Here is a 54616-nt window from a genome sequence, read left to right on the forward strand (position 1 = left end):
ATGGCTAAGGAAAAGTTTGAACGTAACAAACCGCACGTCAACATCGGCACGATTGGCCACGTTGACCATGGCAAGACGACGCTGACGGCGGCCATCACGAAGTACTTCGGTGACTTCCGTGCGTATGACCAGATCGACGGCGCGCCGGAAGAGAAGGCCCGCGGCATCACGATCTCGACCGCTCACGTGGAATACGAGACCGAGAACCGTCACTACGCACACGTCGACTGCCCCGGCCACGCCGACTACGTGAAGAACATGATCACCGGTGCCGCCCAGATGGACGGCGCGATCCTGGTCGTGAACGCCGCTGACGGCCCGATGCCGCAGACGCGCGAGCACATCCTGCTGGCCCGTCAGGTCGGCGTTCCGGCGCTGGTCGTGTTCCTGAACAAGGTCGACCAGGTGGACGACGAGGAACTGCTCGAGCTGGTCGAGATGGAAGTTCGCGAACTGCTGAGCTCGTACGAGTTCCCGGGCGACGACATTCCGATCATCGCGGGTTCGGCTCTGGCCGCCATGAACGGCGACAACCCGGAGATCGGTGAAGAGAAGATCAAGGAACTTCTCGCCGCCGTCGATGAGTACATCCCGACCCCCGAGCGTGCTGTGGACCAGCCGTTCCTGATGCCGATCGAAGACGTGTTCTCGATCTCGGGCCGCGGTACCGTTGTGACCGGCCGTGTCGAGCGTGGCGTGGTGAACGTGGGCGACGAACTGGAAATCGTCGGCATCAAGGACACCAAGAAGACGACCTGCACCGGCGTGGAAATGTTCCGCAAGCTGCTGGATCGCGGTGAAGCCGGCGACAACATCGGCGCGCTGCTGCGCGGTATCGACCGTGAAGGCGTCGAGCGTGGCCAGGTTCTCTGCAAGCCGGGTTCGGTGAAGCCGCACACGAAGTTCAAGGCCGAGGCCTACATCCTCACCAAAGAGGAAGGTGGCCGTCACACCCCGTTCTTCGCGAACTACCGTCCGCAGTTCTACTTCCGGACCACGGACGTGACCGGCACCGTGACCCTGGCCGACGGCACCGAGATGGTGATGCCGGGCGACAACGTGTCGTTCACGGTTGAACTGATCGCGCCGATCGCGATGGAAAACGGCCTGCGCTTCGCCATCCGTGAAGGCGGCCGCACCGTCGGCGCCGGCGTCGTGTCGGAAATCATCGAGTAAGCAACGGCCCAGGCCTGAGCAAACTCGCCGTACGGGCGGCGGGCGACCCCACGGGGTCGCCGAAAGCCCGGACCACCGGCCTTCGGGCTGAAACCGGTTCGAAGAGGGGCGGCTGAACCGCCCCTCCTCTCAACTGAAAAGGAAAAGAAAATGGCAGTTCAAAGCCAAAACATCCGTATCCGCCTGAAGGCGTTCGATTACCGTGTGCTGGATGCCAGCACGCAGGAAATCGTCAACACCGCCAAGCGGACCGGCGCCCAGGTGCGCGGGCCGATCCCGCTGCCGAACAAGATCGAGAAGTTCACCGTTCTGCGCGGTCCGCACGTCGACAAGAAGTCGCGCGACCAGTGGGAAATCCGTACCCACAAGCGCCTTCTGGACATCGTGGACCCGACCCCGCAGACCGTGGACGCGCTGATGAAGCTCGACCTGGCTGCCGGCGTCGACGTGCAGATCTCGGTTTAAGGGGGGTAACGGACAATGTTGCGCTCTGGAGTTATCGCAAAGAAGGTCGGGATGACCCGTATCTTCCAGGAAGACGGCAAGCAGGTGCCGGTCACCGTTCTGCAGCTGGACAAGCTGCAGGTCGTGGCGACGCGCACCGTCGAGAAGGACGGCTACAGCGCCGTTCAGCTTGGTGCCGGAACCGCCAAGGCCAAGCGGACCTCGGCCCCGATGCGTGGCGTCTTCGCCGCCGCCAAGGTCGAACCGAAGCGGAAGATCGCCGAGTTCCGGGTTGCCCCCGAGAACCTGATCAACGTGGGCGAGGAAATCACCGCGAACCATTACTTCGAAGGTCAGTTCGTCGACGTGTCGGGAACTTCGATCGGTAAAGGCTTCGCCGGTGCCATGAAACGCCACAACTTCGGTGGTCTGCGCGCCTCGCACGGTGTGTCGATCAGCCACCGTTCGCACGGCTCGACCGGTCAGTGTCAGGACCCGGGTCGCGTGTTCAAAGGCAAGAAGATGGCCGGCCACATGGGCGCTGCCCGCGTGACCACGCAGAACCTGCAGGTCGTCAAGACCGACGCCGACCGTGGCCTGATCATGGTCAAGGGCGCCGTGCCGGGCCACAAGGGTGGCTGGGTCACCATCAAGGACGCGGTGAAGAAGCCGACGCCCGAGAACGTGATCTATCCCGCCGCGCTGAAGTCGGCCGCCGAGGAAGCCGAGCGTCTCGCCGCTCAGGCCGCTGAGGAAGCCGCCGCCGCCGAGGCAGCCGAAGCCGAACGCCTTGCCGCCGAGCAGGCCGCCGCCGAGGAAGCCGCGCTGAAAGAAGCCGAAGCCTCGATCGAGGCCGAGAAGTCCGAAGGTGGTGACGACGCCGCTTCGGAAGGAGGCGAAGAGAAATGAAGACCGACGTCCTCAAACTGGATGGCGCCGCTGCCGGTTCCGTGGATCTCGATGACGAGATCTTCGGCCTGGAGCCCCGCGCCGACATCCTGCACCGCGTCGTGCGCTGGCAGCGCGCGCGTGACCAGCAGGGCACGCACAAGGTCAAGACCCGGTCCGAGACCAGCTATTCGACCAAGAAGATCTACCGCCAGAAAGGCACCGGCGGCGCTCGCCACGGTGACCGCAACGCGCCGATCTTCCGGAAGGGTGGTATCTACAAGGGTCCGACCCCGCGCAGCCACGCCCACGACCTGCCGAAGAAATTCCGCAAGCTGGGTCTGAAGCACGCGCTGTCGGCGAAGCTCAAGGAAGGTTCGCTGGTCATCCTCGACTCCGCCGAGTCCGAGGGCAAGACCGCCGCGCTGGCCAAGCAGATCAAGTCGCTGGGCTGGAAGCGCGCGCTGATCATCGATGGTGCGACCGTGAACGAGGGCTTTGCCCGCGCCGCGGCGAACATCGACGGTCTCGACGTGCTGCCCTCGGTCGGTGCCAACGTGTACGACATCCTGCGCCGTGACACCCTGGTGATCACGAAAGCCGGTGTCGAAGCCCTGGAGGCTCGCCTGAAATGAGCAAAGCAGAACTCTACGACGTGATCCGCAAGCCGATCATCACCGAGAAAGCGACCATGGCTTCCGAAGCCAACGCGGTTGTCTTCGAAGTGGCGATGGCCTCGACCAAGCCGCAGATCCGCGAAGCGGTCGAAGGCCTGTTCGGTGTCAAGGTGAAGGCGGTCAACACCACCATCACCAAAGGCAAGGTCAAGCGCTTCCGCGGCCGTCCCGGCAAGCGGAAAGACGTCAAGAAAGCCTACGTGACCCTCGAAGAGGGCAACACGATCGACGTGTCGACCGGTCTTTGAACCGGTCGGTGGGCTGAAAACCCACCCAACGGATTAGAAAGGGCCCTCGCAACTGCGGGGGCCCTTTTTCGTTCCTGTGTCCGAGCGGCGATTTTGTTCTGGAAGCGCGGCCCTTGATGGATGCCCCGTAGGATGGGGTTACACCCCATCCCCGGCGCGAACACCGACCAGTCCCGACACACCACATCTTCAACCCGCCGTGAGATGATTGAACGCAAACCGCCCATCATGCGTAGACCAAGGGAACCCAAGACACACAGACACCCGGAGACACCAACATGCCCGCCTTCCGTACACTTCTTACTCCTCTCGCCATCGCGCTTGGCGCAACCACGCTGGCCTCTGCCGCCGCGGCGCAATCCAGCGGGCCGGAGATCTTCCGCCCCCTCGATCCGGCAGTCTCCGATCTGAACAGCTATCGGTGGGACAAGCGGGTCGTTCTGCTGTTCGGCGCGGGCGAAGATGACGGCACTTATACCGCTGCGCGCGACCAACTGGCGGCAGTGGCCCCGGCGCTGGAAGACCGGGACATTGTCGTGCTGACCGACACGGCGCCCGAACAGCAGGGCGCGATCCGGCAGGGGCTGGAGGTCGACGGCTTCGCAATGGTTCTGGTCGGCAAGGACGGTGGCGTGAAGATCAACAGCGCCGAGCCGGTCAGCCCGGACGCGCTGTTCGCTACGATCGACGCGATGCCGATGCGCCGCCGCGAGATGTCGGGCGGCTGAGGCCCGGCCGGCCAGGGCAGCCCACCCGCATTGGCCTTGACCCCCGGGGGCACTTTCCTTAAAGGGGGTCATCCGCAACGCCCCGGATTCGTCCGGGGCTTTGTATTTGTTCGCAAGAACAGAAAACCGGGGACCTTCGGGGCCCTATACCTCGGCGCTTCATCCACATAACGAAGCGCCCAAACATAGCGGGCCGCAAAGGTCTGCATTGCTAAACGGAAGACAGAAAGCATGGCACTCAAGTCGTACAAGCCGACGACGCCGGGCCAGCGCGGGCTGGTGCTGATCGACCGTTCGGAGCTGTGGAAAGGACGTCCTGTCAAGTCCCTCACCGAGGGTCTGACCAAGAAGGGCGGCCGGAACAACACCGGACGTATTACCCAGCGCCGCCGTGGTGGCGGAGCGAAGCGGCTCTACCGCATCGTCGACTTCAAACGGAACAAGTTTGACGTCGAAGGCGTGATCGTCCGCATCGAATATGACCCCAACCGTACCGCGTTCATCGCGCTGGTGCAGTACACCGATGGCGAGCAGGCCTACATCCTGGCCCCGCAGCGTCTTGGCGTCGGCGACAAGGTGATCGCCGCGGCGAAGGCCGACATCAAGCCGGGCAACGCGATGCCGTTCTCGGGCCTGCCGATCGGTACCATCGTCCACAACGTCGAGATGAAGCCCGGCAAGGGCGGCCAGATCGCGCGCGCCGCGGGCACCTATGCCCAGTTCGTCGGCCGTGACGGTGGCTACGCTCAGATCCGCCTGTCCTCGGGCGAACTGCGCATGGTCCGCCAGGAATGCATGGCCACCGTCGGTGCCGTGTCGAACCCCGACAACTCGAACCAGAACTTCGGTAAAGCGGGCCGGATGCGTCACTATGGCAAGCGTCCCTCCGTCCGCGGTGTCGTCATGAACCCGATCGATCACCCCCACGGCGGTGGTGAAGGCCGGACTTCGGGCGGTCGTCACCCGGTGACCCCGTGGGGCAAGCCGACCAAGGGTGCGAAGACCCGCAGCCGCAAGAAGGCGTCGTCGAAGCTCATCATTCGCAGCCGTCACGCCAGGAAGAAGGGGCGCTAATTCATGGCACGTGCAGTTTGGAAAGGCCCCTTTGTCGACTCTTATGTCCTCAAGAAGGCCGAGAAGGCTCGTGAATCGAGCCGCAATGAAGTCATCAAGATCTGGTCGCGTCGTTCGACCATCCTGCCGCAGTTCGTGGGCCTCACCTTTGGCGTCTACAACGGCAAGAAGCACATTCCCGTGCTGGTCACCGAAGACATGATCGGCCAGAAGTTCGGTGAATACTCGCCGACGCGGACCTACTACGGTCACGCGGCCGACAAGAAAGCCAAGAGGAAGTAAGCGTCATGGGTAAGGAAAAGAATCCGCGCCGCGTGGCGGAGAACGAAGCGATGGCGAAGCTGCGCATGCTGCGTACTTCCCCGCAGAAACTGAACCTGGTTGCGGCGATGATCCGTGGCAAGAAGGTCGACAAGGCTCTGAACGACCTGACCTTCAGCCGCAAGCGGATCGCCGAGGACGTGAAGAAATGCCTTCAGTCCGCGATCGCCAACGCCGAGAACAACCACGGCCTGGACGTCGATGAACTCATCGTCGCCGAAGCCTGGGTCGGTAAGAACCTGATCATGAAGCGTGGCCGTCCGCGGGCACGTGGCCGGTTCGGCAAGATCCACAAGCCGTTCTCGGAGCTTACCATCAAGGTCCGCCAGGTCGAGGAGCAAGCCTAATGGGTCATAAAGTCAATCCGATCGGCATGCGTCTGCAGGTGAACCGCACCTGGGACAGCCGCTGGTACGCCGACACCAAAGACTACGGCAACCTCCTGCTCGAAGACGTCGCGATCCGTGAGTTCATCGAGAAGGAATGCAAGCAGGCCGGCGTCAGCCGCGTCATCATCGAGCGCCCGCACAAGAAGTGCCGGGTGACCGTCCACACTGCGCGTCCGGGCGTGATCATCGGCAAAAAAGGCGCCGATATCGAAACCCTGCGCAAGAAGCTGGCGAAGATGACCGACAGCGAGCTGCACCTCAACATCGTCGAGGTTCGCAAGCCCGAGCTGGACGCCCGTCTGGTGGCCGACTCGATCGCTCAGCAGCTGGAGCGTCGTGTCTCGTTCCGTCGCGCCATGAAGCGCGCGGTGCAGAACTCGATGCGGATGGGTGCCCTGGGCATCCGGGTCAACGTCGCGGGCCGCCTTGGCGGCGCCGAGATCGCCCGGACCGAGTGGTATCGCGAAGGCCGTGTGCCGCTGCACACCCTGCGCGCCGACATCGACTATGCGACCGTCGAAGCCGAAACGCCCTACGGCATCATCGGCATCAAGGTCTGGATCTTCAAAGGCGAGATCATGGAGCACGACCCGTCGGCTCGCGATCGTCGTCAGGCGGAGCTCCAGGAAGGTCCCGCGCCCCGTGGCGCCGGCGGTGGTCGCGACCGCGATCGTCGCAACTGAGGAGTTTGAGAGATGCTGCAACCGAAGCGCACAAAATTCCGCAAGATGCACAAGGGCCGGATCCGTGGCGAAGCCAAGGGCGGTTCCGACCTGAACTTCGGCACGTTTGGTCTTAAGGCCATCCAGCCCGAGCGCATCACCGCCCGCCAGATCGAGGCCGCTCGTCGTGCCATGACGCGTCACATGAAGCGTCAGGGCCGTGTCTGGATCCGGATCTTCCCGGATACCCCGGTGACCTCGAAGCCCACCGAAGTCCGGATGGGTAAAGGTAAGGGTTCGGTCGATTACTGGGCCTGCAAGGTCAAGCCCGGCCGCGTGATGTTCGAACTCGACGGTGTGTCGGAGCCGATCGCCCGCGAGGCCCTGCGCCTTGCCGCGATGAAGCTGCCGATCAAGTCGCGTATCGTTCAGCGCGAAGACTGGTAAGCGGGGATGGGGTAGAACCCCATCCTACGAAATATCGGAAGGGCGGGGTAATCCCGCCCTTTTCCTTTTGTGGGCGCATCGCCTATGGATCGTCCCGACCCGAACCCATGAGGCCGCCATGTTCACGATCCGCTCTCTCTTCGCCACGCGCCTGTACCAGGCCGGCCTGTCCGATCTTGGCGGGGCCGTCGACCAGGACGAGTTGCTGGCGTCGTGCTACACCATCGCCGAGGATGACGAGGCGGGGCAGGAGTGGTGCGAGAAGAACGACTATCCCGGCTATACCTCTTATGCCTCGCTGACCGATCTGCCGTGGCGGTTCCCCATCTTCGCGGACGTCGTGAAGTGCCTCGACGCCCACGTCGCGGCGTTTGCCGAGAACCTTGCCTTCGATCTGGGCGACAAGGCGCTGGTGCTGGAAGACCTTTGGATCAACATCCTGCCCGAGGGCGGGACCCATTCGAGCCACATACATCCGCATTCGGTGATCTCGGGCACGACCTATGTCGCGATGCCGGAAGGGACGTCCGCCCTGAAGCTGGAAGACCCGCGCCTGCCGATGATGATGGCCGCGCCGACGCGGTTGAAGGGCGCGGACGAGGACCTGAAGCCATTCATCTACGTGAAGCCCGCCGTTGGCGACGTGCTGCTGTGGGAAAGCTGGCTGCGGCACGAGGTGCCGATGAATATGTCGGAAGACGACCGGATCTCGGTGAGCTTCAACTATAAGTGGGAATAAGCGCCGGTCCGGCGAAGCCGGAAAGTGCCCGCGTACCATCTCGCCCCGATGCAAAAGCTGGGGTGATCGTGCGAAGTGCAGCACGGCCCCACGGGGGCGGGGCGGACGGCACCAGACCTCTGCGCCTTAGCCAGATTGGTCAAAACACCCGCATTCCCCGCCAAGGGGGTTGCCAAACACGCCCTCGGGGCGTAATGGGGCCGCTCTATCACGAACTCCACCGGAATCAGCGTAACCCGGCCAAGGGGCGCTCCGGTGATGTTGAAAGGAAGACGACATGGCACTTGATGCCAAGGAACTGCGTGACAAGACGCCGGACCAGCTGCGCGATCAGCTGTCCGATCTCAAGAAAGAAGCCTTCAACCTGCGCTTTCAGCAGGCTTCGGGCCAACTCGAAAGCACCGCGCGCATGCGCTCGGTGAAGCGCGACGTTGCGCGCGTTAAGACCATCCTGAACGAAAAAGCGGCGGCCGCCGCGTCGGAGGCGTAAGACTATGCCCAAACGTATCCTGCAAGGCACCGTCACCTCGGACAAGAACGACCAGACGGTCACCGTCTCGGTCGAGCGTCGCTTCAAGCACCCGCTGCTGCACAAGACCGTTCGGAAGTCCAAGAAGTACCGGGCTCACGATCCGGAAAACCAATTCAAGGTCGGCGATACCGTGCGCATTCAAGAATGCCCGCCGGTCTCGAAGTCGAAACGCTGGGAGGTGGTGACCGCCTAAGGTCCCACCATCCGGTTTGATCGAAACCCTGGGGGGTAGAACAAGACCAACCCCCATAGGTCGGGAGAAACCAAATGATCCAGATGCAGACCAATCTGGATGTCGCTGACAACTCCGGTGCCCGGAAAGTTCAGTGCATCAAGGTCCTGGGTGGTTCCAAGCGTAAGTACGCTTCGGTGGGCGACATCATCGTCGTCTCCGTGAAGGAAGCCATCCCGCGCGGCCGCGTTAAGAAAGGTGACGTCCGTAAGGCCGTCGTCGTGCGCACCGCCAAGGAAGTCCGTCGTGAAGACGGCACCGCCATCCGCTTTGACCGCAACGCCGCCGTGATCCTGAACAACGCAGGTGAGCCGGTTGGTACCCGTATCTTCGGGCCGGTTGTGCGCGAACTGCGTGCCAAGAACTTCATGAAGATCATCTCGCTCGCCCCGGAGGTGCTGTAAGATGGCCGCTAAACTGAAAAAAGGCGACAAGGTCGTCGTCCTGTCCGGCAAGGACAAGGGCAAGGAAGGCGAGATCGTCTCTGTCGACCCGAAAGCCGGTAAGGCCGTGGTCGAAGGCATCAACGTCGCGATCCGCCACACCAAGCAGACCCAGACCACGCAGGGCGGCCGTCGTCCGCAGGCGATGCCCATCGACCTGTCGAACCTGGCTTTCCTCGATGCAAACGGCAAAGCGACCCGCGTCGGCTTCAAGATGGAAGACGGCAAGAAAGTCCGCTTCGCCAAGACCACGGGAGACGTGATCTGATGCTGGACGCTGCGAACTACACCCCCCGCCTGCGCACCCTTTACCGCGACACCATCCGTGGCGCGATGAAGGAAGAGTTCGGCTACAAGAACGACATGCAGATCCCCTCGCTGGAGAAGATCGTTCTGAACATCGGCTGTGGCGCCGAGGCCGTGAAGGACTCGAAGAAGGCGAAATCGGCTCAGGAAGACCTGACCAAGATCGCCGGTCAGAAGGCCGTCACCACGATCGCCAAGAAGTCCATCGCCGGCTTCCGCGTTCGTGAAGACATGCCGCTGGGCGCGAAAGTCACCCTGCGCGGTGACCAGATGTACGAATTCCTGGATCGCCTGATCACCATCGCGCTGCCGCGCGTCCGCGACTTCCGCGGCGTGAAGCCGTCGTTCGACGGCCGTGGCAACTTTGCGATGGGCCTCAAGGAACACATCGTGTTCCCCGAAATCGACTTCGACAAGGTCGACGAGGTCTGGGGCATGGACATCATCATCACCACCAACGCGTCGAACGACGCGGAAGCAAAGGCGCTGTTGAAGCACTTCAACATGCCGTTCACCGCTTAAGGAGCGACACATCATGGCTAAGAAAGCAATGATCGAACGCGAGAAGAAGCGCCAGAAGCTGGTGGACAAGTACGCCGCCAAACGCGCCTCGCTGAAAGAGATCGTGAACGACGAATCCAAGCCGATGGAAGAGCGTTTCCGCGCTTCCCTGAAGCTTGCCAAACTGCCGCGCAACAGCTCGGCCACCCGTCTTCACAACCGTTGCCAGCTGACCGGACGTCCGCACGCTTACTACCGTAAGCTGAAGGTCTCGCGGATCATGCTGCGTGAACTGGGCTCCGCCGGGCAGATCCCCGGCATGGTCAAGTCGAGCTGGTAAGGAGGGTATGAAATGAACGATCCTCTCGGAGATATGCTGACCCGGATCCGGAACGCGCAACTGCGCGGCAAATCCACCGTGGTCACCCCCGCCTCGAAACTGCGTGCCTGGGTCCTGGATGTGCTGACCGACGAAGGTTACATCCGCGGCTACGAACCCACGACGACCGTCGACGGCCACCCGGCCATCGAAATCAGCCTGAAGTACTACGAAGGCACCCCGGTCATTCGTGAACTCAAGCGCGTCTCCAAGCCCGGTCGCCGGGTCTACATGAGCGTCAAGGACGTCCCGCAGGTCCGTCAGGGTCTCGGCGTCTCGATCGTCTCCACGTCGAAAGGCGTGATGTCGGATGCAAACGCCCGCAGCCAGAACGTTGGCGGCGAGGTGCTTTGCACGGTCTTCTAAGGAGGGGCTGATGTCTCGTATTGGGAAAAAACCGGTCGAGCTGCCCTCTGGCGTAGAAGCCAAGGTGTCCGGCCAGACCGTTGAAGTGAAGGGGCCGAAAGGCACCCGCAGCTTCACCGCGACCGATGATGTGAACATCGCGGTCGAGGACAACACCGTCACCGTCACTCCGCGCGGCAGCTCCAAGCGTGCCAAGCAGCAGTGGGGGATGTCCCGCACCCAGGTCGCGAACCTGGTGACCGGCGTGACCGAGGGCTTCAAGAAAGAGCTCGAGATCAACGGCGTCGGCTATCGTGCGCAGGCTCAGGGCAACGTCCTGAAACTGTCGCTCGGCCTCAGCCACGAGGTGAACTTCGATGTCCCCGAGGGCATCACGGTCACCACGCCGAAACCGACCGAGATCATTGTCGAAGGCAACGATCAGCAGCGTGTCGGCGAAGTCGCGGCGAAGATTCGCGAGTGGCGGAAGCCGGAGCCCTACAAGGGCAAGGGCATCAAGTACAAAGACGAATATATCTTCCGCAAGGAAGGTAAGAAGAAGTAAGGACCGGATAAATGGCACTTTCCAAACGGGAACTGTTCCAGAAGCGCCGTCTGCGCGTCCGGAACAAGCTTCGCAAGATGAACGCCGGGCGCGTGCGCCTGTCGGTTCATCGTTCGAACAAGAACATCAGCGTCCAGCTGATCGACGACGTTCAGGGCGTGACCCTGGCTTCGGCTTCGTCGATGGAGAAGGACCTGGGTGTCGTGGGCCGCAACAACGTCGAAGCCGCCGCCAAGGTGGGTTCCGCGATTGCCGAGCGCGCCAAGAAAGCCGGTGTCGAGGAATGCTACTTCGACCGTGGTGGCTTCCTGTTTCACGGCAAGGTCAAAGCGCTGGCCGATGCGGCCCGCGAAGGCGGCCTGAAGTTCTGATCACGGCGGGCGCGCGTCTTGCGCGCCCTTCGACCTATGCGGGCGGCTTGTCCGCCCCGATGATCCGGGAGCCAACGGCTCACCTGGATTGGATCTGACCGGCGCCCGGTGCGCCACGTACAAGGAGGCCGCATGGCCAGAGAACCCAACCAGCGGGGCAACCGTCGCGAGCGCGATGAAGCTCCGGAATTCGCCGATCGCCTTGTCGCGATCAACCGCGTTTCGAAGACCGTCAAAGGCGGTAAGCGTTTCGGTTTCGCCGCGCTCGTCGTCGTGGGCGACCAGAAGGGCCGCGTCGGCTTTGGCAAGGGCAAGGCCAAGGAGGTCCCCGAGGCCATCCGTAAAGCCACCGAGCAAGCCAAGCGCCAAATGATCCGCGTGCCGCTGCGCGAAGGCCGCACCCTGCACCATGACGTCTTCGGCCGTCACGGCGCTGGCCGCGTCGTCATGCGCACCGCGCCCGCCGGTACCGGTATCATCGCCGGTGGTCCGATGCGCGCCGTGTTCGAGATGCTGGGCGTTCAGGACGTCGTCGCCAAGTCGATCGGCACCCAGAACCCCTACAACATGATCCGTGCGACCATCGACGGGCTGAAAAGCGAATCCAGCCCCCGTCAGGTTGCGCAGCGCCGCGGCAAGAAAGTGGCCGACATCCTGCCCAAGCGGGACGACGTGCCGCAGGAATCGTCGCAAGTCGCCGAGGAGGCTTGATCCATGGCCAAGACCATCGTTGTTAAGCAGATCGGCTCGCCGATCCGTCGCCCCGAAGTCCAGCGCAAGACGCTGATCGGGCTGGGCCTCAACAAGATGCACAAGACCCGGGAACTGGAAGACACCCCCGCGATCCGCGGCATGGTCGCCAAGATCCCCCACCTTGTGGAGATCGTCGAAGAGCGCGGCTAAGCCGACCTTCGCATCTTGAAGAATTGAAAACGCCGCGGTTCATCCGCGGCGTTTTTCGTTTTTCGCTCGGTCTGGATCGGGTCTATTGGCCGTCAGGGCTGGCGGTTCCGCTCGGACGGGTCGGCGCTTTGGCGGCCTTTGATGAACATGCGCTCTACGTAGGCCAGCGGATGCGTCGGGTGCAGACGAACACGCCCCCGCAGCGGCGACCGCAGGTAGGCTTTCACGTCAGGCTCGCGCCGTTTCCAGGCGGCCCGGTCGCTTCGGGCGTCGTGCTGGACCCCGGCGCCGACGGCACAAGAGGGCCGACGCAGCGCGCTGCGCCACCGGATCAGCGCCGCGGCTTGGCGCACGGCCTGTTCCGGCACCGACCACTCGCCCGTGTCGTCCCGTTCCAGCCCGTCGGCAAAGGCAACCACGCCGGCACAACGGTCGAGATCCACGAACCCGTCGGGGTCATGCTTGTAGGCGTTTTTTCGCATCCCGTCCCGCAGCGCGGTCGGGACAGACAGCATACCGGCCCGCATCCGCCGCTCGGCGTCGTCCGACGCCGGCTCGGAAAGCTCCGCCACCGGGAACATCTGGTACAGGTACACCGCCGACACCAGCGACAGGGCAGGGTGTGCGGCCATGGTCAGCAGCACCTTTTGCTGACCCTCGTCCTCCAGCGCCCAGTCGCGCGTCTGCGCGATGGCGTTCAGGTGGGCGGGCTCTGCCGCCGTGACGGCGGTCATCTGGACCCACCAGTCATCACTTTCGTTGATCGTCCAGCCTTTTGACATGGTCGACTCCGCTTTGTTATCGGCGGAACGAAACATTGGAATGAGACGGAGAAGGGGCAGTTTCAAAGCGATTCCCGAGCAGAGCAAGAAAAAGGGGTATTCCGTCGCGTAAAAAGGGGCAGCAGCGACATCTAATGGGACTGGTAAACCACCTGTCGCCGGGCGGTGCAATCGCGCTAGACTGCGGACGCGTGTCGTGGTTCATCCGGCGCGCGGAAGCGCCCGAAAAACGATCAGTCACCCGCCCCTGAAAGGAGCCGCCCTTGCCGGAACTCAGCCTCGCCGCTCTGGTTCGCGAGTTCATCACGCTGTTCGTGGTGATCGACCCGATCGGGACGCTGCCGGTGTTCTATTTCGCGACTCAGGGCGTGCCGGAACGGCTGCACTGGCGGATCGCCGTGCGCGCGGTGCTGGTGGCCGCGGGGGTGCTGTTGCTGTTCCTCGTTGCGGGGCAGTTGCTGCTGGAAGGGCTGGGGCTGGGGCTTGGGTCTTTCCAGATTGCGGGCGGGATCATCCTGTTCCTGTTCGCGATGACCATGATCTTCGGCGAGTCGAAATCGGAGAAAGAGATCGAAGCCGCCGAAAAGGACCATCTCGCCGGCGCGGTCTATCCGCTTGCGATGCCGTCCATCGCGTCGCCCGGCGCGATGCTGGCGGTGGTGATCCTGACCGACAATCACCGCCACTCGATCCACGATCAGGTGATCACCGGCGGCCTGCTTTTGCTGGTGCTGGGCGTGACGCTCAGCGTGTTGCTGCTGGCCTCGCCGCTGAAGCGCCTGATCGGGAACACCGGCGCCAACATCGTCAGCCGGGTGATGGGCATCATTCTTGCCACCGTCGCGGTGGATTCGGTCCTCAGCGGCTTCGACGCGGTGGGCGTGATCAACGTCACGGGCCAATAAGCGGCATCGCTGTTGCGCCATTGCGCAGGTGCGGCGTAGGTTGACCAAGGGTCAACCGCGTTTCTGCGGGGGAGGTGCCGCATGGAAGTCGCCAACCTCTACAGCCAGTTCTGCCCGGTCGCGATGGCGTCCGAGGTGTTCTGCACCCGCTGGACACCGTTGGTGGTCCGCGAGCTTTTGTGCGGCAGCACCCGTTTCAACGACATCCGGCGCGGCGTGCCCAAGATGTCGCCGTCGCTACTATCGAAACGGCTGAAAGAGCTGGAGCTTGCCGGTGTCGTCCAGACCGTCCCCGGCGAGGGCGGCAAGGCCGAGTACCGGCTGACCGAAGCAGGCGAGGAACTGCGCCCCCTGATCGTCGGCATCGGGAATTGGGGCCAGCGCTGGGTCGAGTCGCGTCTGTCCCTGCGCAATCTCGATCCGTCCCTGCTGATGTGGGACATCCGCCGCAACTTCGAACCGGATCCGAGGCCCGCCGCGCGCTGTACGATTCAGTTCCAGTATCGCGGCCTCGACCGTCTGCTGCAGGACTGGTGGCTGTTGGTCGAGCCAGAGGCCATCGACCTGTGCCGCGACGATCCGGGCCACGAGGTCGACGTGCTGATCGACGCCGACCTGCGCGCGATGACGTCGGTGTGGATGGGGCTGTCGAAACTGTCAGAAGAGCTCGACGCGGGCAGCATCGAAATCGAAGGCGATCCGACCCTCGCGCGGCAGGTGCAGGGCTGGCTGAAGCTGTCGATCTTCGCCCACGAACCGCGCCGGGTTCCCTGATACGCCGAACGGCAAGCGTGGGCCCGGACAAGGTCCGGACCCATGCGGATCGTTAAGGCAGGGCTACTGCATGTAGACCGGTCGTGGCGTGTCGGCGGTTTCGGGCGGCAGCACCGGCACCGTCACATCCGGCACCTCGCCGGTCAGCGATTGCAGGAAAGCGACGATAAGCCCGGCTTCTTCCTCGGTTACCGGCTCGCCCAACTGGCTTTCCGCCATGATTTCCACCGCCGTTTCCAGATCCCAGACCTTGCCGGAGTGGAAGTAGGGCGCGGTCACGCCGATGTTGCGCAGCGGCGCGGCGCGGAACACATACTCGTCATCCACGGTTTCCGTGACCGCGAACCGGCCCTTGTCACCCTCGGGCAAAACGTCGGCGCCCGGTTTCTCGACAAGGCCGAAGGGGTAGTAATCCTGCCCGCCAAGGTTCACGCCGGCGTGGCAGGCGATACAGCCCTTGTCCATAAACAGTTCGAGCCCCGCGGTCGCGTCGGCGTCAAGCGCGGCATCGTCACCATTCAGCCACGCGTCGAACGGTGCGGGCGTGATCAGCGTGGCCTCGAAGACCTCGATCGCTTTCGCCATGTTGTCGAAGCTTGCGGGGTCAGTCTCGTCAGGGAATGCCGCTTCGAACATCGACACGTAAGCCGGCATCGAGTTCAGCATCGCGACCACGTTGTCCGGCGTGTTGGCCATTTCGACACCGGCCTGAACCGGGCCCTTGGCCTGTTCCTTCAGGTCGCTGGCGCGGCCATCCCAGAACTGGGCGATATTGAGCACGGCGTTCAGCACCGTGGGCGCGTTGCGCGGACCCTTCTGCCAGCCGTGGCCCACCGACGTTTCGAGGTTGTCGTCACCCCCGGTCGCGAGGTTGTGGCAAGAGTAGCAAGAAAACACCCCCGAAGCCGACATGCGCGGGTCGAAATACAGGGCCTTGCCCAGCTCGACCTTCTCGGGCGAGGCGGGGTTGTCGGCGATGGCTGGTGTTGTAGAGGGCAGGGGCTGGAACATCTCCAGCGCCCATTCGCGTAGCTCTTCTGTTGTAGTTTCCTGTGCAGCGGCCGTGGTGGCGAACGAACCGGTCGCCAAGGCTGTGGTCGCGGCAAGGACGGCGAGTTTGGATCTCATCTGGATCTCCCGAGTCGGAACCGTTCGCGCGCCCGCCCGAGGCTATGCGCTTCACGCCTTCAAGCTTTGATTTAGATCAATTCTAAAGAAGAGCATGGAGCCATGTGCGGGGTGCATATCGCCACGCGGACCTTTCTGCGACGGAATGCGGGTTTTGGCGCGTTAGACCCCCGAAGACAGAAATCGAAAGGAGCGGTCATGTCCCTGACCAAACCCATCAGCCGCCGCGGCGCCCTTGTCGGCATCGCGGTCACCGCCACCGGCACCATGCTGCCCCGCGCGCTGCTTGCACAGGATACGCCCTACCTGTTGCCGGACACCGACGTCTGTTCGGTCATGCCCGAGGTGACCGAAGGTCCTTATTACCTCGACGATGTGCTGGTGCGCCGCGATATCCGCGAGGATCGTGAAGGCGTGCCGGTTCTGCTGCGCATGCAGGTCGTCGATGCCTCCTGCGCCCCGATCCCCGGCGCGCGGGTCGACGTCTGGCACTGCGACGCGCAAGGGGTCTATTCCTCCTTCGGGGGCGGCGAGGCCGGTCAGTCCAGCGAAACGGGCGAGACCTTCCTGCGGGGCACCCAGATGGCGGACGACACCGGGCTGGTCGAGTTCGATACGATCTACCCCGGCTGGTACCGGGGCCGCACGACCCATATTCATTACAAGGTCTGGCTGGACGAGACCAACATCCTCACCGGGCAGATCTTCTTCCCGGACGCGCTGTCGGAATACCTTTACGATCACGCCATGCCCTACCTGCGTGACGGCACCCGCGATACGGTGAACTCGATCGACGGGATCGCCCAGCAGGCCAGCTATGCCGCCTTCGCCGACGTGAAGGAACAGTCGGACGGCTATGTCGTGCAGTTGATCGTCGGGGTCAGCCCCGATGCCGTGTCGCAGGATGTCGGCATGCCCGGCGGCGACCGTCCGTCGGGTCCGCCCCCGGGGGGTGAGACCGCCGGTGGCCCTCCGCCGGACGGTGGCATGGGCGGCCCGACCGGCAGCCGCGACGGCGCAAGCCTGATTCCCGGCGCTGACGAGGCCTAGGGCCACCGGTTCGGCCCGCCGCGCCCGCAGGTTCCGAAACAGAAGTGGTCCGGTTCGCGCGGGGCCATTTCGACCAAAGAAACAAGGGGTCCGGAAGGGGGCCTCGCCACGCTGGTACAGTTCCTGAACTATCGCAATTCGGTTTCTCCTGCGATTCTCCCCTTATCGAATTCAGATATTGGGAGAACCGAAATGACTATCATGGACGCACCGGCGCAGGACGCCACCACGGCCCGCAAGGATTTTGGCGCGATCGCAGACCGGCTTGCCGCCGGCTTCGCGAAATCCGCCGCCGAGAACGATAGCGGCGACTGTTTCGTCGCCAGCCACTACGATCAATTGAAGTCCGAGGGCCTGATCACCGCAGGTGTCCCCGAAGCACTCGGCGGCGGCGGCGCAGATGTACGCGCCCTTTGCGACATCATTCGTCGCCTCGCGCATGGGTGCAGTTCGACCGCGCTGGCCTTTTCGATGCACTCGCATCAGGTCGCCTTCCCGGCATGGCGCTGGCACCACCAGCCTGCCGCCGTCCCGATGGTCGAACCGCTGCTGAAGCGCATCGCCGCCGAGCGCCTTGTCCTGCTGTCCTCGGGCGGCGGCGACTGGATCGGCGGCTCGGGCAAGGCGGTGGCGGTCGAAGGCGGCTACAAGGTTACCGCCCGCAAGATGTTCGTCTCGGGCGCACCGGCGGGCGATATCCTGATGACCTCGGCGGTGGTCGACGAAGACGACGGCGCGAAGGTCATCCACTTCCCCTGTCCGATGGCCGCGCCCGAGGTGTCCGTCCTCGACACGTGGCACACGCTGGGCATGCGGGCGACCGGATCGCACGACGTGATGATCGACGGTCTGTTCGTCCCCGCCGACAAGGTGCCGGTGAAGCGCCCCGCCGGGCAATGGCATCCGCTGTTCTTCATGCTGGGCACCATCGCCTTCCCGCTGATCTACGCCGCCTATCTTGGCGTCGCCGAACGCGCCCGCGACATCGCGGTCGGCATCGCCTCGGGCCGCACCGCATCGCCGGTGACGCGCGCCCGTGCGGGCGAGATGGACACGGCGCTGACGGCCTGTCGGCTGGCGCACCAGCACATGATCGCCACGGTGGACCTGAACGCGCCCTCGGCGGAAACCGTGAATCAGGTGATGACGGGTCGCCGGCTGGTCGAGGAGAACGCGATCCGCTGCGTCGAGAAGTCGATGGAACTGGCGGGCGGCGCGGGCTTTTACCGCAAGGCCGAGCTGGAGCGACTGTTCCGCGACATTCAGGCGGCGCGCTATCACCCGCTGCAGAAGGAAATCCAGACCGAATATGCCGGCGCCATGGCGCTTGGCCAGTCGATCGACACGATCTACTGATCCTCCCCGCAGGCTACGGAAGGGGCGGCCTGAACGGTCGCCCCGTCTGTTTCCCGAGCCCTTGAACGCCCCGCCGATCCCGTCTATACGCCTCCGGTGGTCCCGAGGGGGCCCGAATCCGACAATCGAAGAAACGCCGAGGTCGGCCCATCCGTCGCTGGGGGCCGCATCCGGCAAGGAGAAGCGACAATGAAACTGAACGAACTCCGGGACAATCCCGGCGCCAATAAAAAGCGCATGCGTGTGGGCCGTGGCCCCGGCTCTGGCAAAGGCAAGACTGCCGGCCGTGGTATCAAGGGTCAGAAGTCCCGTTCGGGCGTGGCGATCAACGGGTACGAGGGCGGCCAGATGCCGCTGTACCAGCGCCTGCCGAAGCGCGGCTTCAACAAGCCGAACCGCAAGAAATTCGCCGTCGTGAACCTTGGCCTGATCGCCAAGTTCATCGAAGCCGGCAAGATCGACGCCAAGTCCACGATCACCGAGGACGTGCTGGTCGAGAGCGGCCTCGTCCGCCGCAAGCTGGACGGTGTCCGCGTGCTCGCCAAGGGTGACTTCGACAGCAAGGTGACCCTCGAGGTGACCGGCGCGTCGAAATCGGCAGTCGAGGCGGTCGAGAAGGCCGGCGGCTCGCTGACCGTCAAAACCCCGGCAGCGGCCGAGTAAGTGGTTGTGAGCGCCACCACCGGCGCTTACATCGCTATCTGTGTTTCCAAGCGCCGCCCCGGGAGACCGTGAGGCGGCGCATCTTTAAGAGAGATCGCGCATGGCATCGGCAGTCGAGCAAATGGCCGCGAACATGAGCTGGTCGTCCTTCGGTAAGGCGACCGAGCTGCGGCAGCGGATTTTCTTCACCATCGGTCTGCTGATCGTCTACCGGCTCGGGACCTACATCCCGGTGCCCGGCATCGATGGCAACGCCCTTCGCGAGTTCATGGAACAGGCGACCGCCGGTCTCGGTGGCGTCCTGAACATGTTCACCGGCGGCGCGATCAGCCGGATGGGCATCTTCGCCCTCGGCATCATGCCCTACATCTCGGCCTCGATCATCGTCCAGCTGCTGGCGGCCATGGTGCCGTCGCTGGAACAGATGAAGAAAGAGGGCGAGCAGGGCCGCAAGAAACTGAACCAGTGGACGCGCTACGGCACCGTGGCGCTGGCGCTGTTCCAGGGCTATGGGCTTGCCGTCTCGCTGGAAGCGGGCGACCTGGCCACCAACCCCGGCTGGTACTTCCGCGCCGCAACGGTGATCACGCTGGTCGGCGGTACGATGTTCCTGATGTGGCTGGGTGAACAGATCACCGCCCGCGGCATCGGCAACGGTATCTCGCTGATCATCTTCGTCGGCATCGTGGCGGAAATCCCGACCGCGCTGGCGCAATTCTTCGCCTCGGGCCGCTCCGGCGCCCTGAGCCCGGCGGTGATCGTCGGCGTGATCGTGATGGTGGTCGCGGTGATCGCCTTCGTGGTCTTCATGGAACGATCGCTCCGGAAGATCCACATCCAGTATCCGCGCCGTCAGGCCGGCATGAAGATGTACGAGGGCGGCTCGTCGCACCTGCCGATCAAGGTGAACCCGGCGGGCGTCATCCCGGCGATCTTCGCCTCGTCGCTGTTGCTGCTGCCGACCACGATCTCGACCTTCTCGGGCAGCCAGACCGGCCCGGTGATGTCGACGATCCTCGCCTACTTCGGCCCCGGCCAGCCGCTGTACCTGGCGTTCTTCGCGCTGATGATCGTGTTCTTCACGTTCTTCTACACGTTCAACGTCTCGTTCAAGACCGACGACGTGGCCGAGAACCTGCAAAAGCAGAACGGCTTCGTGCCCGGCATCCGTCCCGGCAAGAAGACCGAGGAATACCTCGACTACGTGGTGACGCGCATCCTTGTGCTGGGGGCCGCCTACCTTGCGGCAGTTTGTCTCCTGCCCGAGATTCTGCGTTCACAGTTCACGATCCCCTTCTATTTTGGCGGCACCTCGGTTCTGATCGTCGTGTCCGTGTCGATGGACACCGTGCAGCAGGTGCAGTCGCATCTTCTTGCGCACCAGTACGAAGACCTGATCGAGAAATCCCAGCTTCGCGGCAAACGCCGTCCGAAGAAGGGCCCGGCAAGGCGCTGACAAAGGCGCCGCATTGGAGGAGACGGCGCGGGGTCCCACCCGCGCCGAAAGCTTAGGGGACAGTCCAACATGAACATCATTCTTCTCGGCCCGCCCGGTGCCGGTAAGGGAACCCAGGCCCAAATCCTGGTGGAAGAACGCGGCATGGTGCAGCTGTCGACCGGCGACATGCTGCGCGAGGCCCGCACCTCGGGCACGGAGATGGGCAAGAAGGTGGCAGAGGTCATGGACCGCGGCGACCTCGTGACCGACGAGATCGTAATCGGCCTGATCCGCGAAAAGCTCGAATCCGGCAATGCCGGCGGCGGCTTCATCTTCGACGGCTTCCCGCGTACGCTGGCGCAGGCGGACGCCCTTGGCGCCCTGTTGGCGGAAGAAGGCCAGGCGCTGGACGCGGTGATCGAGATGCAGGTCGACGATGACACGCTGGTCGCGCGCGTCGTGAACCGCGCCGAAGAAGCCCGCGCGGCGGGCAAGCCGGTGCGCGCCGACGACAACGCCGAAAGCATGAAGACCCGGCTGATGGCCTACTACAAGCAGACCTCGCCGCTGATCGGCTACTACTACGCCAAGGGCAAACTGACCTCGATCGACGGCCTCGGCGCGATCGACGAAGTGCGCGCCAGCATCGCCAAGGTGCTTGGCTGAGCGGACGGCCCGACTTGAAGACTCGTAGGGGCGCGTGTCACGGAATTCGTGACCGCGCCCTTTCTCGTTTCTGATGTCGGTCGCGGCGCAAGCTTGCCACTTCTAATGCCGTAAAGGCCGACACGCGGCGGGATCCGCGCGTGCAGGCCCCAAAGAACTTCGTCCCAGGCGGTGCCCGGGGTATCAAAAGCCACGCCCCGCCCCACTGTCCGGAGTTGAAGATGAACCGCCTGCTGCCCGCCATCGCCCTGTCTCTCGCCGCAACGTTGCCCGCCGCTGCCCAGACCAGCCGCCTTGCGACCGATCCCGCGATGTGCGGCTACTGGGAGGGCGAGGGGCCGGAGGATGCCATGGTCCTGACCGAAACGACGATGGAAGGGATCGAGACCTTCTGCGAATTCGAACCGGCCCTGCCGCTGAACTGGGACGCGGACCGCACCTTCTCGCGGCTCGGCTACTGCGCATCGCCGGGCTACATCGCCCCGGTCATGATCGCGTTTCAATACGGCACGTGGGAGCCCGGCGTGATCGAGGTCTGGTTTCAGGACGCCGACGGTCCACTGATCTTCACGGCCTGCCCCGCGGACTGAACCGCCGCGCCTGCGTCCTCGGGCGGCAAAGGGGCTCTGCCCCCGCCGCGCCTGCGGCGCGTCTCCCCCGAGGTATTTCGGAAGAGAAGAAGGCAAGAGGCGCTCCTTCTTCTCTTTGAAAATACCTCGGGGAGCGCGAGGGGCTGGCCCCTCGCTTCCTGGCTTGGGACAGGGACTTCAGGTTCAGACCAGCCGGCCCCACAGGTCGTATTCGCCGGCCTCGTCGACTTCGACCGTCACGATGTCGCCCGCGGACAGCGCTTCGAAGCCTTCGTCGATGAACAGGTTGCCGTCGATCTCGGGGGCGTCGTGCATGGTGCGGCAGGTGGCGGCGTCTTCCTCGACGAGATCGACGATGACCTGCATCCGCTTGCCGACCTTGGCCTCCAGCCGCGCCTCGGAGATGGCCTGCGCCTTCTCCATGAACCGCTCCCAGCGGTCCTGCTTGATCTCTTCGGGCACGTGGTCGGGCAGCGCGTTCGAGCGGGCGCCGTCGACGTTTTCGTATTTGAAACAGCCGACGCGGTCGAGTTGCGCCTCGTCCAGCCAGTCCAGCAGGGTCTGGAACTCGGCCTCGGTTTCGCCGGGGTAGCCGACGATGAAGGTCGAGCGCAGCGCGAGGTCGGGGCAGGCGGCGCGCCATGCCGCGATCTCGTCCAGCGTGCGCGCGGCGGCGGCGGGGCGAGCCATGCGGCGCAGCGTGTCGGGGTGGGCATGCTGGAACGGGATGTCGAGATACGGAAGCACGCCGCCGGTCGCCATCAGGTCCGTCATCATCGGCACAAGCTCGCGGACGTGCGGATAGGGATAGACATAATGCAGCCGCACCCAAGCGCCCAGCTGGCCAAGGTCGCGCGCCAGGGACAGGATCGGCGCCTTCTCGTCGCGGTCCTTCCAGTCGGTGCCGTAGGCCGAGGTATCCTGGCTGATCACCAGCAATTCGCGCACGCCCGCCTCGACCAGTTTCTCTGCCTCGCGCAGCACGGCCTTGTGCGGCCGCGAGGCGAGTTTGCCGCGCATGTCGGGGATGATGCAGAACTTGCAGGCGTGATTGCAGCCTTCCGAGATCTTCAGATAGCTGTAGTGCCGGGGCGTCAGCGACACACCGGTCGAGGGCAGCAGGTCCACGAAGGGATCGGGTGACGGCGGCACCGCGCCGTGCACCGCGTCCAGCACCTGCTCGTACTGGTGCGGCCCCGTCACGGCCAGCACTTTCGGATGCGCGCCGGTGATATACTCCGGTTCCGCGCCAAGGCAGCCGGTCACGATCACCCGCCCATTCTCTGTCAGCGCCTCGCCGATGGCGTCGAGGCTTTCGGCCTTCGCACTGTCGAGGAAACCGCAGGTGTTCACGATAACCGCGTCGGCGCCGGAATAGTCGGCCGAGATGCCATAGCCTTCCGCCCGCAGCCGCGTCAGGATGCGCTCGCTGTCGACCAGCGCCTTGGGGCAGCCCAGCGAGACCATGCCGATGGTCGGCTGGCCGTCGCGACGGGTCTCGGATACGCGGGCGCGCGCCAGATCGGGGCGCAGGTCGGGAGGATTCTGGGACATGCGCGCGATATAGGGCCTAAGCGACGCTGACGGAAGCGGTCATTCGGGGCTGCTGGCGTGGATCAAGCCCGGCCGGGACGCGCCGCGCGCCTTCATCCTTCCGGCAAGCCCAGACGCCGCAGGGCGTCGACATAGTCCGGCTGGAAGTCGCGGGCCGAAGGCGGGATGCAGTTCATCAAGTATCGCGCGGTCAGGTGCGGATAGTGTTCCAGCAGTTTTTCGAGTGCCGCGTCCGAGTCTGCGTCGCGTCCCATCAGCTTGTAGACCCCGGCCAGCACCCGGTAGACCCAGGTGCAGCCGGGATTGGCGTGCATGCCTTCGTGGATCAGGCGGATCGCCTCCTCGTAGCGACCCAGCACGCGTACGGCGACGGCTTGCCCGAAGAAGATGTTGAAACGGAACGGGTCCAGCGGGCTAAGTTCCTCGGCCCGGTCGAAGACGTCCAGCGCGTCGGCGGCGCGGTCGATATAGGTGTACAGCCAACCCCGACGCATCAGACCCCACGCGTTGTTCGGGTCGATGGTCAGGGCGCGGTCGATGATCCGCTCGGCCAGCCGCACCTCGCCGGAAGAGAGGGTGATCGCCGCACCGATGGCGACAAGGGACGGCGCGTGGTCGCCTACCCGTTCCAACGCCGCGCGCGCGGTGGTCAGGGCGGCGCGGTGGTCGCTGTCGGGATCGTCGGACCACATGTAGGACGGCTGCTGCGCCAGCGCCCACGCTTTGTAGGCCAGCGCCGGGGCATAGTCCGGGTCGCGCTCCAGCGCCGCGTTCAGCAGGGCGACGGCGCGGGCGTTCTCGTCTTTCTGATGGGCCCAGAAATGGGGAAGGGCGGTCAGCACGAGATCGTAGGCGGACCGGTCCTCGGGCCGGAAACTGCGGGCGCGCAGGATCTCGGCACGCCGCAGGCTGGGCGAAAGTTGGCCCGCCACATGGGCGGCGATCCGGTCCTGCAGGTCGAACAGGTCGTCCATCCGGTCGTCGTATCGTTCTGACCAGAGCGTCTCGCCGGTTTCGCCACCGACCAGTTGCACCGCGATCCGGACCCTGTCGCCCGAGCGGCGTACCGAGCCTTCGACAAGATAGTCGGCCCGCAGGCGGCGCGCGGTCTCTTGCACGTCCAGCGCCTCGCCCTTCAGCGCAAAAGCCGACTGGCGCGCGATCACGCGGAAGGCCTGCACATGGCTGAGCGCGCCGGTGATCTCTTCGACGATGCCGTCGGCGAACATGTCGCCGGCCCCGCCGGACAACTCGTCGAACGGAAGCACGGCGACGGCGGGCTCGCGCCCCTCGGGGCGGGCGGCGGCCGGGGCGCGGACCCCATCGACCAGCGCCTGCAGGTCGGCGGGCACCTGTGTTCCGTGTTCGGTGTGCTGCCGTTCGACGTAGCGGCGAAACGCGGCGTGGGCGGTTGCGCGGTCCCCGCCCGCCGCGACGGCGTCGATCAGGCAGCGCAACGCCGCTTCGCTGTCCGGGGCGTGGTCAAGCGCGCGGGCCGCTTCCGCCTGCGCCGTCCTGCCGTCGCCGGCCGCCAAAGCCGCACGGGCGGCGGTCAAAGACCTGTCGGCCAGATCGTCGGCCCGCCGCGAACGTGCATCGCGCAGCCAGTCCTCGAACGCGCCGGAACTGATCGCGACACCGTCCAGCAGCACCGCGCCCGGAGGTGGGGGCGCGACAGCCGCACCAATCAGCCGCACGCAGTCGCGGTCCGCGTCAAGCACGCCTTCCGGCAGCACCTTGCGCAGCGCCGACAACTCTTGCCGCAGCGATCCGCGCGCCTGCGTCTCGGCGCGGTCGCCCCACAGCAACGTCGCCAGCGTCTCGCGCGAGGCGCGGGTATCGGGCGACAGCGCGAGGAACGCCAGCATCGCCCGTCCGCGCGCAGACAGACCGGCGACGGGCGCGCCGCTTTCGTCCCGCGCCTCGAACGGCCCGTCGATCCTCAGTTCCAGCTTCGATTGCATGCCGCGTCGCTTCGTGAATTCCCGCAGCATCATTTTTGACGCGCTTTTGACGGAAGGCCACCCGGAAATCGGGGTCGCTTTGACGAGAACTCTACGGTCGTCTGCGACAGTGAGTCCAACGAAGCAACCCAAGGAGTTGGACCGATGACCACCCGTACCGAAAGCACCGCCCGTTTCGTCCCGCAGGTCACGCGCCGCAAGGGCCTGCTGGCCTGGCTTCTTCAGCGTGACGCGCAGTATCGCGAAAGCCGCAAGATGCAGCGTATGACCCCGGAACAGCGCCGCGACGTCGGCCTGCCCGCCAGCGATGCGCCGATGGCGAACAAGTTCTTCCTGACCGGCCAATGGTGAAACCATCGGGCCGGGATGACGGAAAACTCCCGCCGTTCTCCCGGTCTGCCGCTTCGCCCGCTTGAGTGGCGGGGCCGCGCCGCCTATCCTGACGGTAATTAATCAGGGCAGGGGCAAGAAAATGCGTTGGATCGTCCGGATCGTGCTGGCGCTGGGCGTCGTCGTTTTGCTTGGGGTGGCGGCCTTGCTGCTGTTTCCCACCGAACGGATCGCACGCATCGCCACCGAACGTTTCGAGGCCGCGACGGGCCGCGAGATGACCATCTCGGGTGATATCCGTCCATCCATCTATCCTGTTCTGGGCGTTTCCACCGGACCGGTGACCATCGCGAATGCCGACTGGTCCGACGCGGGGCCGATGCTGAAGGCGGACGGTCTGTCATTGGGCGTCGACCTCATGGCGCTGATCCGGGGTGACATCCACATCACCAACGTCGCGGCGGATGCGCCCGAGGTGTTGCTGGAAATCGCGGCGGACGGACGCCGGAATTGGGATATGTCCAGCCCTGCCGCCGCCGATACCGTCCCGACCGAAGAGGTGCCCGAGACGGTCGAGACCCCCGGCGGCCTGCCGGTCTTCGCAGTGGACGAGGCACGGGTGACGACCGGGCGGGTCGTTTTCATCGATCACGCCGCCGGGGCGCGCACGGAGGTCTCCGCAATCGACGTGACGGCGCATCTTCCCGATTTCGGAGGCGCCGCCGATGCAAAAGTCTCGGCCATTATGCGCGGACAGCAGGTCGGGGCCGAGGTGACGGTGTCGCAACTTGCCGCTTTCCTGCAAAGCGGAGCCGTTCCCGTCAGCCTTGCCGCCACCGTGGGGGGCAACAGCATTGCCTTCGACGGTCGCGCCGGTCTGTCGCCGATGGCGGCGGGCGGCCGCCTGACGGCGGACATGGCGGCGATGGCGGACCTGTTCGCTCTGCTCGATCAGCCTGCACCGGCGATCCCCGAGGGGCTGGGCCGCAAGATCGCGTTGAACGCCGAGGTGACGGCCACGGATGAGGGGCGGCTGACCCTGCGCGATGGCACCCTGACGCTGGACAGCAACCGGCTGGCGGTCGAGGCGGATGTGGACCTGTCGGGGGCGAAGCCCAGCATCGTAGGCCGGCTGACGGGCGGGGCACTGGACTTCTCTGCGCTGGGTGGTGGCAGCGGCGGGAGCTCGGGTGGTGGATCCGGCGGTGGCGCGGCGACCGGCTGGCCGACGGACCGCATCGATGTCAGCGCGCTGCACACGGTGAACGCGGATATCTCGCTTGCGGCGGACAGCGTCGATCTTGGCATCGTCTCCCTGGGCCGGACCGGTCTGCGCACGACCCTGGCCGACGGCCGCGCCGTCACCGAGATCCGCGAACTGGGCGCATATGGCGGCACCATCGCCGGCGCCTTCGTGGTCAACGGGAACGGCGGTCTGTCGATCCGCGCGAACCTGACCGGCGCGGGGCTCGCGCTGCAACCTCTGCTGGTTCAGATGGCGGACTATGACCGGCTGGACGCGCCGGCAGAGTTCACGCTGAACATGCTGGGCGTCGGGGACAGCGTCGATGCACTGATGCGCAGCCTTTCGGGCGACGGCGCGCTACAGCTTGGGCAGGGAGAGATGCGTGGGCTCGATATCGCCGGGATGATCCGCAATCTTGACGCCTCTTACGTGGGCGAGGGACAGAAGACGATCTTCGACAGCGTCGGGATGACCTTCACCGTGGACGGCGGCGTGCTGCGCAACGACGACTTCGCACTAGCCGCACCGATCCTGACGGCGACGGGCGAGGGGACGGTTGGTATCGGCGAGCAGGTTCTCGACTATCGCCTGTTGCCGGTTTTGCTGGAACAGCAGACCGGGCAGGGCTTGCGGGTGCCGCTGATCATCTCGGGGCCGTGGGCCGATCCGCGCTTCAAGCTGGATCTCGAAGCGATGGTCAAGCAAGAGTTCGGCGACGAGATCGAGGAACTGAAAGACCGGGCCGAAGACGTGGTGACCGAGAAGATCAGCGAGGAACTCGGGATCGAGGTCGAGAGCCTCGACAACATCGAGGACACGCTGAAGGAAGAGCTTACCAACCGCGCGGCGGGAGAGTTGTTGAAGCTGCTGGGCGGGAACTGATCCCGCGACACCAATGCGACAAAAGAAAACGCCGCCCCGGAAGGACGGCGTTTTTCGTTTCGGTCTGGCCTGCCTTAGCGGCGACGGTCGCGGCGCGAGCTCATCGGCTGGAAGGCGACGCTGACATGGGCTTCGCAATAGGGCTTGCCGGCCTGAACCGACAGGCCGCAGAACCAGAAGTCATCGGTCGCCGGATCGCCGATCGGCCATTTGCAGGTCCGCTCGGTCAGTTCCATCAGGCTGATGCGCTTCGCCTTCTTCTCGACCTCGCGCACGTTGGCGAGCGTCTCGGGGCTGATCTCGTTCGCCGAAGGCTGCGGCGGCAGCGGCTGCCCGGCGGGGATGATCGCCTTGCGGGCGACCGGCGCGGGCTTCTCGGCTTCGACGGCAGGAGCGGCGGCTTTCGCGGGCTCGGGCTTGGGCGCGGGTTTCGCGGTCTCGGCGCGGGGTGCCGGCTTTTCAGTCTCTGCCGGTTTCGCCTCGGCGGTAGAGCCGCCGCCGCTGGCGCGGTTCGACAGGCCCAGACGGTGCACCTTGCCGATCACGGCATTGCGGGTGACGCCGCCCAGTTCCTTGGCGATCTGGCTGGCGCTCTGGCCTTCCGACCACATCTTCTTCAGAAGTTCCACGCGCTCGTCGGTCCAGGACATGTCCGGTTCCTCAATCTCTCAACAACGGCTCTTTCGCGCCGGGCAATATGCCGCCCGACCCGCGAAGGCCGAATTTCATCTGGGTCATCCTATTTTATGGATCATGGCAGCGGATACAAGGTCACCCGCCGTCAGGGCGGGCCCGATGCGGCATTTTCTGGCGCACCGTGCCGCCTTCGCGACTCGCGCCATGCCAACAAAGCCGCACCGGCCACGATGATCGCCGCGCCAAGCCAAGACACCGCGTCCGGCACCACGCCGAACACCGCGAAATCGTAAAGCGTCGCGAAGACGAGCGTGCCATAGCTGAACGGCGCGACCAGACTTGCGTCCGCCCGCGCCATCGCGTTCACGAAACAGATCTGGGCGGTCAGCATCGCCAGCCCGATCGCCGCCAGCGCGGCCCACTGGGCGGCGGTGGGCGGGGTCCAGACCGGCAGCACCGCAAGCGTCGCGATGCAAAGGCCGAAGCCGTTATTGATCAGCAGGATCTGGAACGGCCCCTCGCGGCCCGACAGGAACTTGATGCTGATGACCTCGGCCCCCAGCATCACCGCCGCGCCAAGGGCAAGCAGGGCGGCGGGCTGGAACGTCTCGGGGCCCGGCCGCAAAAGGATCATTGCCCCCGCCAGCGCGATCACGGCGGCGGACCAGCGGATGCGGCCCACCGTCTCGCCCAGGATCGGGATCGCCAGCAACATGGCGAAGACGGGGTTCAGGAAGCTGATCGCGGTGGCGTCGCTGAGCGGGATGAAGGCCGCCGCCGCGAACATCAGACTGACGCCCGCCCAGCCGAACAGCGAGCGCAGCGCGTGGACCTTCCAGCGTGGCGACTCCAACCGTAGCCGCAGGGTGGCGGCGGCAAAGCCGATGGCGAGGAAGGCGAACAGGAACCGCCCGTGGCTGACCTGCAGCGCGTGCAACGGAGGGCCGAACCGGCCCGTGCCGATGGCCTTGGCCAGCAGGGTCGTGGCGGCGATGAAGACCGTCGCCAGCACCATCAGCAGGATGGCCAGCCGGGTGTTCTGAACGCGGGGCGCAAACATGCCTGTGCTATGCGCCGCGGGCCGTCCTTGGGCAATCTGTTAAATTCCCCGCTTCCCTTCGCGACCCGCCTGCGGTATCGACCTCGGCATGATCGTACGCGCACATACGCTTTCCGCACGACGCCGACGCTAAGCCGCCGGCGAACGATCCCGCATGGGCCACCGGACCATGCACCTAGATACCCCCTCAAACATTGACAGCCTGCCGTCTATCCGGCACTTCAAAGGCTTCCATACAAGGACCATCGACATGATCCCGTCCGTTCTGCCGACCTATAACCGGGCTCCGCTTTCCTTCGTGAAAGGCGAGGGCAGCTGGCTGATCGACACCGAGGGGCGCCGATTTCTGGATCTCTGCGCCGGGATCGCCACCACGTCGCTGGGCCATGCGAACCCGGACCTTGTCGCCGCGCTGACCGAGCAGGCGAATGCCGTGTGGCACGTCTCGAACCTTTACACCATTCCGCAGCAGCAGAAGCTGGCGGACATGCTGGTCGAGAACACCTTTGCCGACACCGTGTTCTTCACCAACTCGGGCACCGAGGCCTGCGAACTGGCCGTGAAGATGGCGCGCAAGCACCAGCATGACGCGGGCCATCCGGGCAAGACGCAGATCCTGACCTTTACCGGCAACTTCCACGGCCGCTCTTCTGCCGCCATCGCCGCCTCGGGGACCGAGAAGATGGCGAAGGGCTTCGAGCCGCTGCTGCCGGGCTTCACCATCCTGCCCTTCGGCGACATCGATGCGGTGAAAGAAGCCGCGGGCGAGAACACCGCCGCCATCCTGATCGAGCCGATCCAGGGCGAGGGCGGCATACGCCCGCTGCCGGACGACCAGCTTCAGGCGCTGCGGACGATCTGCGACGAGACTGGCGCGCTGCTGATCTTCGACGAGGTACAGTGCGGCATGGGTCGGACCGGACGTCTGTTCGCCCATGAATGGGCTGGTGTGACGCCGGATATCATGATGGTCGCCAAGGGCATCGGCGGCGGCTTCCCGCTTGGTGCGGTGATGGCGACCGAGCATGCCGCGTCCGGCATGGTCGCAGGCACCCATGGCTCGACCTACGGCGGCAACCCGCTGGGCTGCGCCGTCGGCGCCAAGGTGATGGAGATCGTCACCGGCGAGGGTTTCCTTGACGAGGTGAACCGCAAGGCCGGTCTGCTGCGCCAGAAGCTTGAGGGGCTCGTGGCCGCGCATCCCGAGGTGTTCGATCACGTGCGGGGGCAGGGCCTGATGCTGGGCCTTGTCTGCAAGCCCGCCGTGCAGGCCGCCGACGTGGTCAAGGCGGGCTATGCGCAGGAGATGCTGCTGGTTCCGGCGGCCGAGAATACCGTCCGCCTGCTGCCCGCGCTGACCATCGGCGACGATGAGATCGCCGAAACCGTCACCCGCCTCGACCGCGCCGCCGCCACCCTTGACGTGACGCAACCCGCCTGATCCCCCAAAAGGGTCAAACGACAAACGGCGTCCCGGGGCACCGGCCTTGGGATCGCCGCAAGGAACTGACGATGAACCATTTTCTCGACATTCACACGACCGATGCCAAGGACCTTCGGTCGATCATCGACACCGCGCAGGCGATGAAGACCGCGCGCAACGGCCGCCCGAAAGGCACCAAGGACGACGACCAGCCGCTGGCGGGTCGCATGGTTGCGCTGATCTTTGAAAAACCCTCGACCCGGACCCGGATTTCCTTCGACGTGGGCGTGCGCCAGATGGGCGGCGAGACGATGGTTCTGTCCGGCGCCGACATGCAGCTGGGCCATGGCGAGACCATCGCCGACACCGCCCGCGTGCTGTCGCGCTATGTCGATCTGATCATGATCCGGACCTTTGAAGAGGCGACGCTGCTGGAGATGGCGGAATATGCCGACGTGCCGGTGATCAACGGCCTGACGAACCGCACGCACCCCTGCCAGATCATGGCCGACGTCATGACCTTCGAGGAACACCGCGGCCCCATCGCCGACAAGAAGGTCGTGTGGTCCGGCGACGGCAACAACGTCTTCGCCTCCTTCGCCCATGCGGCGGGCCAGTTCGGTTTCGACCTGACCTTCACCGGCCCCGAGACGCTGGACCCCGAACCCGCGTGGTTCGAGTACTGCGCCGGCAAGGGCCGCCCGATCACGGTACAGCGCGACCCGGTCAAGGCGGTCACCGACGCCGATCTGGTGGTCACCGACACCTGGGTGTCGATGCACGACCCGCAGTCGGCCCGCGAGCGGCGCCACAACCAGCTTCGCCCCTACCAGGTGAACGAAGCGCTGATGAAACATGCCAAGGACGACGCGCTGTTCATGCACTGTCTGCCCGCTCACCGCGACGACGAGGCGACCAGCGCGGTGATGGACGGCCCGCATTCGGTGATCTTCGACGAGGCAGAGAACCGTCTGCACGCCCAGAAGGCAGTCATGCGCTACTGTCTGGGCGTTTGAACGCATAGCAGCCAGTCAAAGCCGCCGCGATCGCCCGATCTCGGCGGCTTTCGCTTGTCTGAGCCGTCTTCGCGCATACGTTAGCGCAAGCAGGATATGGAGACGACTATGGCAGACGCACGCATCGGGCTTGTTGGCCTTGGGGTAATGGGCGCGAACCTCGCGCTGAACATCGCGGAAAAGGGCTTCCCCGTCGTCGTCCACAACCGCACCACCAGCGTGATCGACGATTTCATCGCCAACGCCGGTGATCTTGCGGACCAACTGGTCGCGGCCGAAGACTATGCCGCGATGGCCGCCGCCCTGACACCGCCCCGCGCGATCATCATCATGGTCAAGGCTGGTGGCCCGGTCGATGCGGTGATCGACGACCTGAAGCCGCATCTCGACAAGGGCGACATCATCATCGACGCCGGCAATGCCGACTTCCACGACACCCGCCGGCGCGAAGCTGCGCTGAAGGACGAAGGCTTCCGCTTCGTCGGCATGGGCGTGTCGGGCGGCGAGGAAGGCGCGCGCCACGGGCCCTCGATCATGGTCGGCGGCGCGCCTGCGGCCTACTCGGAACTGTCCGAGATCGTCGAGGCCATTGCCGCCAAGTATCAGGATGTGCCCTGCGCCGCCCACATGGGCCCCGACGGCGCGGGCCATTTCGTGAAGACCGTCCACAACGGCATCGAATACGCCGACATGCAGATGATCGCCGAGATCTACGGCATCCTGCGCGACGGCGACGGGCGTTCGCCCGAAGCCATCGGTGAAATCTTCGCCGAGTGGAACCAGGGCCCGCTGCAATCCTATCTCGTCGAGATCACCGCCGAGGTACTGCGAGCCACCGATCCCGAGACCGGCGCCCCGATGGTCGACATCATTCAGGATACGGCGGGCCAGAAGGGCACCGGCCGCTGGACGGTGATCGAGGCGCTGAAGCTTGGCCAATCCCCCTCGACCATCGAAGCGGCGGTCGCCGCGCGGTCGTGGTCGGCGGGCAAGCCGCTGCGCGAAGCCGCCGAGGGGCTGCTTGGCGAACTGCCGGGCGCGGAAACCGCGTTGCCGCTGCTGGAAGGCGATCTGGAACGCGCGCTGCTTGCCGCCCGCATCATCGGTTACAGCCAGGGCTTCTCGCTGCTGCGGGCGGCGTCGGACGAGTTCGACTGGAACCTCGATCTGTCGTCCGCCGCCGAAATCTGGCGCGCGGGCTGCATCATCCGGTCGTCGTTGCTGGACGATATCGCCTCGGCCTTCCGCGACGATCTTCCGGGCGACACGCTGGTCCTCGCGCCTGCCTTCGTAAGGATGCTGAACGACGCGATCCCGGCCCTGCGCCGGGTGGTGTCGCAGTCGGCGATCAACGGTCTGGCCGTTCCCGCGCTGTCCTCGGCGCTGGCCTATTACGACACGCTGCGGAAGGGTCGCGGAACCGCCGCGCTGATCCAGGGCCAGCGCGACTTCTTCGGGGCGCACGGGTTCGAGCGGACCGACAAGGATGGCACCGACTACCATGGACCGTGGGGCCAGTAGCGCCCGCGGCCAGCGATCACGAGAAGGGCCGCCGGTGGGCGGCCTTTCATTTTTCAGGCTTTTGACGCTGATTTTTGCGGTCTTTGTCGGCCAAAGATTCACAAATCCAACAGGTTGCCGCTTCTACTTTCGCGGCTTCGCCCGAAGGGTCGGGTCGGCTTGTGTGGGATCTTCCGGCCACGGATGCTTGGGATACTGCCCGCGCATGTCTTTCCTGACGTCTGCATAGCTTGTCGCCCAGAAGCCTGGCAAGTCGGTCGTGACCTGCACCGGTCGCCGTGCCGGAGACAGCAGCGTCACCCGCAGCGGCAGCCGTTCCGGACCGACGACCGGATGTGTGGTGACGCCGAACATCTCTTGCAGGCGCACCTCGATGCCCGGTGCGCCTCCGGCATAGTCGACGGGAACCTTCCGCCCCAGCGGCGTCTCGAAATCCGAGGGCGCGAGCCGGTCCAGCTCTTGCTGCTGCGCCCAGTCGAGCCGCGACAGGATCGCCGCCGACAGGTCCAGCCCCTCTAGCGAGCGGCGGCCCACCAGATGCGGATACAGCCAGTCGTCCAGCGCCGCCATCAGCCCGTCATCTGAACAGTCGGGCAGGTCCGCGCCCTGCGACCGCAACAGTTCAATCCGCGATTGCACGCGGCGCGCGCGGTCGGACCACGGCAGGCCTATGTCGCGCGCCGCGTCGAGAAGGGCGCGGGCGAAGGCTTCGGCGGGCGGGTTCTTCCAGACGCGGTCGTCCAGCACCAGCGCGCCGAACATCTCGTGCCGCCGCGCCTCGACCCGGCGGTGCCGTTTCGACCAGCGGCAGACGTCGTGCCATGCGATGCGGTCGGCATAGAGGCCGCGCAGTTCCGCCTCGGTCATCGCAACGGCCTGCCGGACCTTCGCCTCGCGCCCGCGACCGTCAAGATCGGTCGCCACGATCAGGCGACTGCCGGCCAGTGCATCGGATGCGTCCATCTCGGCCCCGGTGCCGCCGGACAGCAGCCAGCGCGGCGCGTCGCCGGGGCGGCGCAGACCAACACGGTCGGGGTAAGCGAGGGCCGCCATTTCGGCAGGGGACAGACCCCTGTCGCGCCCGCTCGCCAGCCGCGCCAGTCGCTTCGCCTCGGACGCGATCCGTTCCAGACCGGGGTTGCCCCTTGGCCGTTTCAGCGCCCGCAGCCGCAGCGTCAGGTCGCAGCCTTCACCCCGCAGCGGATCGCGTTCGTTCAATAGGGCGGCCAACTCTGCCGCAGAAGGCCCCGCCGATTCCAGCATATGTGCAAGCCGGGGATGCAAAGGCAACGCCGCCAGCCGCCGGCCGTGGTCGGTGATGGATCCGCTCGTATCCAGCGCGCCAAGGTCGCGCAGAAGCGCCTGCGCGTCGTCCAGCCCGCCGTCCGGCGGCGGGGTCATCAGCGCTAGATCGCCGGTCCCTGCCACGCCCCACAGCGCCAGTTCCAACGCCAGCCCGCAGAGGTCGGCGGTGACGATCTCGGGTGGCGGGAACGCCAGCAGCCCGCCTTCCTCGCCCTTCGTCCAAAGCCGGTAGCAGACGCCCGGCGCCACCCGTCCGGCCCGGCCCCCGCGCTGGGTCGCCTCGGCGCGCGTCACGCGCTCTGTCACCAGCCGCGACATGCCCCGGCCCGGATCGAACCGCGCCCGCCGCGCCTGCCCGCCGTCCACCACGACCCTCACGTCTTGAATGGTCAGCGCCGTTTCCGCGATGGAAGTGGCCAGTACCAGTTTGCGCCCGTCCTTCAGCGGCGACACAGCCGCGCGCTGGGCGGCGAAGGGCAGGGCGCCGTACAGCGGCTGAACCCGAACGTCCTTCGGCAGCCGCCCCTCTAGCGCCGACTGCACGCGCCGGATCTCTCCCTCGCCGGGCAGGAAGGCGAGGATACCACCCTCGGTCTCACTCGCCGCCTGCACCAGCAGATCCGTCATCGCGGTATCGAACCAGACGCCCTTCGGCACCGGCTTTTCCAGCCAGCGCAGGTCGACCGGATAAGACCGACCTTCAGAGGTTACGACCGGCGCGTCCAGCATCGCGGCCACCGGTTCGGCGTCCAGCGTGGCCGACATCACCAACACCAGCATTTCGGGCCGAAGCGCGCCGCGCACCTCCCACGCCAGCGCCAGACCAAGATCGGCGTTCAGGCTGCGTTCGTGGAATTCGTCAAAGATCAGCGCCCCGATCCCGGTCAGTTCGGGGTCGGATTGCAGCATTCGTGTCAGAATGCCTTCGGTGACCACCTCGATCCGGGTGGCCTTGGAGACCTTGGTGTCGCCCCGCATCCGGTAGCCGACGGTTTGCCCGACATCCTCGCCCAGCACTTCGGCCATCCGCACGGCAGCGCCCCGCGCGGCCAGCCTGCGGGGCTCCAGCATGACGATCCGTCCATCGGCGGGCAGTCCAGCCTCTAGCATCGCCAGCGGCACCCGCGTCGTCTTGCCCGCGCCCGGAGGCGCCTGCAGCACGGCAACCCCCGGCCCGCGCAGGGCGGCCAGCAGGTCGGGAATGGCGTCTTCGATCGGTAGCGTGCTCACCCGCGCCTTATCGGCGATCGACCGTGGCAAGACCATAGACCGATTGCACCTCGACCCGCTCGGCGCTCAGTCGGCCATCCGGGCCGGGGGTGTAGCGGACGGTCATGGGAAAGAAGACATGGCGGCTGAGTTCTTCTTCGGTGAACCCTTCCAGCCGTCGGTATTCGCCCGCGCAGGTCACGCCACCCGCGACGGCGCGTTGCGGACCAAGCCGCACGTGGCTGCGCCGCGCACCGTCGAACAGCACCAGCGTCTTGCCACAGGCCATGCCGTCGCCCAGCACCGCCCACATCGCGGTCAGCGGATCGAGCGTGCCGCCCTGAGTTGCCGGGTCGGGGCTGTCCGCGCCCGGCGGCCGGGGCGAGGTATAACTGCGCACCTCGGGCACGCCGCCCACGTATTTCAGCTCCGCTTCGGACTGCCGCCGTCCGGTATCCGCCGTCTCGGCATAGCTGGCGGGCCGGAAGCGTCCGTTCTGCACCGTCCCCCACGCCCGTGCACGGTACGAGAATGGCCGGAAGAACCCCACCGCGCCCACGCTGTCCACGGCGGCGGCCACCGAATACTGGCCGGGCGCTTCTTCGACCGTCAGCCGCAGTTCGCCAACCCGGAAGCCGCGGATCGCGATGTCGTACCGCGACACGGCGCGGTCGGCGGCAAGCGCCAGACCGGGAAGAAAGACACAGAGAACAAGGGTTAGGACGCGCATCGGCTGGACATTCCCGCAGCTGAGAGGGCACACACTTAACATCCTGTCGCTTTTGGTGACAGCCGAGTAAAGGGGCGGCCGATGACCGGACCGGACACGCAGACTCTCGCCGACCGCGTCGCCGCCGGAGAGCGCCGCGCCCTCGCGCGTGCAATCACGTTGGTTGAAAGCAATCGCGCCGATCACCGCATTGCCGCGACCGCGCTGATGGATGCGCTGCCGGATCGGCAGGCGCTGCGGATCGGTCTGTCGGGCACACCCGGCGTTGGCAAATCCACCTTCATCGAAGCCTTCGGCAAATCGCTGACCGGGCAGGGCATGCGGATCGCGGTGCTGGCGGTCGATCCGTCCTCGGCGCGGTCCGGCGGGTCGATCCTTGGCGACAAGACGCGGATGGAACAGCTTAGCCGCGATCCCAACGCCTTCATCCGGCCGTCTCCGGCGCAGACGCAGCTTGGTGGCGTGGCGCGGCGCACGCGCGAGGTGATCCGGCTGTGCGAGGCGGCAGGCTTCGACGCGGTGATGATCGAGACGGTGGGTGTGGGCCAGTCCGAGACGATGGTCGCCGACATGACCGATCTGTTCGTGCTGTTGCTGGCGCCGGCGGGCGGCGACGAGTTGCAGGGGGTCAAGCGCGGCATCATGGAGATCGCCGACCTGATCCTTGTGAACAAGGCGGACGGCGACCTGAAACCCGCCGCCACGCGGACCTGCGCCGACTATGCCGGAGCGTTGCGGCTGTTGCGAAAGCGGCCGCAGGACCCGGAGGGATTTCCGAAGGCGCTGACCGTCTCGGCCCTGACGGTCGCCGGGCTGGACGCCGCGTGGGCCGACATGCAGGCGCTGACCGAGTGGCGGCGCGAGAACGGGCACTGGGACCGGCGGCGTCAGGATCAGGCGCGGCACTGGTTTGAAGAAGAGGTCCGGCAGGGCCTGCTGGCGCGTCTCACCGGGGATGCCGAAGCGAAGGCGCGGTTGCAGGCGCTGGGCGATGCAGTGGCGCGAGGTGACACGGCCCCGGCTGCTGCAGCACAGGAAATGCTCTCGACGCTCCGCTGAAGCGGATTTCCGAAAGATTTGACCCCCCGAGAAAACGACGGCTTCGGTCTTGACAGATTTAAATTTCGCACAATTTAATTGTGGGAGTGTAAATCTGAAAGGACCTACCGATGGTTGCCTATACCTCCACCGTCACCTCTACCGGCGGCCGCAACGGCCATATCGAATCCGAAGACGGCCTGCTGTCCACCGACGTCGCCATGCCGACCGCCATGGGCGGCACCGGCACGGCCACCAACCCCGAGCAGCTGTTCGCGGGCGGGTTCGCCGCTTGCTTCGGCAGCGCCGTGATGGGCGTCGCGAAGAAGCACAAGGCCGAGTTGAAAGACGATGACGTCAAGGTGGTCGCCACCGTGGGCATTGGCCAGAACGCGACCGGCGGCTTCGAGCTGACGCTGAAGCTGGATGTCGAGATCGCGGGCGTCGACCAATCGACCGCCGAGTCGATTGCCGCGTCGGCGCACAAGGTCTGCCCCTATTCCAACGCGACGCGTGGTAACATAGATGTAGATGTAACCGCGAAAGCCGTGTGAGTGATGGACGAGTTCGACGACCTTCTGAAGCTGGACCTGCAGATCTGCTTTCCGCTGTATGCGGCGTCGAACCTCGTCACGCGCACCTATCGCGGCGTGCTGGAGCCGCTGGGGCTGACCTATCCGCAGTACCTTGTTCTGCTGGTGCTGTGGGAGGCGGACAGCCCGCAATCGGTAGGCTCGTTGGGCGAACGGCTGCATCTGGACAGCGGCACCCTGACGCCGCTTCTGAAGCGGATGGAATCGGCGGGCCTAGTCCGCCGGTCCCGCGACCCGAAGGACGAACGCCGCGTGCTGGTCGCGCTGACGGACGAGGGGCGGGCGCTGAAAGCGAAGGCCGCGCGGGTTCCGGAGACGCTGTTCGACGCCTTTGGCATGTCGGCGGAAGACATCGAGGCGCTGCGCGATCAGTTGCAGGATGTGGTCCGCCGCCTGTCGAAACGGGACGTTCCGGCAAAGCCCGGCGATTCCGGCCCGAAAGCGGGATGAATCACTTGACGCCCGGTTTGAATTGCCTTTAAAGCACCCGAACTGAATTCACGGCGCTGCGAATGCGGCGCCTGACCGCTTTAAGCCGAGGATGAAACCATGTCGCGCCGCTGCGAACTGACCGGAAAAGGTCCGATGGTTGGCAACAACGTCAGCCACGCCAACAACAAGACCAAGCGTCGCTTTCTGCCGAACCTGAACGACGTGTCGCTGATGTCCGAAACGCTGGGCCGTCCGGTCAAGCTGCGGATCTCTGCCGCTGCCCTGCGCACGGTGGACCACCGCGGTGGCATCGACGCCTTCCTTGCGAAAGCCAAGGATGCAGAGCTGTCGGCCAACGCGCTGAAGATCAAGAAAGAAATCGCGAAGGCTCAGTCAGCCGCCTGATCCCTTCCGGGTTTCTTGTCTGACGGCCTCGTTCCACCGGGAACGGGGCTGTTTGCATTTGTGGCGTCGGGTCTATCCGCCCAGAACCTCGGCCACCCACGCGGGCACGATGTCGGTGGCCTTGCCCTGCCGCTGCTGGTCGAAGTCCAGCACATTGGCAGAGGCTTCGAGATTCAGTTCCAGCGTTTCTGCGCCGGCGTCTGACGCGACGCGGACGAATCCCGCCGCGGGGTAGACCTCTCCCGAGGTTCCGATGGACACGAACAGGTCGCAGTCGGTCAGCGCCTCGAAGATCTCGTCCATCAGATAGGGCATTTCCCCGAACCAGACGACGTCCGGCCGCGTGGTGGGTGCGCCGCAGGCGGGGCAGGGGTCTTCGGGCCGGGTGGCCGCAGGCGCGTCCCAGCGCGCGCCACAGGCGGCGCACAGGGCGCAGGCCAGTTCGCCGTGCATGTGCCAGACCGCACGGCTTCCGGCGCGCTCGTGCAGGTCGTCGATATTCTGGGTAACCACCAGCACTTCGCCGCTGGCAAGCCCTGTCTCCAGCCGCGCCAGCGCCGCGTGGGCCGCGTTCGGGGCCGCGCCCCGGCAATTGTCGCGCCGGGCGTTATAGAAGTCATGCACCAGCGCCGGGTTGCGCGCGAACCCTTCAGGCGTCGCGACGTCGTTCAGGTCGTATCTGGTCCACAGCCCGTCCACGTCGCGGAATGTGCCAAGCCCGCTTTCCGCGGATATCCCCGCCCCGGTCAGGATCACGATTTTCGGCATTGGCTGGCCCCCTTCTTCGCCCCGAGACTGCCCGCCAGCGCCCGCGACGGCAACGCTTGACCTTCCCGCCCGCAGGCCATTTCCTGACGCCCATGATCCAAAGTGTCCTGTTCGTCTGCCTTGGCAACATCTGCCGGTCCCCGATGGCCGAGGGTGTGTTCCGCACCCTTGCCGAACGCGAGGGGCTAGATCTGACCATCGACAGCGCCGCCACCGGCGACTGGCACACCGGTGATCCTCCCTATCCGCCAGCCATCGAAGCCGCCGCCGCGCGTGGCTATGACATCTCGGCGCAGCGTGCGCGGCAGGTGAGGCCCGACGATTTCATGCGCTTCGATCTGGTGCTGGGCATGGATGGATCGAACCTGTCGAACCTTCAGGCGATCCGGCCCGAGGGCGGCGTCGAGCCGAAGCTGTTTCTAAGCTATGCGCCTGAAACGGGGCGCGATGCGGTGCCCGATCCCTATTACACGCGCGATTTCGACGAGGCGCTGGACCTTGTGGAAGCGGGTGCGAAAGGGCTGCTGAAGGCGATCCGGGGCTAGGCCGCCGTCCGCCGCGTCAGCGGCAATAGCTTTCCGCCGTGGCGCCGAACACCTTGTAGCGCTTCCAGAACACCTCGTGCGAGGCATTGTCCGACTGGCGGATCTCCTGCGCCATATGCGGGTCCTTGAAGAACCGTGCCGCCATCCGCTGGTCGCTGGATGACAGCGTGCGGTCCGCAACGGCCTGAATGCAGCCGCACAATTTCGGGTTCGCCGCGCCACGGGGGGACGACAGGCAGGCGCGTTCGATTGCGCCCGCATAGGCGGTTCCGGAACACAGCAAGGCCAACGCCGTCGCAACGATCAATTTCCGCATGCCTTGCTCCTGTCCCGTACCTGCGAAGTTAACGCAATTATACAATTCCGACTTTCTGCCAGATTCGCGGCGATCCTCAAAACCAAATTATGGTTTTGAACCGGCAACCTGCAAAGAGTTGATGAAGTCGCAGGGTCAGGCGCGGACCGGTGACGGAATGCGGACAAGGTGGTTGTCCCATGCAACCGCGTGGCGCGACAGGTCCATCCCGGGCGTAGAGATGAGCCCGGTTCCGGCGGTGAAGACGAACCCGTCCGGACCCGCGTTCACACCGCAGACGTCCACGCTTTCGACCGTGTCCACCAGCGCCGCGTCGTCAGACGAGAACACCTGCACCAGCCCGCCGCGCGGCGAGGTGATGGCGAACCGGTCGCCGTCGTCGGAGAAAGAAACGCTGCCGGCATAGCCTTCCATCCGACGGTGGCTCTCTGCGTCGGCCATCGCAAACCGCATATCGCCGCCGCGGCGGTGCAGACCGGCCAGCGCCGGGCTGTCGGTCACGTCGCCTTGCCACTGCATCGCGAAGGCCACCAGCCCGTCGGCGCGCACCGAAAGATGGCGCAACGAGTTCTTGTGGTAGTCGCGCGGCAGGTCGACCGTCTCAAGCAACTCGCCCCCGATGGTGACGTAGGACAGGTTCGGCTGCATCATCGGGATGTTCAGCTTGGCGCGGCCCGAGGCCGGGTGCGTCTCGATCCCGCCATTGGCAACGGCCAGTACGTCAGTGCCGGGGATCAGCAGCGTGTCATGCGGCCCGACCCCGCCCGAGTCGAATTCGCCAAGGCGTGTGTAGCCGGCGGTTGCGTCCCACATGCCGATCACGCCGCGCGCGTTCTCGAAGTCGTTCTCGGGCGTGAACAGGATGTCGCCGCCCGGAGAGAACGCGCCGTGGCCATAGAAGTGACGGCCCTCGGGGGCTTCCAGCGTCGCGTGGATACGCCCGCCCGCGCAGTCCAGCACCACGGCGAAGGTGCCGGGGCGGCGCGCGAAGGCGACGGCTTCGGGGCGGGTCGGGTGCGCGGCTGCGGCATGGCCACGGTCGGGCAGGGGCAGGCGAAACACCTCTGCGCCAGTGTCGGTCAGCCCGAACAGGTTGTAGGCACCGTCCGGCAGCTGCGCCGCCGCAAGATAGGCGGGCGCCCCGGCATCGGCCCAGCTGACCTTCGGCGTCAGACCTGTCGCCATCAACCCCGCCAGAAATCCGCGCCGCGTTGCCATTTCAGTCTCCGTCCATCGCGTTGAATCCGGTGCCCACGCCAAGAAGCGGCCCCAGCGACGTGCCAAGCAACTCGCGGATGCGGTCGATGTTCTGTTGAAGGATCTCGATCTTCAGCCGTTGCTGCGGATCGTCGACACCTTCCAGAACCGGGTCATCCTCCAGTTCCTTGGCCTGCTCGAACGCGCGGTCATAGGCGGCATCAAGCGTGTCGGTGACCGTCTCGGAGTCTTCGGCCAGCAGCCGGACCAGTTGCCGCGTGCCTTCCAAAGACAGCACCACGTTGCGCAGCGCGCGGCCCGAGCGGCGCGCCTCTGCCCGGTTTGGGCGCGGTCGGTCGAAGGTGCCCAGCGGACGGCCAAGCCGGGTGTCGGAAGTGAACTGCAAACCGGTCGCGACCGCGCCGAAGAACCGCTGCGCCGCTTCCTCGCGGCTGCGGTAGGTGTCGTTCTCGCCCGCCGTCAGCATCACCTCGGCATAGCCGTCCTGCCAGCCGGCAAGGATCGCCTCGGCGTTGGCCTCGATGTCGCGCGCCACGGCCCGAACCAGGGCGCAGCGGTAGTCTTCCGGCTCGGCGGCGGTGAATTGCGGATCGTACAGCAGGAATTCCATCGCGTAGAAGCCGCGCGCGGCGATCGAGACGTGGGAGAATTCTTCCTGCGTTTCGATCACCGGATCCTCGGTCTCGATCAGCGTGGCCAGCTCGCGCGGGGTGAAGCCGCGGGTGTCGGGCCAGAAAGCCAGCGCAAAGGCGCGGTCCTCGTCCTCGGATGGCCCGAAACGGATATGGCTGACCCGCACCCACGCGTCGAAGGCGGCGTTATAGGCGGCGCGCAGATCGTGACTGTCGGCGCTGCAACTGGCCTGTGCGGCGGTGTCCAGTTCCACGGCGCGCCGCGCCAGCGTCTCGTAGCCGGGGATCACGTGGCGGTCGATGATCGTGCCGATGTCATAGGCCGAAGCCGTCGCGGCGCTGACGAACAACGCGAGGCCGGAGAGAAGGTTACGCAACATATCAAAGGCTCTCCAGGAAACGGATCAGGGCGGCGCGATCCTCGGGCGGCATGTCGACCACCGCATCGCGCTGTGCCTGTGCCTCGCCACCATGCCACAGGATCGCCTCCAGAAGCGACCGCGCACGGCCATCGTGCAGGAAATAGGTGTGACCCGACACGGTCTCTGTCAGGCCGATCCCCCACAGCGGCGGCGTGCGCCATTCATAGCCGTCCGCGCGGGCCTCGGGTCGGTGGTCGGCCAGCCCTTCACCCATGTCATGCAGCAGCAGGTCCGAGTAGGGCCAAATCAACTGGAAGCTCTGCGCGACCTCGCCCTCAAGCCGGTGGGTGACAAAGGAAGGCGTATGGCACGAGATGCAGCCGGTCTCATAGAACACCCGCTTGCCGTTCAGCACCTCGGGGTCGCCCACGTCGCGCCGGGCGGGCACCGCGAGGTTTTGCGAGTAGAAAGTGACCAGATCCAGCCCCTGCTGGTCGATCTCGTACACCCGGTCGTCCCCGTCGCCATGCCGCGCGGCCATGCAATCCGCCTGAAGGTCGGTGCATTCGCCCGCCCCGGACGTGAACAGCGGGTTGGAGATGCCGATGTCGCCGACGAAGGCCGACGCGGTCTGTTCCATCACCGTCGGATTGCCGGCCTTCCAGCCGAACCGGCCCAGCATCGGAATGTCGTACTGCGCCGACCAGACGATGTTCGGCCGTCCCGAAACGCCGTCGCCATCCGCGTCGTCTTCGTCCGCGTTCGCAAGGATGTCGGCCGCCGGGATCGCTTCCAGCAGGCCCATCCCCAGCATGTGCGGCGCGACACGGGGGCTAAGCATCGCGTCCGGGTGCAGGGGGCCATAGCCAAGGGCGTCGGCGGTGTAGGTCGGTTCGCGCAGATAGGCGACCTCGCCCCCCGACAGCGGCACCTCGATCTCTTCATAGTCGATCTGAAGCTTGTACTCGGCGGCGTGGCCGGGCAGTGCGAAATCCTGAAGCTGGGTGCCGTAGGTCGGCTCGGGCAGCGTGGCGATATAGTCCTCGATCTCGGCGATACCGTCTTCGGGGCCGCCGGGAATGGACACGCGCAGGAACATCGAAACGGCGTTGTCCTCCGGCCCCTCTGGCGGGTGGCCGCGGCCGTCCTTGATGTGGCACCGCTGACACGAGCGCGCGTTGAACAGCGGCCCCAGACCGTCCGAGGCCAGCGTCGACGAGGGCGCAGAGACCCAGATCTTCTTGAACAGCCCGTTGCCGACTTTGAATTCCAGCTCGCCCTCGAAGCCGATGTTGGCGGACGGCTGCGAGAAGGCATCGGCGTTGTCGCGGGCGCGGACGGTGGTGGCGCCGGCGGACATTTCCTCGAACCGGGCCGGGGTATCGAATGTATCGGCAGGCGTCGTGACCGCTTCGATCCGCGCGCTTTCGTCGTCGGTGCGCGGGATGATCTGAAGGTGCGGTTCGTCAAGCGGGCCGCCGATTGCGGCGCTGGCGATGCAGGTGAGGGCGAACGCTAGTGCGGGCTTGCGTGTCACGGGACGTCTCCGGCTTCGATCGCTGCGGTTATCTTATGAAAGCTGTCGGAATTGAAGCCCTTCAGGTTCAAGACTGGGCAACGGCGGGTGTGACACCTTGGCGCTGAGGGCGTTGCGGCAGGGCTTCGCAAACCAAAACGGCCCCGCGATGCGGGGCCGTCCGGTTTGCCTGATGGCTGGTGTTACTGGAACACCGCGTCCGGGTCGTCCAGCGAGTCGGAGCCTTCGAACTCGATCTGGTCCAGACCCAACGTCGAGACCACGCGCTCGATGCTGCCCGTCTGGTCGATCAGCGCGTTGACGCCGCCCATCACAAGCCGTTCGCCGTCGACATTGCCGCGTTCCAGCATCTGGTCATAGGCAAAGCCCGCTTCGGCGGTGGCCTTGATCTGACCCAGCGCCCGCATGGTGGCGGCCAGTTTCAGCTGCATCTCGGTGTCGAGATCGGCATCGGTCGCGGCGACCAGATCGCTCAGCGACGCGCCGTCCACGACGCTGCCGTCGATGCGGGCATATTCGCCGAGATAGACGTTCTGGATGCCCATGCCGTCGTAGTAGTGGCTGTTGTGCGTGTTGTCCGAGAAGCAGTCGTGCTCTTCCTCGGGGTCGTTCAGCATCAGGCCAAGGCGCATACGCTCGCCCGCCTGCTCGCCGTAGGACAGGCTGCCCATGCCGGTCAGCATCGCCACGATGCCGGCGTCGACGTCACCCATCAGCGTCGTGCGGGCCTCGCCGCCTTCTTCCCACTGGGCGGTGATCCACTCGAGATCCGAGATGAGAAGTTCGGTCGCGGCCGAAAGATAGTCGGCGCGGCGGTCGCAGTTGCCGCCGGTGCAGTCGTCGCCCTGCAGGTAGTCGGTGTAGGGACGGGCGCCCGCGCCGGTGCCGTGGCCGTTCAGGTCCTGACCCCAAAGCAGGAATTCAATCGCGTGATAACCGGTGGCGACGTTCGCCTCGACACCGTCAGCCTCGTGCAGCGTGTCGGACAGCAGTTCGGGCGTGATGTCGGTCGCGTCGATCTCTTCGCCCGACAGGGTGAAGGTCGGGTTGGCGATGACGTTCAGCGCCGCGAATTCGTTCTCGTCCGTCGGGCCGCCGTAAGAGCCGTCCACATAGTCGATCAAGCCTTCATCCAGCGGCCATGCGTTCACCTTGCCTTCCCAGTCGTCGACGATCGCGTTGCCGAAGCGGTAAACTTCGGTCTGCTGATACGGCACGCGGGCGGCCAGCCATGCCTCTTTCGCGGCCTGAAGCGTCAGGTCGGACGGTTCGGCGATCAGCGCGTCGATCGCGGCCTTCAGCGTCTGGGCAGTCGCGAGGCTGTCAGCGTATTTGGCGGCAGCAATATCCGCATAGGTGGTCAGAACGGCCTCTTTCGAGACGTCGGCAGCAAAAACGCTGCCGGTCAGGCCGAGGGTGAGGGCCGTGGCGCTCGCGGCGGTCTTGAGGTGTCGCATTTGGCTAGTGGTCCTTATCTAGGTCTAGTGCAGGGTTGGTTGTGCGTTGTGCTTCCGGCCCGTTGTTCGGGACAGAAGCGAAATCCGTTTCAGGGCAAGCCCGAAGGTCTGGGCCAGATCGGCCAGCTGCGGCGCCATGTCGGCGCGCACGATGTTCATCGCAATCAGCAGGGCGTCTTCACGGTCGCCCTCGCAGGCGGACGAGACGAAAGTGGCAAAGCAGCTTTCGTCGCCGCCAAGGCATTTGCAGTCGAGGCTGTGCCGCATCAGCGGCCGCCGGCCATAGCGGGCGCAGATGTCCATGATCTGATCCAGCGCGCGCGTCGTCACCGGACCCTGCTGCGGACCAAGGTGCATTGCGAAATCGCGGTCCGCCAGCGCCTGAGCCTCGGGGCCGTCGCTCCACATGCGAAGGTACATCACCGCCCCGGCACCGACGGCGTCCAGTTCGGTGACGTATCCGACGGGCGCGCCGCCGCGCCGGGTATGCGCTGACGGCTCGGTCATTTCGTGAGGATCAGCTTGCCCGCGCGCGTGATGCGCAGCGTGTAGCACTGGTCGCCCAGCAGGATCTTCGCCTCGCGGCCACCGGCGACAAGATCTTCGGCGCGATAGGTCGGGAATCCGGTCTGCGCCTCGATCACCTGTTTCGCTTCGTAGGTCATGTCCGCACCTCGGAGCGTCGGTCGAGGTTGTCCAGCAGCCACTCGACGCCATGGCCAGCGGCCAGACCGCCTTCGGCCAGAATGTTCAGAATATCCGCCGCGACGAGGCTCTGTCGGGCACCAGCCTCTGTCCGGCGGGGCATGTCCTTCGAGGGTGTCATCGCTCCACTCCGTTGTTCGTTCCGGGCTTCCCCGGAGGGACCGGGGTGGCTGGTGATACGGGCGAAAAGGTGAGCGATTCAGTCGGATTTGTCAATCCGACTATTTTACTAGGTTTTCGCCAACCGAACGCAATTCAGCACGCGCGCGATTCGTCCTTCCGAACGCCACCCGGACACGCCCGTTTTGGGTGCGTTTCAGGCGCGCTTCGGGCGCGGCTTGCGGGATGTAGCGATAAATCCGACCGGCGAAAGGCGATGCGTGGCGACATGCCCCTGCGTCAATGGTAAGCGCACTTCAGATATCCGTTCGAAAGCGACGCTGGGGACGCAGGATGAACGACACGAAAGACGCGCGGTTCTGGGATCGCGCCGCCGCGAAGTATGCCAAAAGCCCGGTTTCGGACGAAGCCGGCTATGCGCGAAGCATCGAACGGACCGCCGAGCTGTTGCGGCCCGAGATGCGCGTGCTGGAACTTGGATGCGGGACGGGCAGCACCGCCCTGCGGCTGGCCCCTCATGTCGGCGGCTACATCGGCACCGACATATCATCCGAAATGATCGCCATCGCCGAAAACAAGTCCGCCGCCGCGCCGGTGGCCGGGCTTAGCTTTCGCCCCGCGACGGTCGAAGACATGGCGCACGAACCGATGCGGTGGGATGCCGTCCTCGGGTTCAACTATCTGCATCTCGTGCGCGACCTGCCATCCACCCTGAACCTTGTCATGGACCTGCTGGTGCCGGGTGGGTTGTTCGTCAGCAAGACGGCCTGCCTGTCCGACATGAGCCCGCTGATCCCTTACCTTGCGCTGCCGCTGATGAAGATGGTCGGCAAGGCGCCGTCGGTCGGCGTTTTCTCGGCAACCGAACTCGAAGCGATGATCCGAGACGCCGGGTTCGACGTGCTGGCGGTCGAGCGCCATGCCACGAAGGGACGCGACACCCGCCCCTTCATCATCGCGCGGAAGCCCTAGCCCCGGAACACCTTCGCCAGCGCCTCGGGCAGCGGTGCGGACACCAGCCCGCTGCCGTCCGGCGCGCGCTGTGTCCAGACACGGGTTTCCTTGCCCTCGACGCGCAGCACACCGTCCTTTTCCAGCCGGTGGGTCACGTCGAAGCTTGAGGTGCCCACACGGGTCACGGTCGAGGTGATCGTCACCTCTTCGCCGAAGGTGCAGGGCACGTGGAACTCGGCCCCGGTTTTCACGACCGGAGCCCCGGCGGCGCCGAACTCTTCCAGCATCTTGCTTTTGCCGAATCCGGCCGCGCCGTACAGCAACGCGGTGCAGTGGTCGAAATAGACAAAGAACTTTGGGTTGAAGACGATCCCGGCGGGATCGCAATCGCCCCACTCGATGAGGCGGCGGGTGGTGTTCGAGAACATCGGAACCTTCAGGGCTATGTCGGGTGAACCTCTTTGACGTCCACCGATTGCGTGGTGGTCTGGGCGCCCGCGGTCCGCAGCGCGCCCTTGACGGGTGCCAGGTCGAAATAGTCCCGCCCCCGCGCGACGACAACATGATCGAGCCCGGCCAGCATGCGGTTCGTCGGGTCAAGCTCGACCCAGCCCATGTCGGCGCCGCACCAGGCACGGACCCATGCGTGCATCGCATCCGCGCCTTCCAGCTTTTCCTCGCCTTCGGGCGGCAGGGTGCGCAGGTAGCCAGAGACATAGCCCGCCGGGATGCCCAGCCCGCGCAGGGCGGCGATGGTGATGTGGGTGAAATCCTGGCAGACGCCGCGTTTCAGGCGGAAGGCCTCGTCCACCGGGGTGTCGACCATCGTGGCCTCGGGGTCGAAGGTCAGCCCGTCATGCACCGCGTCGCAGATCGTCCGCGTGATCGAGAAGGCGGTGAAGCAGCCCGCCGACACCTCGCGCGCCCACGCGACGATCTCGGGATGATAGCCTACGCGTTCCGAGGGGAACAGAAAGTGGTGTGGTGCGGCGGGGCCGATCGAGGCGTGCTGCGTCAGTTCGTTCGCCAGCGACGGAAGGTCGGGCGAGACGTCCAGTGCGGGGGGCGCGTCGTGGCGTTCGACGCGGGCGGTGACGCGGAACTCGGTCTCGGACACCGGGTCGTCATAGGCGATGTCGACGCAGGCGTTATCGAAGAAATCGCGCCGCGTGACCCGCTCTGACGGGGTGGGGTGGATGGTCAGGCTGGATGCGATGACACGCTGCTCGCCGGGCAGATCCGCCGGAACGATCCGCAGGATGTGCCGGCCCGCGTCGGCAGAACTGTCGTAGTCGTAGGCGATCTTCAGGCTGATGTCGTAAAGCATGGACGTCACCGCAAATAGCTTTGGGCCAGCAGCCCGGTCAGCGCGGCGGTTTCGCCGGCGACCTCGGACAGGCGGGCGTCATCGAAATCGTCTGCGGTGGCGACGGCAAGGTCGGTCTCCATCCGCATCACCTGCCGCAGCACCGGGGTCATCCGGGGGCCTTCGTGATGGACGGGCAGATAGCGCAGATGCTCGTGCATCATGGTCAACTGATGCAGCACCGACCGCGGGTTCAGCGCATCGAGCAGCAGCAGGTCCAGCACGGTCTCGCGCCCGGCGCCCACCGCGAACCGGCGGCGGTGGCTCATGATCGAGTCGCCCGCCTCGATGGCGATGTCGCTGCTGCCCTCGGGCGCCTCTTCCGACGTGAAGGCGCACAGTACGTTCGAGGTCGCCCACGCGCGTTCCATCGCGCGCCCGATGGACAGGAAGCGCCAGCCGGTGAACCGGTACATGTTCTCGTGCACAAGGCCCGAGAAACCGGAAATCTTGCGAAGGAAGACGCTCATCGCGCGCGCCGCGTCATCGCCGGGACGCAGCTTCGGCGCCAGTCGCTCCATCGTGCGCAGCAGGTCGGTCAGCGCGTTCCAGCCGTCGACCGAGAACCGGTCGCGGATGCTGCCCGCGCTGCGCAGCGCCGCGCGCACATCCTCGGTCGTGGCCATCGGTGTCTCGCAGCCAAGCGTCTCGAGGTAGTCGGCGAGGTATTCGTTCAGCGGCAGATCGGGGCGCCCGGTCTCTGCCAGCCGCAGGTGATAGGCGCGCAGCAACCGGATCTTGTGTTCCGCGCGTTCGGTGTAGCGGCCAAGCCAGAACAGGTTGTCCGCCGCCCGGGACGGAAGCGAAACGGTCTGACGGCGGCGAAAGCCGGTCTCGGCAGGCTTCAGCAGCGTCTCGCCCGCGTCTTTCTCGCGCCCGACGATCCAGACGTCGCTGACGGCGCCACCTTTCTGCATCGCGACGTTGGCGGATTCCGAGGAGTTGCCGACGCGGGCGAAGCCTCCGGGCATCACCTGCCAGCCGTCCGGCGTCCGGGCAAGGAACACGCGCAGGCTCATCGGGCGGGGCACCAGCCGCCCGTTCTCCAGCGCCGGCGTGGTCGAAAGCGACACGATCTCTTGCGCCGCAAGCGACCCTGCAAGCGTGTCGATCCGCGACGGGTCGATCGGCTCGCCCTCTGGCGTGCGGCCCGCGATAGTGACCTCTTCGCCGTGGTCGAAGGGCAGGCCGGTCGACATCGCGCGGTCCAGCGTCATCCGGTCGAGGTTCGCTTTGACATAGTCGCGCGCCGCCGCACCGCCGCACCACCACGTCGCGATGTTCGGCAGCGCCAGCGGCTTGCCGGTCAAATGCTCGGCGATGCGTGGCAGGAAGGCCATCAGCGCGCGGATCTCCAGCGCGCCCGAGCCCACCGCGTTGACCATGTTCACCGACCCCGCGCGCAGCGCGCCCAGCAGGCCGGGGGTGCCGATCTGAGAGCTTTCGCGCAACTCCAGCGGGTCGATCCAGTTGGAATCGAGCCGCCGCCACAGCACGGACACGGGCTGCGGCCCGCTGACGGTGTGAACCATCAGGTCGCCGTTGTGGACTACAAGGTCCTCGCCCTGCACCAGCAGGAAGCCGAGGTAACGCGCGATATAGGCGTGCTCGAAGTAAGTGTCGTTCATCGGCCCGGGCGTCAGGATCGCCACCCGGCTGCCGTCACCGTTGCGCAGGTCCAGCATCGCGTCGCGGAACAGCCGGAAGAACCGGGCGATGCGCACGACGTTGCTGCGGCTCATGATGTCGGGGAAGGCGCGCGCCGTCGCCATCCGGGTTTCCAGCGCAAAGCCTGCGCCGGACGGCGCCTGCGTGCGGTCGCACAGCACCCACCAGTTGCCGTCGGGGCCGCGGCCGATGTCGAAGGCGACGTGGTGCAGGAAACTGCCCGACCGGGGGCGGACCCCCACCATCGGGCGCAGCCATTCCGGGTTACCGGCCAGCAGGTCGGGCGGGATGACCCCGTCGCGCACCAGCGTGCCGGGGCCGTAGATGTCGGCCATCACCCGTTCCAGCAGGTCCGCGCGTTCGATCAGGCCAATGGCGATCTGGTGCCATTCCTCGATGTCGATCAGCAGCGGCAGGTGTGACAGGGGCCAGTCGCGTTCAGCGCCGTCCTCTGGTCCGTAATGGCGGAAGAACACGCCCGCGTCGCGCAGGTACTGATCGCCCCGCGAAGTGGCGAGCGTCAGCTCGTCCTTCGGCAGCGCGGCGAGGTCCTGCAGGAAGTTGATCCAGACCGAGCGGACATTGCCCTCGGTGTCCATCAATTCGTCGGCCACCCCGGCAAGGGGCTTGTAGTCGCGCAGAAGCCGCGCGGCGCGGGCCATCCAGTCCGGCGGCCCGCTTCGGCCGGGCATGTCAGACATCGGGCGGCCTGCGCAGATCGAGCGTCATCGGGAACTCGGGATGCGGATGCTCTGGCGGCGGTGTGTAGGCGCCCGGCGTGTGGCCATGCGCCTCGAACCGCGCCAGTCGCCGCGCCTCGGCCTCGTTCGCGTTGACCGGGAAGGTCTCATAGTTCCGTCCGCCCGGGTGCGCGACGTGATAGACGCAGCCGCCCAGCGGTCGGCCGGTCCAGGTGTCGTAGATGTCGAACGTCAGCGGGGCATCGACCGGCGTCACCGGGTGCATCGCCGCCGCGGCCTGCCACGCTTTGAACCGCACGCCGGCCACCGACACGCCGCTGTCGCCGGTCGGGCGCAACGGCACGCGGCGGGTGTTGCAGGTAACGATGTAGCGACCGGGGTCGGCGGCGGTCAGCTTCACCTGAAGCCGCTCGGTCGAGCTGTCGGTATAGCGAACGGTGCCGCCGATGGCGCCAGTCTCGCCCAGCACGTGCCACGGCTCCAGGGCCTGACGCAGTTCCAGCGTTACGTTGCCCACGGTCACCTCGCCGCAGAACGGGAAGCGGAACTCTTGCTGCGCTTCGTACCAGTCCGAACGGAAGTCGAAGCCGTGCTGCCGCAGGTCATCCAGTACGTCCATGAAATCCTGCCAGACATAATGCGGCAGCATGAACCGGTCGTGCAGCGTCGTCCCCCAGCGGGTGAAGTTACCGCCGATGGGATCGTCCCACATCCGCACCAGCAGGGCGCGGATCAGCAGTTGCTGGGCCAGCGACATGCGCGGGTCGGGCGGCATCTCGAAGCCGCGAAACTCCACAAGGCCCAGACGCCCGGTCGGGCCATCGGGGGAATACAGCTTGTCGATGCAGATCTCGGCCCGGTGGGTGTTGCCGGTGACATCCGTCAGCAGGTTGCGCAACAGCCGGTCGGTCAGCCACGGCATCGGCGGCGTGCCCTGTTCCGGGTGCGGGATCTGGCTAAGCGCGATTTCCAGCTCGTACAGCCCGTCGTGGCGCGCCTCGTCGATGCGGGGCGCCTGCGAGGTCGGGCCGATGAACAGGCCCGAGAATAGGTAGGACAGCGACGGGTGCCGCTGCCAGTAAAGCACCAGCGACCGCATCAGGTCGGGCCGCCGCAGGAAGGGCGAGTCGAGCGTCGATGCACCACCCACCACGACATGATTGCCGCCGCCGGTGCCGGTGTGCTTGCCGTCGATCATGAACTTGTCGGCGCCGAGGCGCGACTGGCGCGCCTCGTCATAGACGCCCTCGGTGATCGCCTTGCAGTCGTCCCAAGACCGGGCGGGGTGGATGTTCACCTCGATCACGCCGGGATCGGGGGCGACGCGGATGACATTCATCCGGGGATCGTGCGGCGGCGAGTAGCCTTCGATATGGATCGGCAGGCCCAACTCTTCGGCGGTATCCTCGGCGGCGGTCAGCAGTTCGAGGTAATCCTCGACCGCCTCGACCGGCGGCATGAAAAGGCACAGGCGGCCGTCGCGCGGCTCGATCGCGATGGCGGTGCGCACCTCGCTGTTCTCGGGGTCGATGCCCTGTTCCACAATCGTCTGGCGCGGCCCGGCGTCGCGCGCGGCGCTGACCGGCTGCGTGTGATCCGAGGATACCTCGGGCACCATGTCGGCCTGCTGTTCGGCCTCTTCCGTCGCGATGCGCTGCAGTTCTTCCAGCAGCTTCTGGCGGCGCTCTGACAGCGCGGCATGAGTGTCGGGCAGCTCGCCCTCGATGACCGACGGATCGGCGGGGTAGGTGTAGGGATAGGACGATGGGGGAACGTGCGGCAGCGAGCCCAGCGGCAGGCGGAAGCCCACGGGGCTGTCACCGGGTACAAGGAACAGGTGACCGCGGCGCGTCTTCCAGTACTCGCTGCGCCAGCGGGTCGAGGGCTGCGCCTTGGACTGCCAGCGTTGCAGGGGCAGGGCATAGCCCGCCGGTTTCTCAAGCCCGCGGCTGAACACGCGGGCGATCCGGGCGCGCGCCTCGGGGTCCTTCAGCTTGCTGTCCTCGGGCGTGACGTTCGGCGGCAGTTCGCCCTCTTTCAGGATCCACTCGGCCGGGTCCTCGTAGGTTGGCTGGACGTGCCCGGGGTCGACACCCAGCCGTTCGGCGAACCCGCTCAGGAACCTGTCGGCGTTGTCGGGCGTGGCCGTGTCCTGCTTTTCCTCGGTCGCGATCAGCTTTTCGTTCTTCCAGATCGGCTTGCCGTCGGTGCGCCAGTATAGGCTGAAGGTCCAGCGCGGCAGCGTCTCGCCCGGGTACCACTTGCCTTGACCGTAGTGCAGGAAGCCGCCCGGCGCGAAACGGTCGCGCAGACGGCGGATCAGCTTGTCGGCCAGCCCGCGTTTCTGCGGGCCGACGGCGGCGGTGTTCCACTCGTCCGACTCGAAATCGTCGATCGACACGAAGGTCGGTTCGCCGCCCATGGTCAGCCGCATATCGGCGGATTTGATCGCCGCGTCGACCTTGTCGCCCAGCTTGTCGAGATCCTCCCACGCCTCTTCAGAGAAGGGCTTGGTGATGCGGGGATGTTCGGCGGTGCGGGTGACCTTCATGTCGAAGGAGAAATCCACCTCGGCAAAGCTTGCGACCCCGCTGATCGGGGCGGCGTTGCGATAGTGCGGGGTGGCGGCCAGCGGGATGTGGCTTTCGCCGGTCAGCAGGCCAGAGGTCGGGTCGACGCCGATCCAGCCCGCGCCGGGGATGTAGGCCTCGCACCAGGCGTGCAGGTCGGTGAAGTCGTGGTCGGTCCCCGCAGGGCCGTCCAGCGCCACGAGGTCGGGTTTCAGCTGGATCAGGTAGCCGGAACAGAACCGTGCGGCGATGCCGAGATGGCGCAGGACGTTGACCAGCAACCACGAGGTGTCGCGGCACGAGCCCTTGCCGATCTCCAGCGTCTGCTCGGGCGTCTGAACGCCCGGCTCCATCCGGATCACATAGCCGATCTCGTTCGACAGCCGCGTGTTCAGCGCCACGATCAGGTCGACCGTATTGATATCCTTGGTGTCGACGGACGCCACGAAGTCCTTGACCCTCGGCGTCATCGGTTCGGGCTTGAGGTAGATCGACAGGTCGTCCCGGATCGCCTCGTCATAGTCGAACGGATACCCCTCGGCGGTTTCCTCGACGAAGAAGTCGAACGGGTTGTAGACCGACATGTCGGCGGTCAGGTCGACCTCGATCTTGAACTCCATCACCGGGTCGG

63 protein-coding genes (1 of these 63 cut by a window edge) are annotated in these 54616 nt (G+C 65.7%); 42 read left to right on the top strand and 21 right to left on the bottom strand.

Going from position 1 to position 54616, the window contains the following annotated elements:
* The 23 genes from tuf to rpmD form a co-directional block, all read left to right on the top strand.
* Positions 1-1176 (top strand): elongation factor Tu (tuf, locus tag ACP156_RS13670; RefSeq protein WP_425051883.1); only part of this gene is annotated, 1176 nt, incomplete at its 5' end.
* A 150-nt stretch (positions 1177-1326) separates the two neighbouring features.
* On the top strand, positions 1327-1641 hold the full coding sequence (rpsJ, locus tag ACP156_RS13675; protein WP_224813467.1) for a 30S ribosomal protein S10: 315 nt from the start codon (positions 1327-1329) through the stop codon (positions 1639-1641).
* 15 nt (positions 1642-1656) lie between these two features.
* Complete coding sequence (gene rplC / locus ACP156_RS13680; RefSeq protein ID WP_425051913.1) at positions 1657-2529, top strand: 50S ribosomal protein L3; 873 nt, start codon at positions 1657-1659, stop codon at positions 2527-2529.
* Complete coding sequence (gene rplD / locus ACP156_RS13685; RefSeq protein WP_425051914.1) at positions 2526-3143, top strand: 50S ribosomal protein L4; 618 nt, start codon at positions 2526-2528, stop codon at positions 3141-3143. The genes rplC and rplD overlap by 4 nt, the downstream gene beginning before the upstream one ends.
* Positions 3140-3433, top strand: a complete 294-nt coding sequence (locus ACP156_RS13690) for a 50S ribosomal protein L23 (RefSeq protein WP_425051915.1) — start codon at positions 3140-3142, stop codon at positions 3431-3433. Before rplD ends, ACP156_RS13690 begins: the two co-directional genes overlap by 4 nt.
* Before the next feature lie 278 nt (positions 3434-3711).
* A complete protein-coding gene (locus ACP156_RS13695; protein WP_425051916.1) occupies positions 3712-4161 on the top strand; it encodes a DUF4174 domain-containing protein in 450 nt (149 codons plus the stop codon).
* Positions 4162-4392: 231 nt separating this feature from the next.
* Entirely contained in the window at positions 4393-5235 is an 843-nt protein-coding gene (rplB, locus tag ACP156_RS13700; RefSeq protein WP_425051917.1) for a 50S ribosomal protein L2, read from the top strand.
* 3 nt (positions 5236-5238) lie between these two features.
* Positions 5239-5517 (top strand): 30S ribosomal protein S19, encoded by a 279-nt coding sequence (gene rpsS, locus ACP156_RS13705; RefSeq protein WP_425051918.1) that lies wholly within the window; start codon positions 5239-5241, stop codon positions 5515-5517.
* A 5-nt stretch (positions 5518-5522) separates the two neighbouring features.
* Positions 5523-5903, top strand: a complete 381-nt coding sequence (gene rplV, locus ACP156_RS13710) for a 50S ribosomal protein L22 (RefSeq protein ID WP_425051919.1) — start codon at positions 5523-5525, stop codon at positions 5901-5903.
* Positions 5903-6628, top strand: a complete 726-nt coding sequence (rpsC, locus tag ACP156_RS13715; RefSeq protein ID WP_275633316.1) for a 30S ribosomal protein S3 — start codon at positions 5903-5905, stop codon at positions 6626-6628. The genes rplV and rpsC overlap by 1 nt, the downstream gene beginning before the upstream one ends.
* A 12-nt stretch (positions 6629-6640) precedes the next feature.
* Complete coding sequence (rplP, locus tag ACP156_RS13720) at positions 6641-7054, top strand: 50S ribosomal protein L16 (protein WP_425051920.1); 414 nt, start codon at positions 6641-6643, stop codon at positions 7052-7054.
* A gap of 118 nt (positions 7055-7172) precedes the next feature.
* Positions 7173-7793 carry a 2OG-Fe(II) oxygenase family protein gene (locus tag ACP156_RS13725; RefSeq protein WP_425051921.1) on the top strand — a complete coding sequence of 207 codons (621 nt, stop codon included), beginning with the start codon at positions 7173-7175 and terminating at the stop codon, positions 7791-7793.
* A gap of 277 nt (positions 7794-8070) precedes the next feature.
* Positions 8071-8283, top strand: coding sequence for a 50S ribosomal protein L29 (gene rpmC, locus ACP156_RS13730; protein WP_425051922.1), 213 nt, complete (start codon positions 8071-8073; stop codon positions 8281-8283).
* 4 nt (positions 8284-8287) lie between these two features.
* Positions 8288-8518: a 30S ribosomal protein S17 gene (rpsQ, locus tag ACP156_RS13735; RefSeq protein WP_425051923.1), complete on the top strand. Its 231-nt coding sequence runs from the start codon at positions 8288-8290 to the stop codon at positions 8516-8518.
* Positions 8519-8592: 74 nt separating this feature from the next.
* Entirely contained in the window at positions 8593-8961 is a 369-nt protein-coding gene (gene rplN / locus ACP156_RS13740; RefSeq protein WP_137793019.1) for a 50S ribosomal protein L14, read from the top strand.
* 1 nt (position 8962) lies between these two features.
* Positions 8963-9268: a 50S ribosomal protein L24 gene (rplX, locus tag ACP156_RS13745; RefSeq protein ID WP_275633322.1), complete on the top strand. Its 306-nt coding sequence runs from the start codon at positions 8963-8965 to the stop codon at positions 9266-9268.
* The gene (gene rplE / locus ACP156_RS13750) at positions 9268-9828 is read left to right on the top strand and encodes a 50S ribosomal protein L5 (RefSeq protein WP_425051924.1); all 561 of its coding nucleotides are present in this window, start codon (positions 9268-9270) and stop codon (positions 9826-9828) included. The genes rplX and rplE overlap by 1 nt, the downstream gene beginning before the upstream one ends.
* 13 nt (positions 9829-9841) lie before the next feature.
* Complete coding sequence (rpsN, locus tag ACP156_RS13755; protein WP_425051925.1) at positions 9842-10147, top strand: 30S ribosomal protein S14; 306 nt, start codon at positions 9842-9844, stop codon at positions 10145-10147.
* A gap of 12 nt (positions 10148-10159) precedes the next feature.
* Positions 10160-10552, top strand: a complete 393-nt coding sequence (gene rpsH, locus ACP156_RS13760; RefSeq protein WP_425051926.1) for a 30S ribosomal protein S8 — start codon at positions 10160-10162, stop codon at positions 10550-10552.
* Positions 10553-10562: 10 nt separating this feature from the next.
* Positions 10563-11096 (top strand): 50S ribosomal protein L6, encoded by a 534-nt coding sequence (rplF, locus tag ACP156_RS13765; RefSeq protein ID WP_425051927.1) that lies wholly within the window; start codon positions 10563-10565, stop codon positions 11094-11096.
* Between the two features lie 11 nt (positions 11097-11107).
* Positions 11108-11467, top strand: coding sequence for a 50S ribosomal protein L18 (rplR, locus tag ACP156_RS13770; RefSeq protein ID WP_425051928.1), 360 nt, complete (start codon positions 11108-11110; stop codon positions 11465-11467).
* A gap of 132 nt (positions 11468-11599) precedes the next feature.
* The gene (gene rpsE / locus ACP156_RS13775) at positions 11600-12178 is read left to right on the top strand and encodes a 30S ribosomal protein S5 (RefSeq protein ID WP_425051929.1); all 579 of its coding nucleotides are present in this window, start codon (positions 11600-11602) and stop codon (positions 12176-12178) included.
* Positions 12179-12181: 3 nt separating this feature from the next.
* Positions 12182-12370, top strand: coding sequence for a 50S ribosomal protein L30 (rpmD, locus tag ACP156_RS13780; protein ID WP_425051930.1), 189 nt, complete (start codon positions 12182-12184; stop codon positions 12368-12370).
* A gap of 92 nt (positions 12371-12462) precedes the next feature.
* Here the strand turns inward: rpmD and ACP156_RS13785 are convergent, their stop codons facing one another.
* Positions 12463-13152 carry a hypothetical protein gene (locus ACP156_RS13785; protein ID WP_425051931.1) on the bottom strand — a complete coding sequence of 230 codons (690 nt, stop codon included), beginning with the start codon at positions 13150-13152 and terminating at the stop codon, positions 12463-12465.
* Positions 13153-13415: 263 nt separating this feature from the next.
* On the opposite strand from ACP156_RS13785, the gene ACP156_RS13790 reads away from it, so the two are divergent.
* Positions 13416-14057, top strand: coding sequence for a MarC family protein (locus tag ACP156_RS13790; RefSeq protein ID WP_425051932.1), 642 nt, complete (start codon positions 13416-13418; stop codon positions 14055-14057).
* Between the two features lie 81 nt (positions 14058-14138).
* Positions 14139-14831: a winged helix-turn-helix transcriptional regulator gene (locus tag ACP156_RS13795; RefSeq protein WP_425051933.1), complete on the top strand. Its 693-nt coding sequence runs from the start codon at positions 14139-14141 to the stop codon at positions 14829-14831.
* 63 nt (positions 14832-14894) lie between these two features.
* Here ACP156_RS13795 and ACP156_RS13800 read toward each other — a convergent pair whose 3' ends face one another.
* Positions 14895-15959, bottom strand: coding sequence for a cytochrome-c peroxidase (locus ACP156_RS13800; protein ID WP_425051934.1), 1065 nt, complete (start codon positions 15957-15959; stop codon positions 14895-14897).
* A gap of 198 nt (positions 15960-16157) precedes the next feature.
* Between ACP156_RS13800 and ACP156_RS13805 the strand changes: the two genes are divergently transcribed.
* The 6 genes from ACP156_RS13805 (at position 16158) to ACP156_RS13830 (ending at position 21722) form a co-directional block, all read left to right on the top strand.
* Entirely contained in the window at positions 16158-17009 is an 852-nt protein-coding gene (locus tag ACP156_RS13805) for an intradiol ring-cleavage dioxygenase (protein WP_425051935.1), read from the top strand.
* A 192-nt stretch (positions 17010-17201) separates the two neighbouring features.
* Entirely contained in the window at positions 17202-18365 is a 1164-nt protein-coding gene (locus ACP156_RS13810) for an acyl-CoA dehydrogenase family protein (RefSeq protein ID WP_425051936.1), read from the top strand.
* A 189-nt stretch (positions 18366-18554) separates the two neighbouring features.
* Positions 18555-19028 (top strand): 50S ribosomal protein L15, encoded by a 474-nt coding sequence (gene rplO, locus ACP156_RS13815; RefSeq protein WP_425051937.1) that lies wholly within the window; start codon positions 18555-18557, stop codon positions 19026-19028.
* 100 nt (positions 19029-19128) lie between these two features.
* Entirely contained in the window at positions 19129-20484 is a 1356-nt protein-coding gene (gene secY / locus ACP156_RS13820; RefSeq protein ID WP_425051938.1) for a preprotein translocase subunit SecY, read from the top strand.
* A 69-nt stretch (positions 20485-20553) separates the two neighbouring features.
* Entirely contained in the window at positions 20554-21132 is a 579-nt protein-coding gene (locus ACP156_RS13825) for an adenylate kinase (RefSeq protein ID WP_425051939.1), read from the top strand.
* A 221-nt stretch (positions 21133-21353) separates the two neighbouring features.
* Entirely contained in the window at positions 21354-21722 is a 369-nt protein-coding gene (locus tag ACP156_RS13830) for a hypothetical protein (protein ID WP_425051940.1), read from the top strand.
* Positions 21723-21905: 183 nt separating this feature from the next.
* Here the strand turns inward: ACP156_RS13830 and rimO are convergent, their stop codons facing one another.
* Positions 21906-23276, bottom strand: coding sequence for a 30S ribosomal protein S12 methylthiotransferase RimO (rimO, locus tag ACP156_RS13835; RefSeq protein ID WP_425051941.1), 1371 nt, complete (start codon positions 23274-23276; stop codon positions 21906-21908).
* Positions 23277-23368: 92 nt separating this feature from the next.
* A complete protein-coding gene (locus ACP156_RS13840) occupies positions 23369-25240 on the bottom strand; it encodes a BTAD domain-containing putative transcriptional regulator (RefSeq protein ID WP_425051942.1) in 1872 nt (623 codons plus the stop codon).
* A gap of 144 nt (positions 25241-25384) precedes the next feature.
* On the opposite strand from ACP156_RS13840, the gene ACP156_RS13845 reads away from it, so the two are divergent.
* Together ACP156_RS13845 and ACP156_RS13850 are read left to right on the top strand one after the other, a co-directional pair.
* Complete coding sequence (locus ACP156_RS13845) at positions 25385-25591, top strand: hypothetical protein (protein WP_425051943.1); 207 nt, start codon at positions 25385-25387, stop codon at positions 25589-25591.
* Positions 25592-25712: 121 nt separating this feature from the next.
* Positions 25713-27698, top strand: coding sequence for an AsmA family protein (locus ACP156_RS13850; protein ID WP_425051944.1), 1986 nt, complete (start codon positions 25713-25715; stop codon positions 27696-27698).
* A 74-nt stretch (positions 27699-27772) separates the two neighbouring features.
* On the opposite strand, the gene ACP156_RS13855 is transcribed toward ACP156_RS13850, so the two are convergent.
* Together ACP156_RS13855 and ACP156_RS13860 are read right to left on the bottom strand one after the other, a co-directional pair.
* A complete protein-coding gene (locus ACP156_RS13855) occupies positions 27773-28348 on the bottom strand; it encodes a GcrA family cell cycle regulator (RefSeq protein WP_425051945.1) in 576 nt (191 codons plus the stop codon).
* Positions 28349-28479: 131 nt separating this feature from the next.
* The gene (locus ACP156_RS13860) at positions 28480-29394 is read right to left on the bottom strand and encodes a DMT family transporter (RefSeq protein WP_425051946.1); all 915 of its coding nucleotides are present in this window, start codon (positions 29392-29394) and stop codon (positions 28480-28482) included.
* Between the two features lie 250 nt (positions 29395-29644).
* Here ACP156_RS13860 and ACP156_RS13865 point away from each other — a divergent pair, with 250 nt between their 5' ends.
* The 3 genes from ACP156_RS13865 (at position 29645) to gndA (ending at position 33354) form a co-directional block, all read left to right on the top strand.
* Positions 29645-30835 (top strand): aspartate aminotransferase family protein, encoded by a 1191-nt coding sequence (locus tag ACP156_RS13865; RefSeq protein ID WP_425051947.1) that lies wholly within the window; start codon positions 29645-29647, stop codon positions 30833-30835.
* Positions 30836-30906: 71 nt separating this feature from the next.
* Complete coding sequence (gene argF / locus ACP156_RS13870) at positions 30907-31833, top strand: ornithine carbamoyltransferase (RefSeq protein WP_425051948.1); 927 nt, start codon at positions 30907-30909, stop codon at positions 31831-31833.
* Positions 31834-31941: 108 nt separating this feature from the next.
* Complete coding sequence (gene gndA / locus ACP156_RS13875) at positions 31942-33354, top strand: NADP-dependent phosphogluconate dehydrogenase (protein WP_425051949.1); 1413 nt, start codon at positions 31942-31944, stop codon at positions 33352-33354.
* Positions 33355-33477: 123 nt separating this feature from the next.
* On the opposite strand, the gene hrpB is transcribed toward gndA, so the two are convergent.
* Positions 33478-35889: an ATP-dependent helicase HrpB gene (gene hrpB, locus ACP156_RS13880; protein WP_425051950.1), complete on the bottom strand. Its 2412-nt coding sequence runs from the start codon at positions 35887-35889 to the stop codon at positions 33478-33480.
* Positions 35890-35896: 7 nt separating this feature from the next.
* The gene (locus ACP156_RS13885; RefSeq protein WP_425051951.1) at positions 35897-36598 is read right to left on the bottom strand and encodes a DUF3108 domain-containing protein; all 702 of its coding nucleotides are present in this window, start codon (positions 36596-36598) and stop codon (positions 35897-35899) included.
* An 81-nt stretch (positions 36599-36679) separates the two neighbouring features.
* Here ACP156_RS13885 and meaB point away from each other — a divergent pair, with 81 nt between their 5' ends.
* The 4 genes from meaB to rpmB all read left to right on the top strand — a co-directional run bounded on the left by meaB (position 36680) and on the right by rpmB (position 39066).
* The gene (gene meaB, locus ACP156_RS13890) at positions 36680-37657 is read left to right on the top strand and encodes a methylmalonyl Co-A mutase-associated GTPase MeaB (RefSeq protein WP_425051952.1); all 978 of its coding nucleotides are present in this window, start codon (positions 36680-36682) and stop codon (positions 37655-37657) included.
* Positions 37658-37767: 110 nt separating this feature from the next.
* The gene (locus tag ACP156_RS13895; protein ID WP_425051953.1) at positions 37768-38190 is read left to right on the top strand and encodes an organic hydroperoxide resistance protein; all 423 of its coding nucleotides are present in this window, start codon (positions 37768-37770) and stop codon (positions 38188-38190) included.
* Between the two features lie 3 nt (positions 38191-38193).
* Positions 38194-38679, top strand: a complete 486-nt coding sequence (locus tag ACP156_RS13900) for a MarR family winged helix-turn-helix transcriptional regulator (protein WP_425051954.1) — start codon at positions 38194-38196, stop codon at positions 38677-38679.
* 99 nt (positions 38680-38778) lie between these two features.
* Positions 38779-39066 carry a 50S ribosomal protein L28 gene (gene rpmB, locus ACP156_RS13905; RefSeq protein WP_425051955.1) on the top strand — a complete coding sequence of 96 codons (288 nt, stop codon included), beginning with the start codon at positions 38779-38781 and terminating at the stop codon, positions 39064-39066.
* 72 nt (positions 39067-39138) lie between these two features.
* Here the strand turns inward: rpmB and ACP156_RS13910 are convergent, their stop codons facing one another.
* Complete coding sequence (locus ACP156_RS13910; protein WP_425051956.1) at positions 39139-39834, bottom strand: NAD-dependent deacylase; 696 nt, start codon at positions 39832-39834, stop codon at positions 39139-39141.
* Positions 39835-39926: 92 nt separating this feature from the next.
* Here ACP156_RS13910 and ACP156_RS13915 point away from each other — a divergent pair, with 92 nt between their 5' ends.
* Positions 39927-40379, top strand: a complete 453-nt coding sequence (locus ACP156_RS13915; RefSeq protein ID WP_425051957.1) for a low molecular weight protein-tyrosine-phosphatase — start codon at positions 39927-39929, stop codon at positions 40377-40379.
* Positions 40380-40395: 16 nt separating this feature from the next.
* Here ACP156_RS13915 and ACP156_RS13920 read toward each other — a convergent pair whose 3' ends face one another.
* The 8 genes from ACP156_RS13920 to ACP156_RS13955 form a co-directional block, all read right to left on the bottom strand.
* The gene (locus tag ACP156_RS13920) at positions 40396-40695 is read right to left on the bottom strand and encodes a hypothetical protein (RefSeq protein WP_425051958.1); all 300 of its coding nucleotides are present in this window, start codon (positions 40693-40695) and stop codon (positions 40396-40398) included.
* Between the two features lie 135 nt (positions 40696-40830).
* On the bottom strand, positions 40831-41913 hold the full coding sequence (locus ACP156_RS13925; RefSeq protein WP_425051959.1) for a DUF1513 domain-containing protein: 1083 nt from the start codon (positions 41911-41913) through the stop codon (positions 40831-40833).
* Position 41914: 1 nt separating this feature from the next.
* The gene (locus ACP156_RS13930) at positions 41915-42925 is read right to left on the bottom strand and encodes an imelysin family protein (protein WP_425051960.1); all 1011 of its coding nucleotides are present in this window, start codon (positions 42923-42925) and stop codon (positions 41915-41917) included.
* 1 nt (position 42926) lies between these two features.
* Positions 42927-44444: a di-heme oxidoredictase family protein gene (locus tag ACP156_RS13935; RefSeq protein WP_425051961.1), complete on the bottom strand. Its 1518-nt coding sequence runs from the start codon at positions 44442-44444 to the stop codon at positions 42927-42929.
* Between the two features lie 182 nt (positions 44445-44626).
* Positions 44627-45901, bottom strand: coding sequence for an imelysin family protein (locus ACP156_RS13940; RefSeq protein WP_425051962.1), 1275 nt, complete (start codon positions 45899-45901; stop codon positions 44627-44629).
* Between the two features lie 24 nt (positions 45902-45925).
* Positions 45926-46408, bottom strand: coding sequence for a hypothetical protein (locus ACP156_RS13945; protein ID WP_425051963.1), 483 nt, complete (start codon positions 46406-46408; stop codon positions 45926-45928).
* Positions 46405-46566, bottom strand: a complete 162-nt coding sequence (gene hemP / locus ACP156_RS13950; RefSeq protein WP_425051964.1) for a hemin uptake protein HemP — start codon at positions 46564-46566, stop codon at positions 46405-46407. Before hemP ends, ACP156_RS13945 begins: the two co-directional genes overlap by 4 nt.
* Positions 46563-46727 carry a hypothetical protein gene (locus ACP156_RS13955; RefSeq protein WP_425051965.1) on the bottom strand — a complete coding sequence of 55 codons (165 nt, stop codon included), beginning with the start codon at positions 46725-46727 and terminating at the stop codon, positions 46563-46565. Before ACP156_RS13955 ends, hemP begins: the two co-directional genes overlap by 4 nt.
* A 332-nt stretch (positions 46728-47059) precedes the next feature.
* Between ACP156_RS13955 and ACP156_RS13960 the strand changes: the two genes are divergently transcribed.
* Positions 47060-47698, top strand: coding sequence for a class I SAM-dependent methyltransferase (locus ACP156_RS13960; protein WP_425051966.1), 639 nt, complete (start codon positions 47060-47062; stop codon positions 47696-47698).
* Here ACP156_RS13960 and ACP156_RS13965 read toward each other — a convergent pair.
* The 4 genes in view from ACP156_RS13965 to ACP156_RS13980 are tightly spaced (at most 14 nt apart) and all read right to left on the bottom strand, a layout consistent with a single transcriptional unit that may run on beyond the window.
* Entirely contained in the window at positions 47695-48108 is a 414-nt protein-coding gene (locus ACP156_RS13965; protein ID WP_425051967.1) for an acyl-CoA thioesterase, read from the bottom strand. The genes ACP156_RS13960 and ACP156_RS13965 overlap by 4 nt on opposite strands.
* 14 nt (positions 48109-48122) lie before the next feature.
* The gene (locus tag ACP156_RS13970; RefSeq protein ID WP_425051968.1) at positions 48123-49007 is read right to left on the bottom strand and encodes a transglutaminase family protein; all 885 of its coding nucleotides are present in this window, start codon (positions 49005-49007) and stop codon (positions 48123-48125) included.
* Between the two features lie 5 nt (positions 49008-49012).
* Positions 49013-51406, bottom strand: coding sequence for a circularly permuted type 2 ATP-grasp protein (locus tag ACP156_RS13975; RefSeq protein ID WP_425051969.1), 2394 nt, complete (start codon positions 51404-51406; stop codon positions 49013-49015).
* A 1-nt stretch (position 51407) separates the two neighbouring features.
* Positions 51408-54616, bottom strand: partial view of a DUF2126 domain-containing protein gene (locus tag ACP156_RS13980; protein WP_425051970.1) — the 3' portion only. The gene runs 205 nt beyond the window's last position; only the last 3209 of its 3414 coding nucleotides appear in the window; its start codon lies off the right edge, out of view; the stop codon is at positions 51408-51410.

The organism is Psychromarinibacter sp. S121 (assembly GCF_049801035.1).
Taxonomy (GTDB): Bacteria; Pseudomonadota; Alphaproteobacteria; order Rhodobacterales; family Rhodobacteraceae; genus Psychromarinibacter.

Coding starts and splice junctions, on each gene's coding strand:
- rpsJ (WP_224813467.1), top strand. CDS start 1,327: ATGGCAGTTCAAAGCCAAAACATCCGTATCCGCCTGAAGGCGTTCGAT.
- rplC (WP_425051913.1), top strand. CDS start 1,657: ATGTTGCGCTCTGGAGTTATCGCAAAGAAGGTCGGGATGACCCGTATC.
- rplD (WP_425051914.1), top strand. CDS start 2,526: ATGAAGACCGACGTCCTCAAACTGGATGGCGCCGCTGCCGGTTCCGTG.
- ACP156_RS13690 (WP_425051915.1), top strand. CDS start 3,140: ATGAGCAAAGCAGAACTCTACGACGTGATCCGCAAGCCGATCATCACC.
- ACP156_RS13695 (WP_425051916.1), top strand. CDS start 3,712: ATGCCCGCCTTCCGTACACTTCTTACTCCTCTCGCCATCGCGCTTGGC.
- rplB (WP_425051917.1), top strand. CDS start 4,393: ATGGCACTCAAGTCGTACAAGCCGACGACGCCGGGCCAGCGCGGGCTG.
- rpsS (WP_425051918.1), top strand. CDS start 5,239: ATGGCACGTGCAGTTTGGAAAGGCCCCTTTGTCGACTCTTATGTCCTC.
- rplV (WP_425051919.1), top strand. CDS start 5,523: ATGGGTAAGGAAAAGAATCCGCGCCGCGTGGCGGAGAACGAAGCGATG.
- rpsC (WP_275633316.1), top strand. CDS start 5,903: ATGGGTCATAAAGTCAATCCGATCGGCATGCGTCTGCAGGTGAACCGC.
- rplP (WP_425051920.1), top strand. CDS start 6,641: ATGCTGCAACCGAAGCGCACAAAATTCCGCAAGATGCACAAGGGCCGG.
- ACP156_RS13725 (WP_425051921.1), top strand. CDS start 7,173: ATGTTCACGATCCGCTCTCTCTTCGCCACGCGCCTGTACCAGGCCGGC.
- rpmC (WP_425051922.1), top strand. CDS start 8,071: ATGGCACTTGATGCCAAGGAACTGCGTGACAAGACGCCGGACCAGCTG.
- rpsQ (WP_425051923.1), top strand. CDS start 8,288: ATGCCCAAACGTATCCTGCAAGGCACCGTCACCTCGGACAAGAACGAC.
- rplN (WP_137793019.1), top strand. CDS start 8,593: ATGATCCAGATGCAGACCAATCTGGATGTCGCTGACAACTCCGGTGCC.
- rplX (WP_275633322.1), top strand. CDS start 8,963: ATGGCCGCTAAACTGAAAAAAGGCGACAAGGTCGTCGTCCTGTCCGGC.
- rplE (WP_425051924.1), top strand. CDS start 9,268: ATGCTGGACGCTGCGAACTACACCCCCCGCCTGCGCACCCTTTACCGC.
- rpsN (WP_425051925.1), top strand. CDS start 9,842: ATGGCTAAGAAAGCAATGATCGAACGCGAGAAGAAGCGCCAGAAGCTG.
- rpsH (WP_425051926.1), top strand. CDS start 10,160: ATGAACGATCCTCTCGGAGATATGCTGACCCGGATCCGGAACGCGCAA.
- rplF (WP_425051927.1), top strand. CDS start 10,563: ATGTCTCGTATTGGGAAAAAACCGGTCGAGCTGCCCTCTGGCGTAGAA.
- rplR (WP_425051928.1), top strand. CDS start 11,108: ATGGCACTTTCCAAACGGGAACTGTTCCAGAAGCGCCGTCTGCGCGTC.
- rpsE (WP_425051929.1), top strand. CDS start 11,600: ATGGCCAGAGAACCCAACCAGCGGGGCAACCGTCGCGAGCGCGATGAA.
- rpmD (WP_425051930.1), top strand. CDS start 12,182: ATGGCCAAGACCATCGTTGTTAAGCAGATCGGCTCGCCGATCCGTCGC.
- ACP156_RS13785 (WP_425051931.1), bottom strand. CDS start 13,152: ATGTCAAAAGGCTGGACGATCAACGAAAGTGATGACTGGTGGGTCCAG.
- ACP156_RS13795 (WP_425051933.1), top strand. CDS start 14,139: ATGGAAGTCGCCAACCTCTACAGCCAGTTCTGCCCGGTCGCGATGGCG.
- ACP156_RS13800 (WP_425051934.1), bottom strand. CDS start 15,959: ATGAGATCCAAACTCGCCGTCCTTGCCGCGACCACAGCCTTGGCGACC.
- ACP156_RS13805 (WP_425051935.1), top strand. CDS start 16,158: ATGTCCCTGACCAAACCCATCAGCCGCCGCGGCGCCCTTGTCGGCATC.
- ACP156_RS13810 (WP_425051936.1), top strand. CDS start 17,202: ATGACTATCATGGACGCACCGGCGCAGGACGCCACCACGGCCCGCAAG.
- rplO (WP_425051937.1), top strand. CDS start 18,555: ATGAAACTGAACGAACTCCGGGACAATCCCGGCGCCAATAAAAAGCGC.
- secY (WP_425051938.1), top strand. CDS start 19,129: ATGGCATCGGCAGTCGAGCAAATGGCCGCGAACATGAGCTGGTCGTCC.
- ACP156_RS13825 (WP_425051939.1), top strand. CDS start 20,554: ATGAACATCATTCTTCTCGGCCCGCCCGGTGCCGGTAAGGGAACCCAG.
- ACP156_RS13830 (WP_425051940.1), top strand. CDS start 21,354: ATGAACCGCCTGCTGCCCGCCATCGCCCTGTCTCTCGCCGCAACGTTG.
- rimO (WP_425051941.1), bottom strand. CDS start 23,276: ATGTCCCAGAATCCTCCCGACCTGCGCCCCGATCTGGCGCGCGCCCGC.
- ACP156_RS13840 (WP_425051942.1), bottom strand. CDS start 25,240: ATGCAATCGAAGCTGGAACTGAGGATCGACGGGCCGTTCGAGGCGCGG.
- ACP156_RS13845 (WP_425051943.1), top strand. CDS start 25,385: ATGACCACCCGTACCGAAAGCACCGCCCGTTTCGTCCCGCAGGTCACG.
- ACP156_RS13850 (WP_425051944.1), top strand. CDS start 25,713: ATGCGTTGGATCGTCCGGATCGTGCTGGCGCTGGGCGTCGTCGTTTTG.
- ACP156_RS13855 (WP_425051945.1), bottom strand. CDS start 28,348: ATGTCCTGGACCGACGAGCGCGTGGAACTTCTGAAGAAGATGTGGTCG.
- ACP156_RS13860 (WP_425051946.1), bottom strand. CDS start 29,394: ATGTTTGCGCCCCGCGTTCAGAACACCCGGCTGGCCATCCTGCTGATG.
- ACP156_RS13865 (WP_425051947.1), top strand. CDS start 29,645: ATGATCCCGTCCGTTCTGCCGACCTATAACCGGGCTCCGCTTTCCTTC.
- argF (WP_425051948.1), top strand. CDS start 30,907: ATGAACCATTTTCTCGACATTCACACGACCGATGCCAAGGACCTTCGG.
- gndA (WP_425051949.1), top strand. CDS start 31,942: ATGGCAGACGCACGCATCGGGCTTGTTGGCCTTGGGGTAATGGGCGCG.
- ACP156_RS13885 (WP_425051951.1), bottom strand. CDS start 36,598: ATGCGCGTCCTAACCCTTGTTCTCTGTGTCTTTCTTCCCGGTCTGGCG.
- meaB (WP_425051952.1), top strand. CDS start 36,680: ATGACCGGACCGGACACGCAGACTCTCGCCGACCGCGTCGCCGCCGGA.
- ACP156_RS13895 (WP_425051953.1), top strand. CDS start 37,768: ATGGTTGCCTATACCTCCACCGTCACCTCTACCGGCGGCCGCAACGGC.
- ACP156_RS13900 (WP_425051954.1), top strand. CDS start 38,194: ATGGACGAGTTCGACGACCTTCTGAAGCTGGACCTGCAGATCTGCTTT.
- rpmB (WP_425051955.1), top strand. CDS start 38,779: ATGTCGCGCCGCTGCGAACTGACCGGAAAAGGTCCGATGGTTGGCAAC.
- ACP156_RS13910 (WP_425051956.1), bottom strand. CDS start 39,834: ATGCCGAAAATCGTGATCCTGACCGGGGCGGGGATATCCGCGGAAAGC.
- ACP156_RS13915 (WP_425051957.1), top strand. CDS start 39,927: ATGATCCAAAGTGTCCTGTTCGTCTGCCTTGGCAACATCTGCCGGTCC.
- ACP156_RS13920 (WP_425051958.1), bottom strand. CDS start 40,695: ATGCGGAAATTGATCGTTGCGACGGCGTTGGCCTTGCTGTGTTCCGGA.
- ACP156_RS13925 (WP_425051959.1), bottom strand. CDS start 41,913: ATGGCAACGCGGCGCGGATTTCTGGCGGGGTTGATGGCGACAGGTCTG.
- ACP156_RS13930 (WP_425051960.1), bottom strand. CDS start 42,925: ATGTTGCGTAACCTTCTCTCCGGCCTCGCGTTGTTCGTCAGCGCCGCG.
- ACP156_RS13940 (WP_425051962.1), bottom strand. CDS start 45,901: ATGCGACACCTCAAGACCGCCGCGAGCGCCACGGCCCTCACCCTCGGC.
- ACP156_RS13945 (WP_425051963.1), bottom strand. CDS start 46,408: ATGACCGAGCCGTCAGCGCATACCCGGCGCGGCGGCGCGCCCGTCGGA.
- hemP (WP_425051964.1), bottom strand. CDS start 46,566: ATGACCTACGAAGCGAAACAGGTGATCGAGGCGCAGACCGGATTCCCG.
- ACP156_RS13955 (WP_425051965.1), bottom strand. CDS start 46,727: ATGACACCCTCGAAGGACATGCCCCGCCGGACAGAGGCTGGTGCCCGA.
- ACP156_RS13960 (WP_425051966.1), top strand. CDS start 47,060: ATGAACGACACGAAAGACGCGCGGTTCTGGGATCGCGCCGCCGCGAAG.
- ACP156_RS13965 (WP_425051967.1), bottom strand. CDS start 48,108: ATGTTCTCGAACACCACCCGCCGCCTCATCGAGTGGGGCGATTGCGAT.
- ACP156_RS13970 (WP_425051968.1), bottom strand. CDS start 49,007: ATGCTTTACGACATCAGCCTGAAGATCGCCTACGACTACGACAGTTCT.
- ACP156_RS13975 (WP_425051969.1), bottom strand. CDS start 51,406: ATGCCCGGCCGAAGCGGGCCGCCGGACTGGATGGCCCGCGCCGCGCGG.